Consider the following 44,483-nt stretch of genomic DNA (forward strand, 5'->3'; position numbering starts at 1 on the left):
ATTCGCCATGACGAGGGCTTCGTCGCTGCCTTTCGGGATTTCCGAATCGAACTTGGTCGAAGTGGTCGTCAGCGTGTCGGAATCTTTTTGAATGAAGACCTCCGCGTTGGCAGTTTGCTGAGTCAGCTCCGGCTTCACATTGTCGAGAATATTAAGCTCGGTGGTAGAGATGTTTGCGGAGAGCCAGGTGCTGACCGGAAGATTGAAGACCAGGCAAAACAAGAGCAACGCGGCGAGTACGCCGGAAAGTGCAAAGAGCTTTTTGGGACGAGTTGGTGCGGGGTTGATTTCCAATTTTTGGGAGAAATTCTTTTAGGTTTGGTTTTTATTTAAAAAATCTTGACATTTTAGCAAAAATAAGGGGAAAAATCAATCTGAAAATATGTTAAAATCGTCAAAATTTAACTTTTTAAATGCTCAAAACTTTTTACCGTTCGCATTCGTGCAACGAACTTTCTGACAAGAATATCGATCAAGAAGTTCAGCTCGTCGGTTGGGTCGATCGCCGCCGCGACCATGGCGGACTAATTTTCATTGACCTGCGCGATCGCTTCGGCATCACCCAGATCGTCACCGATCCGGAAATTTCCGGCGACACACACAAAATTTTCGAAACTGTCCGACCAGAGTGGGTACTGCAAATCACGGGAAAAGTGCGCGCGCGACCGGCTGGTCAAGAGAATGAAAAAATGGCGACAGGCAAAATTGAGATCCTCGCGACCGCGATCAAAGTGCTAAATGAAGCCGAAACTCCCCCATTTGAGATTGCGGATGAGAATGCTGAGAACGAAGAAATCAGAATGAAATTTCGTTATCTCGATTTACGCAGAAAAAGAATGCAGAAAAATATCGTGCTGCGCCACAAACTTTTACAAGCGACGCGCAAATATTTTTATGACCAGGGATTTATCGAAATCGAAACGCCGATTTTGATCAAAGGCACACCCGAAGGCGCACGCGAGTACATCGTCCCAAGCCGCGTTCATGCTGGAAAATTCTATGTTTTACCGCAGTCGCCGCAACAGCTGAAGCAACTCTCGATGGTCGCCGGCTTCGACCGCTACATGCAAATCGCCCGCTGTTTCCGCGACGAAGATCAACGCGGCGATCGCCAACCTGAGTTCACGCAGATGGATTTGGAAATGAGTTTCGTCAATGCTGAAGATGTGATGGCGGTGAATGAAGCCGCCCTACTCTCGGTCACGCGAGAATGCCGACCGGATGTGAAATTGAAATTTGCGAAATTTCCGCGCCTGAGTTTCGACGACGCGATGAACAAATACGGTTCAGACAAACCCGACCTCCGCTACGATTTGGAAATGGTCGATGTCTCGGAAGAATGTCGCGGCTGCGGCTTCGGAATCTTCGCCGGAGTGCTTGAAAAAGGCGGTTTTGTGAAAGTTTTGCGCGTGCCCGGTGGCGCAGAATTCTCGCGCAAAGACATCGAAGAATTGACCGACGCCGCGAAAATTTACGGCGCGAAAGGTCTCGCCTGGATCAAGTCATGCGACAGTGAAAATAAAAAAAACGCGAGCGGAGCGAGCTCCAAAAACTACGAACTACAAACTACGAACTACAAACTCGCTTTCGAGGGAGTGCCGGTCGAAAAACTCGGCGCAGAATTGACCGAGAAAATCGCGCAAAAATGTGGAACGAAAGCGGGAGACATTTTGCTTTTCGCTGCGGACGAATGGGAGACCGCCTGCAACTCGCTCGGTGCAGTCAGAATCGCGACCGCCGGGAAATTGAAACTACTCGCTGGCAAAGAAAATGAATTCGCCTTCGCCTGGGTGACTGACTTCCCGATGTTCGCGCGCGATGCGGAGACCGGCGGACTCGCCTCGATGCACCATCCTTTCACCCGACCAAAAAATCCAGCCGACCTCGACTCCGATCCTTTGAAAGCGAAAGCCGAGGCTTACGATGTGATTTTGAATGGCTACGAAGTCGGTGGCGGCTCAGTCCGAATCCACGAACGCGATTTGCAAAAAAAGATTTTCGACATTTTACAAATCTCGGACGAAGACGCGGAACGCCGTTTTGGACATATTTTAAAGGCTTTTTCTTACGGAGCCCCGCCGCACGGCGGCATCGCCTGGGGGCTCGATCGTCTCGCGATGCTCTTCGCGGGCGAGCCAAATATTCGCGAAGTCATCGCCTTCCCGAAGACGAATCGCGCCGAAGATTTGATGCTCGGTGCGCCCGATATTTTGCCAGCTGAGCAGCTGAAAGAAGCGAACATTGCTTCAGTCACAAGCAAGCCAAAAAACTAAAAGCGAATTCTAAGCTTTTTCACGCTACCGATTTACTTAAAATAGTCGGCGCGCAGACAAGCGAATTTTCCGAATAAACTTTTTGAATCTGTGTTTTTTTGTTTTTTCAGGAGACAATGCACAAACCCTATTTCGCCCGGTTTGCTTAGCATAATAAGAACAGGCATCAGCTCGTTTTATAAAACCCTCTTTTGTTTCTCCATCTTTTAGGTTTAGCTCGGCGACACCAAAACTCCCAGTAATTCTGATTTCTTTCTCGTCAAAAGAGCTCCTGTCTTCTTCGATATTTGCCCTAATTTTTTCAGCAACTTGTTTGGCTTCATCAAGATTTGTCTCTGATAAAAGAATGACAAATTCTTCGCCGCCCCAACGAGCCACGACATCGGTCGCGCGGACACTCGTCCTCAACTTTCTAGCAACGAAGCGCAAAACTGCATCACCGGCATCATGACCATATTCATCATTCACACTTTTGAAATGATCCAGATCAATAAAAATCGCTGAAAGCGCAGTGTGACTTCTTTTTGCGCGCTCGATTTCTTTATCGAAGTCTGCGTCAAGAGATCTCCGATTCGCCAAGCCGGTTAGTGGATCAATTGAAGCATGCCTGAGGCTCTCTGCTGTTAATTCTTCAAATTCAGGCGAAGGCGTCGCATATGCTGCCAAAAGCGCGCGAATCTTCGGGCGAGATTCCTCTGGAAATTTTTCCAAATCTTCCGCCAATCCGTGTTTGGGGTCAAAGCTAAATTCCTCTTCGCCTGACTTATCGAGCTTCTTTTTTTTTGGCATGATGAGTTTACTTTCTTCCGTAATAAAAATTAACTTATTGTTTTAAAAGAGACTTTTTTAACTCTTTTGTCGGCATTCTTACTCAGTTCGTGCTTCAAAATATCAAGAGATAGAGTCATCGGAACTCTACACTCAACCACATCTGCGGGATAAAACCCCGGAATTATTTTTTTAAATCGATCCCTGAAGCGCAATCGACAATGCCAGAATTCAATTCTTTGGGCATCGCAACCAGCCTGAGCCAAGGCGACCCGGAGGCAACACTCACTGGCTGATCGAGGAAAAGGATCTTTACTCCCAGCGAAGACCACGCGCAGAATTCTTTCTTTCGAAACTCCAGCTTCGGCTAACTTATCCGCAGACATTTTGGAAGCAGTCATTTCTGTTTCTTTAAGTCTTTTTTCAGTTTCTCGGATTCAATTTTTTCAGTCAGCAAACCGAGTCGTTCCGCCTGAACCGCCTGAATTTTAGCGATAATTTCCGATTCAATCGCTTCGATTTTTTTATTCGGAATTTTGAAACCAGCCGCGGCGTGATGTCCCCCGCCGCCGAAAATTCCGGCGATTGCAGTCGCCGAGATAGCGGGCGTCGTCGTCCGCAAACTGCCGGAGACAGTCGCGCCTTTCTGCTTCAGGAGCAGTACGACTTCCGCGCCCGGCGCATTCGAAAGCAGCTCGTCAATCAGTCCGTCTGTCGCCGTCTCGACCGCTTCGGTCGCGCGAAAATCTTCAGTCGTCACCGTGCTCCACACGATTCTGTGCGCCTCGTCGAATTCAATCTTCGACAAAACGCGTCCCCATAATTTCAAAGTCGAGAGCTGTTTGGTTTTGTAAACATGACGAATGATTTCTTGCTGGCGCGCGCCGGCTTCGATCAAATCAGCGGACAATTCGAGCGAACGCGGCGTCGTATTGGAATTTTGGAACGAGCCAGTATCAGTGATAATTCCAGTCAAAATAAGCGTCGCGACATCTTCATCGAGTAATTTTTTGTTGAATTCTGATTCGAGTGAGCGCAGCAAACGCAGGACCAATTCACTCGAGCTCGCCGCTGTCGTATCGACGAAATTCACTTTGCCGAAGCCAGTGTTGCTCGCGTGGTGGTCGATATTCACGACCGGAATGTCGTAAAAGATATTGGGGTTCGCGTCGAAAAGTCCACCGAGCTGCGGCAGGTCGGGCACATCGACGCAGACGATCAAATCGAAATCCGCCTCTCCGACCGCGAACTCAATTTCGTCTTTAGAAAAAGGTGCACCGCCGACCGGTCGCACAGAAATCTTGAGTACGCCGTCTTCGATCTTGTGAAAAACCTCCGCCGACGCGCGCTCGGCGAGCGGAAAATTAATGATGAGATCATTCGCTCCAGCAATCGTCGTCTCGAAACTTTCAAGTGCCGGGAGAAAATCCAGCAACTCCGGTACCGGATCCGCCGCGGCCGCAATCACGCTTTTGCCCAATTTGCGCAGCGCGAGCAGCAAAGCCAGCGCACTCCCGATCGCATCGCCGTCAGGATTTTGGTGACCAAGCACGAGGATTTTTTCGCTTTGGCGCAGGAGATTTACGATCTGTTGGAGCGGAGTCGAATTCAAATTGCTTGAAATTTAAGCGATTACTTTAAACTTTTTTATTAAGTTTGTAAAAGCTTTCTTGATATTTTACCACTAAATAAACAAAAGTCAAGCTTTTAATTTTGACGGTTGGCTTCTGTAAATTTAGAATCACGCAGCTTTTTTGGGATTCGCTCTGTCGAATTCCAAGCCTAATTCCACAAGAAGCATGACTGAAAAAACCACCAACTCGTACGAGCTCCTCGCTATCTTCGCGGGCAGTTTGCGTGAAAGCGAATTTAAGAAAGAGCTTGAGAGGCTAGAAACCGAGCTCGCGCGCATCGCGAAAATTCTAAACAAAGTTGTTTGGGCCAGCCGCCCACTCGCCTACAAGATTGACGGTGAAATGACCGGCAATTATTTCGTCACGCATTTCGAAGCCGAAGGTAAAGAAATCAACAAGCTCGACAATTCCCTGCGCCTCGATCCGAAAATCATTCGGCATTTGATCTGCAAGACTCCGAAAAATTACAAATGGCGCGAATACACTGAAGAAGATCTTGAACACGATTTCACGAAATTGGATCGCACCGAAGCAGCCGTCGAGCCGCGCTTCGTGAAAAAAGGCACTGCCGCTGCCAAACGACCAGCCGCAGCCACCACGAAAAAGATTGAGAAAAAAATCGAACCTCAGGCTGATGCCGGAGAAATCGACAAACAGCTCGACGATATTCTCGCTGATTTATAAAGTAAAAAGCTAAATTTAATTTTTAAAATGGTTAAAAATTCTTCAGTTCGCAAGCTCTGCAAATTTTGCGCCGCACACGCCGAGTTTATTGATTACAAAGATGTGCGCATTTTGCGCCGCTACATCAATCTCGATGGCAAAATTCAACCACGCAAATATTCGGGCGTTTGCCTGAAACACCAGCGTATGCTTTCGAACGCGATTAAAAAGGCGCGCATTGCAGCGCTTGTCCCCTTCGTCCGCGACGCGGTTTTATAGTCTAAAATAACGAACCCGCCGCCTTAGCTCAGTGGTAGAGCACTTCCATGGTAAGGAAGGGGTCTCGGGTTCAAGTCCCGAAGGCGGCTCCACTCCAAAAAATAATCCTCACTGCTTAATCCTTATTCCTACCTTGTCTAAATTTGCAATCATCGGTCTCGGCGGCAAACAGTTCCGCGTCAGCGAAGGCGACAAAATCATCGCTGAGAAAGTCGCGGAAGCGGACGCCGGCACGATCAAAATCAATCATGTCTTCCTCGTCGCCGACGGCGATGCCGTGAAAATCGGCGCACCAATCGTCGAGGGCGCGAGCGTCGAGGCGAAAGTTTTGGGAGTGAAGAAAGGTGAAAAGATTCGTGTCTTCAAGATGAAACAGCGCAAACGCTACCGCCGCGAAAGAGGTCATCGTCAATTTGAGATGGAGCTGGAGATTTTGAAAATCAATGGCTAATCGAGCCTTTCAGAATTGGCCTCAATTCAGACTTCGTAGGTTTTTTGGTTGGATGACCTACGGGATTAGACTTTTGAGGTTCACCATTATTTTTTCCATTCCTATATTCGCGCTTTAAATCCAAGCTATCCAAGTGGCTGTCAGCATCTTCTTTTTTTGCAAAAATTGACGAACCCAAAAACAAAACCGTGTTAACGCCTTTGACCTGAAGATAACCCTTCTCATCAACTCCAAGTAGGGTGACTGTCTCGATTCTGTTGCCGTATTTAACGATTATCCAAGCATCTTTACCTTCTAGTCTCCCCGCCCCAAAAGACTCTTTAATTTTTTTTAATCTCTCTAAAATTTCGTCAAAAAAACGACTTTTCATGTCTATCCTCGAAACATGACCGCGTTCACAACGTAATTCAGTTGCTTTCAAAATTAAGCTAATGGAATCAGGCTTAGGATCAAGCTCGTCTAATAGATTCTGAATCTGGTTTAGCTTTTCTTGCCGTGAAATTTCCTTCTTGTAAAGCTCTAATTGAGCCCGAATTATTGATTCAGGATTAAACACTTCCGTTATGTCGGGAGGAGCTTCCCTATCAGTGGCAGTGGCAAATTTTTCTATCTGTTCTTTTTTCGCAGCAATAGCCTTTTGGGTTTCAATTGGAATCGGCCAATTCAAACCTAGTGCTTCAACTTGCTTGCGAATTTGCGCGACCATTTCAGTGGTCAAGCCATCAACTCCGCTCAGCGCTTCTGTTTCATATTTTTTCATTTGAAAAATTAAGACCGGATTCTAAAGCAAATCTAAAATTTGGCAAATCTCGTCTAAAGCTCGAGCTTGCTTTGCAATCAAAAATCCTTATGAATTCTGATACTTGTAGGACTTCTTCATCGCCTTCCAAAAAACATCGCGGCTGATACAGTGTGGATTCGTACCATCGCAGTCTTTGTTCTCAAGTAAATTTTGGTAGTGGGCGAAAGTGTGACTGTCCTCATATTTGTACGGATCATCTTGCAGGTTTTTTGTCACAGCTGCGTGTGCCTTGTCCACATCGCCACCCGCTTTAGCCAATTCTTCCTGCATGCCGAGATTGTAAGCGCGCACCAAACCTCTGAATTCAGCTGATTTGGCTTCTTTCTTCACAGTATCGATCGCCTCACCGAGAATTGCCGCGACCGGAGCCGCCGCATCGGATTCGACCAAATCCATGAGTTCGCCGAAAGCCTGCTTCTTAGCTTCGTCTGTCACTTTTTCTAAAACTTGATCTTTGATATAACCAGTCACGCGATCCAGCTCCCTGGCTGAATCCTGCTGTTGTTGATTCAAGCCCTTCTCAATCGCTGCTTGGCGCTCCAACATGCGCTCGTAAAAAAGTAGCTGCTCGTCGTATTTCTTCTCCTTTTCGGTCGGATTGGAATTCCAAAATTTGAGATAGTCTTTGGCGTTACCAAGTTTTTCATCCCACCGAAGCTTCAGTAATTCCGCATCATCCATATTTTCAATGTTGTTGTTCGGATCGTTTTTGTAAGCCAATAAATCACGCATCGTCTGATACTCTTTTTCCGTCATGCTATTACCCTGATCTCTCAGCCGATTATTCAGCTCAACCAAGGTGTCTTTTGATTTTTGATCGAGCTTACCGCTAGCGTAATCAACCGCCGCTTGCTTATTCAGCGGATCGCTCAGAGATTCATAATCCTTTTTATTATTAGCATTCATGACATCGAGATAGTCCGATTTCTTGGACTCGAGACCTGCTAATTGTTTTTGCAATTCCGGATCATCGCCTTTTTTAAGTTCATTTTTCAAAAAATCGATTTGTTCATCAATCTCAATCACACTGCCGGAAGTGACCGAGGGCGACACCGCAGTGACGCACTGAGCCTTGTCGGAGCCGGTCAGCATTTTGCAGCCGCTCGGATTTTCGAATTTGATGGCAGTGCTCAGAATGCACTCTGCTTTCGTGTAGGAATAAATACCACCTTCAATCTTGTCGCAAACACCTAAATCTCCAGTGTTTTCCGCGATTTTCAAATAGCATTTATCTCGTGGCGGATTCGAGCCAGTATCTTCGAAGTCTGCGCCTTTGATCTTCGCGCACGCGTCGGGATTGGCGTCCTGAATCGCGTTGTTCTGCAAACAATGATCGGGGTTGTCGAAAAAACTACACGCCCATTCATTGATCGTACCGCAACCGGACAAGAAAAAAGGCAAAATTAAAATCGCTGCCAGCGTGCCGCTGTTTTTGCCGAGACCTTTTTTGAGAATTAATTTGACGACGAGAATCAAAACCCAAATAACGATTAACCCAAATAAAAACTTGGTGGTCGAGAGCAGCGGCTCGGCAATGTAGTAAGTGGTGGCTCTGGCGATGTCGGTGTATTTATTTTCGAGCAGCGCATCACGAGCAAATAAGTACCAAGGCAACGCCATCAGCGCCGCCAGCAGCGGATAGCTCAGTGAGAATTTTTTCAGCTTGGTGATTTTCAGAATCAAGTAAACGGCGTAGCCTCCGAGCAGCGACAAGAAACCCGCAGCCAAACCAGTGTAAATGCTGTATTTGCTGAAGATTTCTGTCACTTGTGAATTGGCGATATCAGCGTGCTTGATCGCCATCAGGTCGTAAGCGCAGAAGTAATAAAGTCCGGCGAAAATTAGCCAAAATAAGAACGGCAACCAAGCCGAATGTAAAAAACATTTTCTGGTTTTTGCTTTTTGCGCTGTTTTAGCCATTGGTGGTATTTAAAGGTGGGGTTGAAAAAATTTTAATCGAGTCGGTGAGATTTCACAATTTCACTGCCCCAGCCATATATTTTTGGGGAATGTCTTCAAGCCGCATTTTTTCGAGCGGCAGATAATCGAGCGGATCAACATGGTCGCCATTGTCGATGACCTCAAAGTGTAAGTGTGCGCCGGTCGTCATGTAACCCGCACCAGCTGTACCGGGAATGCCGCCCGAGAGCCCGATCAAATCGCCCGCCCGCACAGCTTCACCCTCTTTCACAAAAATTTTGGAGATGTGACCATATACTGTAGCGAGCCCGTCAGAATGTGCGAGCGTGATATAAGAATAGCCTCTACCGTTATCCTGAGCTTTATACACGATTCCTGGCGCAGCTGCGGAGACGCGCGAACCCTGCGTGAGTCGGAAGTCGATGGCTTCATGCTTGACGCCGAAGCGCGTGACATAGCTCGCATCGTGGAAATAAGCCGTGATGCCGCGCCCCGGACTCGCCGGCCAGAGTACGCGCGGAATGCGATCAGGGAAAATCACTCCTGCAAACGAAGCCACTGATTGATCCTCCAATAGCTTCGCGAAATCTTCCTCGCTCAAGCTACCCTTCAGGGTTTTGAGCTGGCTATCAATCACACCAAGTTGCGATTTCAATTCGGCGACTTCAGCGAGTGCCTGAAGTTGCTGTTTTCTCGAATCCTCGACGAGCTGGCGATATTGCTCTTCCTGCCCGCGCGTCTCATCTAGCAAAGATTGCTTCGCCGCACGCGTCTCAGCCAGCTCGCGCGTGCGCAGCATGATTTCCTGCTGTAGCAGAATCAGCTCGCCTCGCTTCGCCAGCAAATTCGCTTTCACGGTTTCGTAATCAGACTGTTTTTGCTGTAAATCGAGGATCAGACTCGCGGAGATATTTTGAAGAATGTCGAGGTAAGTTTTCTTCGTCTCGACATCTGCCAGCGATTCGTCCGTGAAAAGAAATTTGAGTGTGGAAATTTCACCGGTTTTCCAATCCGTGTATTGCATCGTCTCGGAATAAGCGAGCCGGATGAATTCATCGAGCAAATCACGCGAACGCGCCATCGCCACTTCGCGCATCTCGGACAATTCTTCGAGGTCGGCGAGCTCGAGCTGAATCGACTTGGTCGCCTCCTGCAAGTTGTCGAGATTGGCTTGTTCCCGCGCCAGGTTTTGGTCGAGATTCGCGATCTGCGCCGCCAGCGTATTGACCTGCGCTTCGAGCAGCGGCAATTTATCTTTCACGACCTGATCGACTGAACCAGCGGAATTGAGATAGGTCTCGTATTTTTTGTCGATTTCATTACGCACGAAGATGAGTGCATCGACCGTCTTGCTCGCCTGGTCAAAAACTCCCCGCTCAGTCGCCGCGAGTGCGAGCGGAGTCGCGAAAACAACGAGACCGAGAACGAGTGAGATGAATTTGGAAATTTTCAATGTTCGATTTTATTCAGTCGGCTGAATCTTGACGATTCGCGTGCGCACATTGTCGAGCTTCGGAATCGTCAGAACCAAAACGCTTTTTTTAAATTCGGCACGCGCCTTTTTGGAATCGACCGCCTCCGGCAAAACAATCGAGCGCGAGAATGGTCCGAAGAAACATTCCTGAACGAGGAAATCATCGTCCGCCATCTCGGGCAAAGGCGAAATGCGCTCACCCTCGATCGTCACGACATCCTCGGTAATCTCGACACGCACATCATCCGGGTGCACCCCGGCGAGCGGCGCGACGATAATCAAATTGTTGTTCGTCTCGTGCACATCGACCGCGAGCTGCGCTACTTCACTGTCTTCGTTTTCGGCAATTTCCGGTGTCACTTTGCGCAAGGTCGAAACCGGCACAGGTACATTTTGCGGGCGTTTCAAATTCGTAGCGAGGTTGCCGATGCCGATTGGTTTTGGGTCGAAGCTCATGGCTCAATTTTAAATTTAAAATTGAAAATTTAAAATTTTACTTACTAGACTTTTTCGCGATTCGAGTTCGCAGCTCCGCCCCCACAATCGCCTTCCACTTGCCGCAGGACAAATCACCTTCCCAACAAATTTTTTGGGTCTCGCAAGTCGGTCCCGCGAATTTGAAAATATTGGGTGCGATTGGCTTCACGAGCTTCAGCATCTCGTTCGCCAGCTCGCGAATCTCCCACTGCGCGCGGACGCAAAGCCGGTGTTCGAAAAAATTGAGCAAGCCCCGCGCGTTCATCGTAAGAATGATGTTGGTCTTGGTCGCCTGTGGCGTGAGATAGCGCGCATCCTCAGGCTTGATTTCCAGTGCTTTCAGCTTCTCGACAGTTTGGTCTAGGCTTTTTTTGAATTCCGCGACGACCTGCAGCGCCTCCGGATTATTCGCGATGGAGGCCGGGACGACGAAGTCCGTGTGAGTTTTGTTGTAGCGCCCGGACTTGATGGAGTAGCTCGCGTGGCGGTGCCGCACTAGCTGCGTCTCGGTGACGCGCGAAACTCCCTCGACAGCGAAAGTGAAACTCGCGTGTTCAATCGTCGAGAGATGTCCGGAATTCATCACGATATCAATCAAGCGTTCGCGTTTTTCGAGCGAAATCGTTTCTTTCAATTCTTCGCCGCTTTTCGCGGAATAGCACTGATTGATCGCTGCCGCGACGACAGCTTCCGGATCGATGGTGTGGGAAATGAGAACGACTTTCATTTTTTCTTTTTTAAAATCTTGCCGAGCGAACCCGCAACAATCGTCTTCTTCGGCACATCATTGATCACGACTGCGAGCGCGCCAATCTTGGAATCACTGCCAATCTTGACCGGTCCGAGAATTTTCGCACCCGCACCAATCACGACGCGATCACCAATCGTCGGATGCCGCTTTTTTTGCAGATTTTTTTGCCACCAACCAATCGCGCCGAGCGTCACATCATGATAAATCATGACATCATCGCCGACCTCCGCCGTCTCGCCAATCACGACGCCATAACCATGGTCGATGAAAAAGCGCTTGCCAATCCGCGCGCCGGGATGAATCTCGATTCCGGTGATGAAGCGTCCGATTTGCGAAATCAGCCGTGGGAAAAATGGAACACCAAGCTCGAACAGCGGATGCGCAATGCGGTGAAAAACGAGCGCCCACATCCCCGGGTAAAGCAAAATCTCAAGCGGGCGCACTCCGCCACGCAGCGCAGGATCGCGTTTCATCGCAGCTGAAATCCAATCAAACATTTTAGGTGGTAGGGTTTAGGGGATAGGGTTTAGGTTTTAGGTTGTAGGTTGTAGTAATTTTCTACGAATCACGAAGAGGATTTTAGCAACTTCGGACAAATCAGCGAGTATTTTTTCAGTTTGATTTTCATCGAAATATTTAAATTCGCCCGCGAGCAAAATTTGCGTTTCAAGCTCCGCTGCCGAACCAAGTGCTGTGCTTAAAAAATTAGCATAATCCTTTCGTGTCGAACGAGCTGAACCCTCGGCGATATTTGAAGACAGCGAAACCGCCGCCCGGCGCATTTGGGATTTCAAACCGCATTCTTCACTTCGCGGAAAATTTTCCGTAAATTGATAAATCTTTTTGGTCAAAACAAAACCTTTCTGCCAAACGATTAGTTCTTTAAAATTTCTAATCATAAATTTACTATACCCTAAACCCTGTCACCTATACCCTACACCCTATCCCCTAACTTCAGCCTAAAACCTTAATGCGTTCCTGAATTTTCGCGATTTTCTCCTCGACGGATTGCAATTTCGCGCGCTCGGCATCGACCACATTTTTCGGCGCGCGCGCGGTGAAGTCTTCGTTTGCGAGCTTTTTTTGAATGACGGCGAGATAAATTTCCGTCTCTTTGAGATCAGCTTTGAGTCTTTTCTTTTCGACTTTGGGGTCGAGCAATTTCGCAAGCGGCAGGTAAATCTCAAGCCCGGCTTCGAATTTCGCGACGGCGTTTTCAACTTTTTTGCCGCTCTTCTTCACGACGAGCGAACTCAGACGCGCGAGCTTCTTAATCTCGCTCGACTGTTTTTTGAGAAATGGTTCGAATTTCCCAGCGTAGACAACCGCCGAAATTTGGCGCGCTGGCTCGACATTCATTTCATTGCGCACCGAGCGAATGGCGGAAATAATCGCAATCACGATTTGCATCTCTTCTTCAATTTTCGGATTGATGTGCGCTTTGAGTGAACGCGGGTATTTTTCAGTCGCGAGCAATTTCGGCTTCTTAGCATTTGGGAAGAATTTCTCCCACAATTTCTCAGTCGCAAACGGAATGAAGGGATGCGCAAGTCGGAGAATCTGCGCCAAGACATGCGCGAGCAATTTCTTGTTCGGCGTGTCTTTCGTGATTTCGAGATACCAATCGCAAAAATCACTCCACACAAATTCCTGAATTTTGGCGGCGGCTTCACCGAAAGCGTATTTCTCGAAAGCCTGATTCGCTTCGAGAATGAGACGATTCAGACGCGACAAAATCCAGCGGTCGGGCAAACCGTGCGGCGCTGGATCAGACGGAATTTCAATTTTTTTGTCACCCAAAACTCCGAAGACATAGCGCGACGCATTCCACAATTTATTGACGAAATTGCGTTGACCAGTGACTTTCGTCTCGCTGAATTTGAGATCCGTGCCCGGCGTCGAGCCGACCACGAGCGAAAGCCGCAGCGCGTCCGTGCCGTATTTTTCAATCATCGCGAGCGGGTCGATGCCATTGCCGAGACTCTTCGACATTTTGCGACCCTGCTCATCACGCACGAGTCCGTGCAAATAAACTGTCTTGAATGGAGCTTTGCCAGTGAATTCCGCGCCGAGCATGACCATGCGCGCGACCCAGAAAAAGAGAATATCGTAGCCAGTCTCGAGAACTGAATTCGGATAAAAAGTCTTGAGGTCTTTGGTATTCTTCGGCCAGCCGAGCGTCGCGAATGGCCACAGCCCACTCGAAAACCAAGTGTCGAGTACATCTGAATCGCGGACCAAACTGAGATTGCCACAAGTTGGGCATTTTTTCGGTGGCGTCTCGGAGACAATCACCCGCTGACAACCTTCCTTTTTTTTGTTCTTCTTGTCAGCGAATTCGGGGACTTTTTTGCAATACCAAACTGGCAATTGATGTCCCCACCATAGCTGGCGCGAAACACACCAATCACGAATCTCATCGAGCCAGCGCGTAAATTCTTTTTCGAAGCGCGCCGGTACGAATTCGAGCTGACCTTTTTTGACTATTTTCAAAGCCTTTTCTGCCATCGGCTGCATTTTGACAAACCACTGCATCGACTCCAGCGGCTCGATCGTCGCGTCGCAGCGCGAGCAGTGCCCGACGGAATGCGCGTGCTTTTCAATTTTCTCCAAATTACCGATGTCGTCGAGATATTTGACGACCGCTTTACGCGCTTCGTGTAAAGGCATGCCGACGAAACGACGACCGGCGTGCTTCGTCATTTTGCCGTGCGGTCCGATCACGACAATGGAAGGTAATTTGTGCGTGCGACCAATTTCGGCGTCGAGCGGATCGTGCGCCGGCGTGATTTTGACCGCGCCTGTGCCGAATTTCGGATCGACGCGCGCATCAGCCACGACCGGAATCTCACGATTCACGATTGGCAGAATCAAGGTTTTGCCGATGAAATCCTGATAACGGCGGTCGTCCGGATGGACTGCGACAGCGGTGTCACCGAGCATTGTCTCTGGTCGCGTCGTCGCGACACAAATCGAGCGATCCGTCGCACTGACGAAATAGCGAATGAAATAAAGATTGCCTTCTTCTTCGCGGTGCTCGACTTCGATGTCGGACAAAACCGTCTGGCAACGCGGACACCAATTCACCAGTTTTTTGTCGCGGTAAATCAGCTTCTTTTTGTAAAGATCGACGAAAGCGTGCGTGACCGCAGCCGAACGCTCGTCGTCGAGCGTGAAAGCCTCACGCGACCAATCGCAGCTCGCGCCCATTTTTTTGATTTGATCGGAGATACGAGCGTGATATTTGTCTTTCCACTCCCAGACTTTTTCGACAAATTTCTCCCGACCGAGATTCTCACGGGAAATGCCTTTTTCGAGCAGCCTTTTCTCGACGACATTTTGCGTCGCGATTCCGGCGTGATCCGTGCCGGGCAGCCACAAAACATCTTTGCCTTTCATCCGTTCGAAACGCGCAAGAATATCCTCAATCGTCAGCGTAATCGCGTGCCCGAGATGCAGCGCGCCCGTCACATTCGCCGGTGGCATCATCATCGTGAAGACATTTTTCTTCACTTTGCCGACAGCATGACCAAGTTCCGCCGCCGCCCACTTCTGCGCGATTTCCGACTCAACCTCATTCGGGAGATAAGCCTTGGTAATTTCATTCATCTTTTCAATTTTAACTAAATTTATGGTTTTGGTTAAGCATCGGCTGAATAAAAAATGTGCAACTTCTCTTTAAAAAGCCCAAAAAATAGCCTCGGCGCTTGTCTTTACAAAAATAATTTTAGTTTTAAAACAGAATAAGTCGGCTAAGCCAAACTGCTAAAATCTTCGCGTTGCCTCCCCTCTTTTCTGTCGGAATCGTTTTATTTGAAACCAAATTTTTGGAGCAATCGCTCCCCTCTTTGTTCGCTCAGAATTTTGCAAATGTGGAATTTTTACTCCGCGATCATTCGCCCAATTTCGTCGCGAGTAAATTCATCGAGCAAAACCTGCCCGACATCGCTGCCCGCGCCAAGATTTTTCGCGGTGAAAATTTGTGGCATTCCGGCGGAATGAATTTTTTGATTCGCGAATCGCGCGGCGAATTCTTCGTCGCAGCTTCAGCCGACGCACTTTACGAGCCGAATTTTTTGGTGCGAGCGGCTGAGATTTTGGCGCGTCCGGAGAATGCGAAAGTCGGCGCGCTCGGTGGAAAATTGCTGCAATGGGAAAATTTCCCTGAATCCCCCTTTGTAAAAGGGGGACGCGAGCCAACACACTCGCGAGATTCACAGAATTTTCCGAGCGGGGGGATTCTAGACTCAGCCGGCATCGGCGCAAAAAGATCCGGGAAATTTTTCGAAATCGGTTCGGGCGAAAATTCGGAAAAGTTCGCGGAGGAAAAAATCGTCTTCGGAATTTCCGGCGCACTCGCAATCTTGCGCCGCAGCGCAATCGAGGAAATCGCGGAAAATGGCGAATTTTTCGATGAAAAATTACATTTCAAAAATGATGTCGATCTCGCCTTTCGGCTAAATTGGCTCGGCTGGCAGGCGAAATTTTCGCCGGAAATCGTGGCGTGGCACGCGCGCGGACTCGGCGCGAGCAAAGCGCGCTCTGCACGCTCGAACTTCGAAAGAGAGAATTCCGCGTTCGGACAATTCGTCGTTTGGAAGAAAAACTTCGACGCAAATTTCTCCTGGCGCGTAAAATTTCTAATGCAATTGCGGCTGCTGGCACTGCGGATTTTCGGAATTTTCAGCCAAGCGGAAGGCGCGGGCATTCGAAAATTCGACGCAATCAGCGCAAACTTACAACTAGCGAAGCGGAAAATCTCCGCCCGTGAAATTGAAAAATTATTGGTCTAATTTTTTCCGACCAGCCAACTCAATGACTCAAAGACTCAAAGACTCAAAGACTCAAAGACTCAAAGACTTAACGACTCAATAGCCAATCACCCTCCGAACCTATTCCGAACCTAATAAATGAAGCTCTCAATCATCATTCTCGACTTCGCCAAATCGACGCGCGCGCTCGAAAATATCGCTGCGCTCCTGCGCCAAAAAACGAATTTTGATTTTGAAATTGTCGTCGCCGTGAATGCCGCGACTGATGCCAAAAAACAGAAATTCGCGGGACTCGTCAGTCAGCCGAAAATTAAATTGATTTTTAACACTGAAAATCTAGGCTATCCGCGCGGAATCAATGAGGCGGTCAAAAAATCGAGTGGTGAAATTTTGGCAATCGTAAATCCTGACATCATTTGTCGCGAGGAAAACTCGCTACAAAAATTGGTCGATTTCTTCGCGCGAGATGCGGAGATCGGCGTACTCGCACCGCGCCAAATTCGCGACACCGACGGCGCGACTGAGATGACGATGCGCGCTTTCCCGAAATTATCGAATCAAGTTGCACGCCGAACTTTTTTGCGTCGCTTGCCAATCCTGCGCGAGCGCGTCGCCTACGACGAATGCCGTGATCTCGATCTTGCGCAAATCCAAAAAGTCGATTGGCTGCAATCAAGCTTTTGGCTCGTCGCACGCGATCTTTGGGAAGAATTGGGCGGACTCGATGAGCGCTTTTTTCTGTTCATGTCCGACCCGGATTTTTGCCGACGCACTTGGGAGGCTAATAAAACAGTTGTTTTTTTACCTGAAGTCACTGTCGCGGCGGACGGCGTGCGCTGCTCCTCAGGTGGCTTCCTCGCTTTTTTCCAGAAGTGGACACTGCGCCAACACCTGCGCGATGCCTGGAAATACAGTCGAAAATGGCGTGGCAAAAAAAGTCCGCGGAATTAGTTTTCTTGCTTTTGTTCCATTTCAGCCAAGTATCCTCGCAAGTTTGCAACCAAATCTGAAATCTCTTGTTGTGAAAGAATCGGCAAAGCCTGGACAAAGTTATGAGACCTGAGAACGATTAGCAAATCTCGAACCGTAGCCAAGAGTGGATTATTATTGGGATTAATAGAAGGATTAAAGTCATCATCAAAACCACCTTCAGAATCATATCCATCATTTTCCGGAGTAGTAATTCCCATAATTTTAAGCCTTACATTTTGACGCTGCATTCTTGTATAAAGTTCTGGATCATCATAATTTACACCATCTAATCCTAGGCCTGTCATTTTTCCATAAACACGACCATATTTTTCATTTAACTCTGGCAATGCTGTTTCCCCTTTAGCATCTATCGCGATTAGTTTTTGCAGTATTTGTCCTAAGTAAGTGGTAACTCGCTCAAAATCGGCAAGAGTAAAAAATGGCATTTGCTGACCCTGTTTCAACTCCGATGAAGCTCTTCGAACATTGTCCGTATTTCTAACACCCTTCCGCATTAATTTTAGACCTTTGAAAACCTCAAAGTTTTTTTCAGGAACAGGAACTTGCTCGGGGGTGGTGTTATTAGGGTTACCCATTTTAAAAAAATTAAAGGGATTGATTTTAACCCTTTACTCTTTTTTTGCAAATTAGTTTCTGTAAAACTCCGGCAGAATTTTGGGCGGACGGACTGAGGAAATTTTCCCGAGTGTTTCGAGGTCGGCGATTTTGATTTTGCCGAGGTAAAGTTTCTGGAGGTCGCCGCCGTCTTCGGCGAACTTTTGAATTTTGCGGAAGCCGGAAAAGTAAATCGCTTCTTTCGTGAAGCCGCCTTTTTGCGCCGTGTCGGTCAAACCGCGTTTGATTTTGACCGCTGTTTTCCAGGCGCGTTCGTCGTCGAAGCCGAATTTTTTGACGAAGTTGAAAATTCCCCGGAAAGATTTTTCCGCCGATTCAGCGACCGCAAGATAATTCAGTGCCGGCCAAAATTCTTTCTCGGAATTTTTGGCGAGAACTAAGCTTTGATTGAAAATCGCCAAGCCTTCTTCGGTCTCGAGATAATTGCCGAAACCCCGCGCGAAAATTTTGAAAGGCTGCGCACTACCATTTTCACCGCGCAAAATGTGCGTCTCGATTTCGTGCGCGATTGTCGCGCGCAAACCTGCCGGCGACCAACGCGCCGCACGCCGCACGAAAAGCGTGCCGGATTTCCCGGCGAGCGCGTCCGCGACGAGATCCTCGCGCAAGACAACTTTCCAATTTTTGAGACCATATTGAGCGAAGACTTTTTCGAATTCCCCTGCCGCCATGGCGGAATCAAGCGTCGCACTTTCGGCTGGAAATGTTTTTGGTTTGGCGGCGAGCTGCTTGCGCGCGATGGCGAGATCTTCCTCGGTCGGAAAACCGTAAAGTTGCCTGGATTTCAGTGAAAAATCCGGTGTGTCGATTGCTGCGAGTAGATTAATTTTGCGCCGAATTTCAATTTTTTTGTCGCGAAAAATCGCGCAAAGCGGCGTCTCCGGGAGCTTGATCGCGGCCAGCTCGTCGAGCAAATCTTGCGGCACGAAAGCTAATTTGCGATAGGTGAAAACCGGCTCGTATTTTTTGGAGGCGAAAAATTTCTCTTTTTCCGCAAGCAAATTGGTCGGTTTCAGGAAATATAGAAGCTTGATTTTTTTGTCGAGCTCGGACAGCTTTTGGTCGATTGCGACGAAGTCGATCTTGGACGAGACGGCGGAATCACTTTCTTGCGGCAAAATTTTCTCCTCGCGCAAAACCGGATTGATGAGGAAATTGGTGAGATCGCGCCGTCCGAGAATAATTTTGTAATTGGCTAAACTCAAATCGGTCTTTTCCGCGACGGTCGTGATGCGCTCACCCGCGATGATAATTTTGAGGTGAACATTTTTGACACTTTCGCCGACGCGCGGCAGATTCAATTTCTCAGCTAATTGTGCATCAACCGCGCTCGTCTCGTGCGTCGCATCGAGCTCGACCTTGACGCGGTAAATCAGATTTTCTTTAAGGAGAATTTCTGCCGATTCGATGAAATCCACAATCTTTTTCTTGGGATATTTCCGTTGTTTTTGAATTTTGCCGAAAAGCTCCTTGCCGAGCTTCACGCCCTTTTCCGGCGAATCAACTTTCAAACCACGAATCCGTTCGAGGCGTTTTTTGAGCGGCGCGAGATTCGCAGTTTGCACTGACAAACCGGCGCGCGCATTCACCTCAAGCAAGACCGGTCCTTCTTTTTGATCGACGACGACATCTGCCGCGAGGTAGCCGAGATTCGTGTGGAGCTGCGCTGCGCTCGCAATCGCGAGAATGCGGTCGAACTCAGGAATCACATAACCAGCCGTCGCCATGCCGCCCGGCAATTCGTCGAGTCGGCGATTGAATTGGACGGCGTAAGTCGTTTTACCGGAAGCCAAATCGATGCCGAGCCCGATTCCGCCGAGGTGGATATTCGCCTTGCCGCCACTCACCGGCGTCGGCACACGCAGCATCGCCATGACTGGAATGAGATTGTGGACGATGACGCGCACATCCGGCAAACCTTCGACTGCCAAGCCCGGAATGAATTCGACCGAATCAATGCGCGCTTCGAAAAAAGCGATATCCGGTAAATTGGCGATGGAATATTCACCGTCCAAAATATCCTCGATGTGCTCGCGCAATTCGGCTTCGGTGATTTTGGCACCGCCGACTTTTTGCCAAACGCCATCGATAATTTTGTCTTTCACGACGATGATTCCCTCGCCGCCGTAACCAGCATTTGGTTTCAGTACGAATGAATCCGGCAAGCCGTCAAAATCAAACTTTTCAAATTCAGCGTGATTGCGAATCGTCGCAATAATCTTCGGGACAGGAATGCCGCGCGCCGCCAGAAAGCGTTTGGTCGCCAATTTGGAGTCCGCCATCTGCACCGCCTTTTTGCGGTTGAAAGGATGAAGATACTGCAAATTCCGCGCATTGATTCCAAGGATGCCGTGATTGGAAAAAATTTTCAATTGAAGATTTTAGATTGCCGAAAAATTTTTAACTTTTGAGATAAATTCAAAACCCAAATTTTTAAAAATTGGAAATTAAGATTTATTTACAAAATTATGAAATTTAAAAATTAGCCAACCTGGTTCAAAAGTCCGCCCGCCGCGACGATGTTCTGTAAAAATTCCGGCAGCGGCTCAACTGTAAATTCAGTTTTTTGCGTCAAATTCTTGATTTTGGAATTAGCGAAATCAATCTCGAGCGCATCGTTCTCGGCGAATTTGGCGGCAGCATCAGCGAGCACGAAAGTCGGCAGACCGAAATTGATTGAGTTGCGAAAAAAAATCCGCGCGAATGATTCGGCAATCACCGCCTGCACTCCTGCGCCGACGAGCGCCCACACGGCGTGTTCGCGACTCGAACCGCAGCCGAAATTTTTGCCCGCGATGACGATTGGATTTTCGGCGGAATTTAATTTCGCGCCGCCGAGCGCCTCGAGCGCATGCGCCGCCAGCTCAGCGGAATCCGACGAAGTCAGATATTTCGCCGGGATGATGAGGTCGGTATCGATGTCGTCTCGCGCGAAAATTTGCGCGGAGCCAGAAATATTTTTCATGAAGAGATTTTAGCAAATAGTGCGAACACAGGATTTGCTCGCGCGAAAAAAGTTGTCTAAAATTCAACCAACTTAACCCCCGCAAAATGAGCACTCCATTCAAGTTGATCAAGGCAATCTATGTTTACACGGCCGCTCTCGTCGGACTACTCATCCTCGCTGCGGGCTTTTACGGTTTATTTGAATACATGCTGAGCATCCTATTTATCAATGTGAGTTTCGATGCGCTTTACGCGATTACTCCGCTTGCGCGCATCACCACCGGTCTGCTCATCATGGTGCCGCACTGGGCGATTGGTCATCATTTCCATCTCGTTGAGCACAAAGCTAAAAAATGATTACACCTAAATTCTTTCTCGAGCTCCTTCTCCTCGGTTTTTGAGAGGCTCGATTTTTGTGAAATTGAAGCCTCTCGAAACTGAGAGGCTTTTTATTTAAACTTCCTAAAATGACTAAAACCATCAAAATTTTCGACACGACACTGCGTGACGGCGAGCAATGTCCCGGCGCGAGCTTGAATCACGATGAGAAATTGAAAATCGCAGCGCAGCTCGAAAAGCTCGGCGTCGACATCATCGAAGCAGGTTTCCCGATTGCGAGTCCGGACGATTTTCGCGCAGTCAATGAAATCGCCAAACTGGTGAAGAAATCGACGGTCTGCGGCTTGGCGCGCGCGATTGAAAAAGACATTCAAACTGCTTTCGAAGCGGTGAAGCCCGCCAAGAAAAAACGCATCCATCTTTTTCTGGCGACGAGCGACATGCATTTGAAATACAAATTGAAGATGAGCCGCGCCGAAGCTCTGGTCAGGATCCAGGAAATGGTCAGCTTCGCGAAAAATCTAACCGCCGACATCGAATTCAGCCCGGAAGATGCGAGCCGCTCTGATCCGAAATTTCTTTATCAGGCACTCGAGATCGCGATCCGATCTGGCGCGCAGACTCTGAATATTCCGGACACCGTCGGCTATTCCACTCCAACTGAATTCGGTAATTTCATTAAAAATATACGGAAAAATGTGCGCGGCGTGAAAGATGTCGTAATTTCAGTGCATTGCCACGATGACCTCGGTCTCGCCGTCGCGAATTCGCTCGCCGCCGTCGAAAACGGCGCACGCCAAGTCGAATGCACGATGAATGGCATCGGCGAGCGCGCGGGCAACACGAGTCTCGAAGAAGTCGTGATGGCGATTAAAACGCGCCAGGATTTTTTCCAGCTGAAGACCAATGTGAAACCGAAAGAAATTTTTCGGACGAGCCGCTTAGTCTCGAGTCTGACTGGCTTCGTCGTGCCACCGAATAAAGCGATTGTCGGCTCGAATGCTTTCGCGCACGAATCAGGCATTCACCAGCACGGCATCTTGGCGAAACGCGAAACTTACGAAATCATGAAAGCCGAAGATGTCGGTGTCGAGCGAAACAGATTGGTACTCGGCAAACATTCCGGACGCGCCGCGCTGATCGCGCGGATGAATGAGCTCGGATTCAAATTGACGCAGAACGAACTCGACAAATCGTTCGAGCGCTTCAAAATTTTGGCAGACAAGAAAAAAGAAATCTTCGACGAGGACTTGGAAGCTTTGGTCGTGAATGAAATTTCGGAAGCGACGGCGGAATGGAAAGTCGAATCGGTCGAAGTCACAGCCGGCACGGGCAAGAAACCAAAAGCGGCAATCGCGCTGCGCAATTCTGCCGGCAAGATTTTCAAGCAAAAATCCGGCGGAACTGGTCCGGTCGATGCTGCTTATTCGGCGGTGAATAAAATCGTCGGCGAAAAAGTAAAGCTGCTCGAATTCCGCATGGACGCCGTGAGCGAAGGCATCGACGCGCAAGCGACTGTCGCGGTGAAAGTCGAGACGGCAGCCGGACGGATTTATTCCGGCAAGGGCAGCCACACCGACATCGTCGTCGCGAGTGTGAAAAGTTATCTGAACGCGCTGAATAAAATCATCGCAGGAAAAGAGCGATTGAAAATAGTCTTATGAGGCTGAATCGACCCGCAAACCAGGCATACGAGAGTCTACATACTTATTAATAGCAACCCTGGTTTGAGCTACAACTTCCTTCCATGTTCTCCTAACAAAATCTGGCAGTTCCCTTCTTTTACGAGATTTTCTTTTCGCTGACTTGCCAGTCACACCACTATAATTCTTTGATTTCCTCTTCGTAGTGTTGATAAGCCCTCTTGCTCTCTTTAAATTAAAATACGCCAATCGATGAATAGGCTGCAACATTTTTTTCGCTGCTTCTGTCTTGAGATTTATTTCCTTTATTTTTTTAGATGCAACCTTCCTTGCAACCATATTTTTTTTAATTTTTTCTAATTTTTCTATAGCCAAGACTATTTTCTGAGGATTCTTTTTACCACTTAGTATTGCCTCCAATACCGCTCTATATTTTTGGGCATGCTGTTTAGTCTGAGGACACATTTCTCTAAAAGGATACTGCGGTAAGTGTGTTAGAACGATCAATGAATCTAATGGCATTAAACCCGCGTCGCCGGAATTCTCGAGCCATTGATCATGCGCTGACTTTTTTAATCTTCTTCTGTCTTTATTCCAATTAGCACGAGGAGATCTTTGGTTTTCATGTTTGCACTTTTTTTTAGGTACTGTGCAATTAAATGCAAAAGGCAAATCATCATAATCTCCATCATTTGATATTGCATCACCTGAACAAACCTCTGACGCTTCGGAAAAATTTTTCTGAGAATCCATAATCTAAAAAATTACTAGTGGGCAATTTTACTAAATTCATCAGTAAAAACAATAATCTCTTTAAGAAATTTCTTTATTTCTTTCCCTCTTCTCGCATCCATCCCTACGATCCTACTTGTCGGTGAAATGTACATAACCGCCTTCAGACATAGCGATAGTTTTGCCTTCAACAACATTGTGATTCATTCAAGCAGACTTACTCACTGCCAAGCAAAAAATCCAAAGCCTGTATTCAGCTTCTACAAGACAAAATCAAAGAATTGGTAATTTTTGACAAGTCTTTTTTTCGAAAGATATTGACCGGATCGGAAAGCCGCTTTATCCTCTCGCAAACATTTTTTTAAGTTAACTAATAAACTAGTTTATGAATGAGGAAGCAGAAATGGATATTATGGCGAAAAAAGCCATCAGCTTGCTGACGAGAGTTTTGTTTTTAGCTGGCGCTTTCACGGCTTTTGGAATTTTGATTCTGAAATTTTTGGGCAGCCTGTAATTATCTAATCACGCCACCTCGCGCGTCCATCCCTACAATCGCGAGCATATTCTCGACTTCCAATTCCCACAGCGCTTCCGGCATGCCGAACTCATCGAGAAAATCGACACCGCGAACTTCGCGAATCGCGTCAGCATAAAAAGCCGCCGCGCCGCCAATCGCGTGACAGTAAACCGCGCCGAACTTTTGCAAAGCTTGCGCCGTCGCTGCGCCCATCCCACCTTTGCCGATCAAAACGCGCGCGCCAGTTTTTTCGAGAAACTTGGGTGTGAATACATCAAGCCGCGCCGAAGTCGTCGGACCAGCCGCGACGATTTTCCATTTTTTATTTCGGAGAATGGCAATCGGTCCGGCATGAAAAACACCAGAACCCTTTAACCCCCGAGTTAACTCGGGGGTTAAAGAACCACCTTCCACTACAAAATTGTGCACTTGATCTCGCGCCGTGAAAATCCGACCGGAAATCGCGACCAGCTCCCCCGCTCGTAATTCACGCACGGCCTTTTCGGAAATCGGCAGCTGAATTTTCTTAGCTTTTTCAATAACAGAGGTTAACTCACCACCTAGGTGGTGAGTTAACTTTTTGGAATAATTATTTCTAAGAATTTGACCTTTTGCGTCGAGAATAATTTTGCCACGCCGAGTCGCCCAGCAGGAATAAGCCAAAGTCACGAAAAAACAGGCCGGATGGCGCGGGAGCGAGGCGATACGACAATCGAGTAAAGTCGTCTGACCGCCGAGTCCACCCGGTCCAATTTTGCTGGAATTGATTGAGCGCAGAATTTCAGCCTCCAACTTCGCTAATTTTGAATCAGAATTTGGCGTACCGATTTTTTGGAGCAGATTTTTTTTAGCAATTTTGAAAGCCTCGGCACGGTCTCCCCCAATCACGATCGAAACAATTCCAGGCGGGCAGCCTTTGCCGACGGAGCTTTCGAGAATTGCGAGCGCCGCCTTTTTCACGCCCGCTAAATCGCGCCCGGCGAGTCCGGATTTGGTTTCGAGCGGCAAAGCAACTTGAGCCGAGACATTTTCACTCCCACCACCTTTCAGCAAAAGCGAAATTTCGACAGCTCCCCTCTTTCGTAAGCCGAAGGCTTCCCTTCGGGAAAGAGAACCTGAAGAGCTTTTAGATTCGAATTCGATTTTCGGAATGTTGCCTAGATTTTTACCTGAAACAGAGTCAACTGAGTTCGGTCGCAAAAGACCTATTTTCGTAGCTTTGCGCGTCGCTGCGTCAATCGCCTTCGCGATTTTCGACCAGCTCTGAGGCTCAGCCTTGACGAAAAAAGTGAGTGAGCCGGTGTCTTGGCAAAGCGGTCGGTTTAATTTTTTTGCCAGCGCGATGTTTTGGAGAATGATCCCGAGCGTTAATTTCCCGCGTGGATTGGTTTCCCGATTTTTTGCCGCGAGCAAAGCCTCCACGACATCCGTCGGCAAATTCGTCGCTGCCGCGCGAATCAGTTCGAGAATATTCTGAGCGAACACACGCGCATTTTACCGCAATGCAAAAACAGCCCGCCGAAGCGAACCATTTTTGCTTTTTGGTCCAGTGCTGATCTCGCCGACAATCCAAAGATCGAGAGACGAGTGATTGAGAGATTCGCAAGCCGCCGAGGCGACCTGTGAAGAGCAGACAATCTCAGTAAAGGAACATTTATATTATATCAAAATTTGATAAAAATAGCAAGCGTGGCTGATTCGGATAAATTTATTTTGGTGCCCGGGGAGGGAATCGAAGCTGGCTCGACGATTTTTTTGATTTAAAAATTTCACAGCGGCACGCGCCGGGACGATTTTGCTTTTGCAAATTTTGTGCTCCTGAGTGTTCTCATCCTCCCCCGCCAAAATTAAAACCTCCTCGCTACGCGAGGAGAACTTAATTTTTGGTGCCCGGGGAGGGAATCGAACCCTCACAAGTTGCCTCACACGATTTTGAGTCGTGCGCGTCTACCAATTCCGCCACCCGGGCACATAGTCTTTGAGTCTTTGAGTTTTTAAGTCTTAAAGTGATTAAGTGCAAGTAGAATTTCTAAGCTTGCAGTTGAAAGAATTTATCATCTTTTTGATTTCATTAAGTTTTTGAAAATATTTTTCTCGTCTCAGCGCTGAAATAAGCTTTTGCTTTTCTGCTCTCAGTATCCAGACTTCGGTTTCGGCAGCCGAACCACGCGCGATGATGAAGAAGTGGATTATGTCATTTTTTGTTTTCCGGCTGAAGCCTTCCGCAATATTGGCACCAATCGAACCAGAGGAGCGCACGATTTGATCTTCGATAATCCAAGCAATTTTATTTTTAGGAAATTCTTTAACATCATCACAAACCATCTCAAACACATCTTCCGCCGCTTGCCAAACTTTTAATTCACGATAATCATAAACCGCAACCATTTTAACAATTTAATAACTCAGTGACCTAACGACTTAGCGACTCAAAGACTTAAAGACTTAACAACTAAGGACTTAACCGTCGCGCCGTCCGCACTATCCCCGACCACTTTCATTACCGCGCCGACCAAGATTCCCATCTTGGCTTTGTCGGTAATTCCGAGTTCGGCTTTTTTCATGGCAACGATTTCAGCGATTTTTTCCTCGGACAGCTGCGCGGGCAAATACTTCTCAAGCACCTCAATCTCAGCTTTTTCGATTGCTGCTAATTCTGGACGGTTACCTTGCTCGAATTGCTCGATTGAGTCACGCCGCTGCTTCACCAGTCTTTTGATAATTTTGAGAATCTCACCGTCTGCGAGCTCAACTTTTTGCGCACCAGCAACTTCAGCCTTCATAATTTCCGCTTTCAACATGCGTAGAGTCTGCTTCTCGACCTCGCGCGAATTTTTCATCGCATCGGTCAATTCGGCGACAATTCGGTTTTTGAGGTTCATCAGCTAGAATTAAGTTCATAAATTTTAGCAGAAATGTTTTTAGATGAAGTCTCAATCTCGATTCGAGCAGGCAAAGGCGGAGCCGGTGCAATTGCCTTTCACCGGGAAAAATATGTCACGAGAGGTGGACCGGACGGCGGACACGGCGGACACGGCGGCAATGTCTTGATCCGCGCGACCGCCAACCGCAACACGCTTTACCATTTCAAAGGTGTGAAACTTTTTGCCGCGGGCAACGGCGAAGGCGGCGCGGGCAATCTCTGTGCCGGCAAAGCTGGCGCGGATTTGGTACTCGAAGTCCCCGTCGGAACGACCGTCCTCGAAAGTGGCAAGTCGGTCGCGGATTTGGTGAGCGACGGTCAAACTTTTCTCGCGGCGCGTGGCGGACTCGGCGGCAAAGGCAATTCCAATTTTTGCAGCTCGACGCGCCAAGCGCCCCGTTTCGCGGAACTCGGCGAGCCTGGCGAGGCAAAAGATTTGAAGTTCGAATTGAAATTACTCGCCGACATCGGAATCATCGGTCTGCCGAGCGTCGGCAAAAGCACCTTGATTTCAGTCGTTTCTGCAGCGCGCCCAAAAATTGCCGAATACCATTTCACGACGCTCACACCGAATCTCGGTGTCGTCTCCCACCGTGGCGAAAATTTCGTCGTCTCGGACATGCCGGGGCTCATCCGTGGCGCGAGCCACGGCAAAGGACTCGGTCACCAATTTTTGAAACACGCCGAGCGCGTGCGGTTTTTTTGGCACCTCGTCGATGCGACGAGCAAGTCGCCGCTGACGGATTACAAAGTCATTCGCGAGGAGCTGCGCAAATTCAATCCGGCGCTGGCGGAAAAGCCGGAGGTTTTGGTTTTGTCGAAAACTGACCTGGTCGACACGAAGACACTCGTCAGTTTGCGCAAGAAATTTATGGAGAAAAATAAGGTGAAAATCTTTGAAATTTGTGCGCCCATCCATGAAGGTGTTGAGGAGCTGCTGAATTTTTCACTTGAAGTTTTGGCGAAAACGAAAGCGGCCGAGCCGCAAATTGAAATCGAGCTGCCGGTCTTCCGCCCGCATCTCGAGCAAAAATCCAAGTCTTTTACTGTGACAAAAAAGAACAAGAAGCTTTTCATCGTCGACGGTCCGCGGCTGAATCAGATTGTCGTGATGTCAGACATGACCAATCCAGAAGCGATTGCGCGCGTCCAAGATGTGCTCGTGAAATTCGGCGCGAATCGCGAACTCGCGCGCGCCGGTGCCGAACCGGGTGCGAAGATCGAGATTGCCGGAAAAATATTCGAGTGGTGGGGACAATAATTTAAAATTTAGATATTTTAGATTTAAAATTTTGGACAAAAACGAACTAAAAGATCGAACAAAAAAGTTCGCCCTGAGAATAATTAAGCTAGTCGAAAAACTTCCGCAAAACATAGCCGCTTGGACAATTGGTAAACAATTAATTCGCTCAGGAACATCAGTTGCAGCAAATTATCGTGCTGTTTGCTTAGCGAAATCTCGCGCTGATTTCATCGCAAAACTTGGGATTGTCGTCGAAGAAGCAGATGAAAGTATTTTTTGGCTGGAATTAATTATTGAAAGTAAAATAATGCCAAGTAAATTATTAGAACCACTTTTACAGGAAGCCAAAGAAATCACCGCAATTATGGTCGCGTCGAAAAAATCCGCCTCCAAAAAGCAATCTTAAATTTTCAATTTTAAATATGAAATTAGTCATTGGACTTGGCAATCCCGAAAAAGACTACGGCAAGACGCGACATAATTTCGGCTTCCGCGCTGTCGATTTTTTGGCGGAGAAACTTGGATTTCCCGAGCTTAAATTAGAGAAAAAGTTCAAAGCCGAAGTGACGGAAAAGACGATTCGCGGAGAAAAAGTCTTCCTCGTGAAGCCGCAAACTTTCATGAATCTCTCCGGCGAGACAGTCGCCGCCCTGCTGAATTTTTACAAGCCGAAGCTCGATAATTTTTTGGTGATTTTCGACGATGTAGATTTGCCCTTCGGCAAAATAAGATTTCGCGAAGGCGGCTCCGCCGGCGGACATAACGGCGTGAAGAGTTTAATTCAGCATTTCGGGACAGCGAATTTCGCCCGGCTGCGACTCGGTATCGCGAATGATTTGCTCGGTGTGATGCCGACTGATGAATTCGTTTTGGGGAAATTCATGCCTGGCGAAGAAACAGAGATTCCGGAAATTCTGGAGAAAGCGAGCGAAGTGGTAGAAAAATTTTTGCAAGCTGGCGCGGAAAATTTAACAATTTCGGAATGAAAGAATTTCTCGCAAAGCTGAATACCGGACTAAACCTTTCGCGAGACGAAGCGGCTGCCGCGATGCAGGTCATCATGTCCGGCGGCGCGAGCGAGGCTGAGCTGGAGGAATACCTCGTTTTGCTCGCCGAAAAAGGCGAAACGGCGGATGAGATCGCAGGCAGTGCGCACGCGATGCGGGAAAATTCACGGAAAATTTTTCCCAAAGTCGCGCGCTTCGTCGACATCGTCGGGACCGGTGGTGACTGCTCGGATACTTTCAATATCTCGACCACTGCCGCTTTCGTCGTCGCGGGCGCCGGAGTCGCCGTCGCCAAGCACGGTAATAAAGCGGTTTCGTCGAAGAGCGGCGCGGCGAATGTACTCGAGGCGCTCGGGGTGAAAATCAATCTCGAACCCGAACGCGTGGAAAAATGCATCGAAGAAGTTGGCATCGGCTTTTTGTTCGCACCGATTTTTCACCCGGCGATGAAATACGCCGCACCCGTCCGCGCGAAGCTGAAACGCAAAACTATCTTCAATCTGCTCGGTCCGCTGACAAACCCCGCCGGCGCCAAGCACCTTTTGATTGGCGTTTTCGAGGAAAGACTGGCGCCGATTTTCGCCGAAGTCCTGCGCCAAAATGGCGTGACGCACGCGCTCGTCGTCCACGGCGACGGTTTGGATGAATTTTCGACAACGGGAAAATCGACTGTTTTTGAGGTGCAAAACGAGAAAATCGCCAAGCTCGCAATTGATTTAGCGGAATTCGGGATTCAAAAAACAGCGCGCGAAAATTTACGCGGGGGCGATGCGACAGTGAATGCGCAGATTTGCCGGGAAATTTTGGCAGGAGAAAGTGATGTCGCGAAAACTGAAATCGTCATTCTGAATGCTGGTGCTGCAATCTTCGCAGCCGATGCCGCACCAAATTTGGCAGCGGGAATCGCGGCAGCGCGTCAGTCGCTCGAGTCCGGCGCAGCAGAACAAAAATTGAAAAACTTGATTGAATTCACCAATCAGGGTTAAAATACCGTCTTGATTTAAGCTCACAGTAAATTTACTAAGATGAATAAGAAAAATCCCCCCAAAATCGTCATAAGTGATGCCTGCATCGGTTGCGGAATTTGTGCCACGATCGCCTCGGAAGTTTTCGAGATGGATCCAGCCAGCGGCAAAAGCCAAGTTCGCGCCGATACTGATTTGAAAAATTTAAAAAAAGCCGAGGAAGCCGCAGCAGCCTGCCCGGTCGGAGCAATCGAAATCGAGGAATAATCCAGGAAAGCAAAGCACTCACACACTCTTAATTTTACGCGCCGAACATGAGAGAGTCTCCGCTTGCTACTGAGAGAAACCCTGAACAGCTGGACTTGGCTGGAGAAATTCGTGCTTTAATTCAACAATTTTGGCACCATGTTCGAGTCAATATTTTGGTAAATAAATTCGTAGCTGAGCAAAAAAATATCAAAAAGCAGGACTTATTAAGTCTTAGAATAGCTTGTCTCTTTCATGATGTCGGAAAAATTTTTGTCAGAGGCGGTCTGAAAATGACTTTAAAAACAGGCAAATTGACACCCGAAGAATTTGATCAAATGAAGGATCATGCCGTTTTTTCGAAAAATTTTCTTAAAACACTGAGACTTTCAAAATCTGCCGAGATTGCCGGCAATCACCATGAACGCTGGGACGGCAAGGGTTATCCTAATGGACTGGCTGGCAATCAAATACCACTCACCGCCCAAAGTTTAGTAATGGGTGATGTTCTCGATGCGATGATTGCTTGTCGACCCTACAATAATGTTCTCACAATCGACGAGGCAATCGCTGAATTTGAAAAAGAATCCGGGAAACAATTTAATCCTGAGCTCGTCGAAACTTTTTGTGAATTTGTTGAGAAAAATCGCGAGATGATTGAATTACTTTTGCTAAAATCCGGCGGTGGAAAACCCAAAAAAAAGCTCGACAGATCACGAAGAAATCTTGGCGAACCTGAACCCTGCGCAAATTGAAGCAGTCCAAACCCTGAAAGGTCCGATGCTCGTCATCGCGGGCGCGGGCTCAGGCAAAACCAAAGCCCTGACACACCGCATCGCGAATTTGATCGCGAACGGAATTTCGCCGCACGAAATTTTGGCAGTGACCTTCACGAATAAAGCGGCGGGCGAAATGAAGATCCGCATTCGCGCGATGCTCGGCGAAAAAGTCACAATGCCAGTCGTCGGCACTTTTCACTCGATTTGCGTGCAAATTCTCCGGCGCGAAATTCACCACCTCGGACGCGAAAATAATTTTTTGATTTACGACGGGACGGATCAGAAGCTGCTGATGAAAAGGATTTTTAAGGATAAACATATCGAGGAAAAAGAATTCAATCCGGCGGCAATCTTGTCAGCGATTTCCGGCGCGAAATCGCGACTCGTCAGTCCGACGAGCTTCGTCGGCGGCTCGCGCTTCGGCGATCTGGCAGCTGAGCTTTATCCGCTTTACGAAAAAAAATTGGCGGAAGCGAACGCGCTCGACTTCGACGATTTGCTTTTGAAAGTCGTCGAGCTGTTTGAAAAATTTCCGCAGATTCTCGAGAAATATCAGGAAAAATGGCACTTCCTCTCGGTCGACGAATACCAGGACACCAATCTCGCGCAAGCGCGCATCACGAATTTATTGGCGGAAAAATACCGCAATCTCTGCGTCATCGGCGACCCCGATCAGTCGATTTATTCTTGGCGCGGCGCGGACATTTCCAATATTCGCGATTTCAAAAAGAATTATCCTGAGGCGAAGATCGTGAAGCTCGAACAAAATTACCGCTCGACGACGACAATTCTAGACGCGGCGAACGCCGTGATCTCACGCAATGGCAATCGTGAGGACAAAAAACTTTGGAGTGAAAAAACCGGCGGCGAAAAGATTTTCCTGCTCGAGTTGAATGATGAACGCGAGGAAGCGGAATTCATCGCCGCGGAAATCGAACGGAAAATTCGCGAGACAAATTGTTTTTACCGCGACTGCGTGATTCTCTACCGCACGAATGCGCAATCCCGCGTCATCGAGGAAGTTTTCCTCCGGCACGGTCTACCGCACCGCATCATCGGCGGTGTGAAGTTTTACGCGCGCAAGGAAATTAAAGATGTTTTGAGTTATTTGAAAATAATTCAGAATCCGCGCGATGACATTTCCCTGCTCAGAATTTTGAATGTGCCGACGCGCAAAATCGGCCTCCGCACCGTCGAAGTTTTGCAGCGCAAAGCGACTGAGGTCGGCGGCGGGATTTGGGACGCGCTGAAAAATTGTCGCGATACGGAAATTCCAGACAGCAAAAAAGAGATTTTGGAGCGCTTCGTCCGGCTGATTGAGGAGCTGCAAAATCTGAATCGAACGAACACAGCAGCAAGCCTGATCAAAAATGTTTTGGCGCGGACGAAGCTGAAAGAATGGTGGCTGAGCGAGGGCGAAGCTGAGGGCGAGACGCGCGTCGAAAATGTGCTCGAGCTCATCTCGGTCGCCGCGAAATACGACGCGCTCGAACCAGCCGTCTCGCTCGCGACTTTCCTCGAGGAAATTTCGCTGCTCTCGGACGCCGACCAAATCGAGGAAAAGGAAAATTCGGTCCTGCTCATGAGTCTCCACGCCGCGAAAGGTCTGGAATTCCCGGTTGTTTTCATTTCCGGACTCGAACAAAATATCTTCCCGCATTCGCGCAGCCTGCTCGATCCGCGCCAGCTCGAGGAAGAACGCCGCCTGTTTTATGTCGGCATCACGCGCGCGATGGACTCGCTTTTTCTCCTGCGCGCCAGGCAAAGAATGTTTTTTGGCGAGACACAGATGAATGCGCCGAGCGAATTTCTGAAAGACATTCCGGAAAATCTGCTGGCGGAAGAATCACGGCGCGAGCTGAAACGCAGAGGTTTTGGCGAAAGAATGTTGCCGGACGAAAATTTTGGTACAGGCGAGTCGCGACCCGCCTCTGCGCCAGAATTCGCCGTCGGCGAACGCGTCGCGCATCCAGTCTTCGGCGAGGGCACAGTCGTAAATGTCATGGGCGGCGTGATTGAAGTGAATTTCCCAATCGGCGTGAAAAAGCTCGCGATTTCAATCGCACCACTGAGAAAAATTGGCTAAAATTTTTCCGTGGAAAATAAAATCCGCGAACGCAAGCTCGCACCGAGATTGAAGGATTTTGATTATTCGACTGACGGCGCATATTTCATCACGACCTGCACGCAAAATCGCGAAAACTTTTTTGGCGAAATCGAAAATGAAAAAATCGTTTTGAATAATTGTGGAAAAATCGTACAAAAATGCTGGAATGATTTGCCGAATCATTATTCGAATTGTCGTTTGGATGAATTCGTCATTATGCCGAATCATTTTCATGGAATTATTTGGATTGATAATTTATTCGAACCCGTAGGGACAGGTTTTAAACCTGTCCCTACTAATCCCGAACCTGTCCCTACGCACGCCACACTGCACGGTCTTTCAGAAATTATCCGCGGATTCAAAACATTTTCCTCGCGACAAATAAACATCAAATTCGTGGAACAATCCACGCCTCTCGTATTTCGCTGGCAACGCAGCTTCTATGACCACATCATCCGCGATGAAGACGAACTAAATCGTATCCGGGATTATATCCGGCTAAACCCCGCACACTGGATGAAAGATAAAAATTTTCGCAACAACGATAAATAAAATTTTGCTAAAATTCCCACCAATGCCCGGGTGGTGAAATTGGTAAACACGCACGCTTCAGGAGCGTGTGCTGCAAGGCTTGGAGGTTCAAGTCCTCTCCCGGGCACCATTCTTCGCACCAGCGAAGAATGCCCTTTGTAGCCTTGGCGAAGAAGGGCGATAAAAAATATTTTCTGCTAATCTTATTGCAAAGCTTCGAATAACTGCTAACTGCGTCAAAAAATTTAACAAAACCAAAATGAATTTCTTTGCCACGAATGCGCCGGGCTGGTACGCCAGCCTCATCAAGCCGAGCTTCGCGCCACCGGCTGCAGCCTTTGGAATTGCTTGGTCGATTTTGTATCCGATTATTTTCATCACCTTCGGCATCGTGTTTTGGCTCGCTGCAAAGAAAAAAATTCCGCGCCTCGTCGCGCTCCCCTTCGCGCTAAATTTGCTTTACAACTTCGCTTTCTCACCAATCCAATTCGGTCTGCAAAATAATCTACTCGCCGCTGCCGACATCATCTTGGTACTCGCGACGCTCATTTGGGCGATCTTCGCCATCTGGAAACACTCGAAAGTTTTGGCGCTCGCGCAAATCCCCTATTTGCTGTGGGTTTGCTTCGCGACGGTTTTGCAAATCTCGGTTACCGTTTTAAACGCCTGAGGTAATTTTTCAATTCAGTAGGCAAAGGCGAATTAAATTCGACGAGTTCTTTGGTTTTGGGATGGTGAAATTTCAATTCGGCGGCATGCAAAAACATCCGCGGCGCGGCAAATTTTTCATTCAGCTTCTTCGTAGAATAAGTCGGATCGCCGACGAGCGGATAGCCAATCGACTGGAAATGCACGCGAATTTGGTGCGTCCGGCCCGTGAGCAATTTGATTCGTACGAGCGTCGCCTCCGCGAATTGCTCGACGACTTCGAATTCCGTCACCGCTTCCCGTGCGCCAGCCCCAGTCAATACGCGGCGGCGTGTCGGATCACGCGGATCGCGCCCCATCGGCGCATCAATGCGCCCACGCGGAGTTTTCAGCTTGCCAGCGACGAGCGCGAGATAAAATTTCTCGACGCGGCGTTCGGCAAATTCCTTGCCGAGAAAAGTCTTGGCGGCTTCCGTCTTGGCGACGACGAGACAGCCGGAAGTTTCGCGGTCGAGCCGATGCACGATGCCCGGTCGTCGATCCTCGCTCGCCTTTTTTTTCAAATGAAACAAGACCGCATTGACCAATGTCCCCGCGACATGCCCGCCGTGATCCGTCGGGTGGACAACCATCCCACTTGCTTTGTCGACGACGAGAATTTCGGAATCTTCGAAGAGAATTTGGAGCGGTAAATTTTCCGGTTCAATTTTAAGTGTCTTGAGTGGCGGAACTTTGACCTCAATCAAATCGCCCGCCGCGATTTTTTGCGCCGGCTTGGCTGGCTTGGAGTTCACGAGCAGCTCGCATTTCGCGAGCAAGGAACGCGAAAACTGTGGCAACTCTTTGGCTAAAAATTTATCGAGACGAGTCAGAATTTCGTCCTCCGCAATTTTGAAATGAAAGTAAGCCATCTAAATTGAATGAATTTTAGCTTTATTGTAGAATCAATCCTAATTTTTAAATTCACTTTTATGAATGACAATTGGATTCCATTTTCCTTATCATCAGAGAGGGCTGATGAGCTAAAACCACAGATTGATCGAATAACTCCATACATAGTTGCTTTCGTCAGAAACCACCTCCAAGGTTACTTAATCGCTAATCATGTTTATTGCTTTGAGTTAGGAGGAGAAGGAGAAACAGAAACCATACGAGCAGCAATGCAACAGGTTGGTTTTGAAGTCCACACACATAAAGACGAACCGCTGAGCCACAGTGGCTACAGCGAAAAACCTGACCCTAAAAAACTAGGAGAATTTATGCTTTCAATGCCTAGAGGAGAGAGGAGAGCTTTTCAAACAAAAGTTAACACTGCCGTAAAAAAGCTTTTAGGCTTGGCAGATAGGCTTGCTTGAATTCAAGTTTTGATACGGTAATAATTTTTGATCGATTCCTCTGTCCCGAAAGCAACATCCGTCTTGGCACACTTCGGACAGCGGAAAGTAAATTTCTTTTTGGTCTGTTTCGCCTCGACCAGCTCCTGGCACTTCTTGCAAAAAAAGACGAGCTTTGCAGGCGGGATAGCTTCCTCGCTTTGGGGAATCGGCGTGATGGTGCGAAGGTCGGAGGACATAAGGTGTTGGAGATGTTGGAGGTGTTAGAACTTCAAATGTCGAGGCGCATGCGCGCGTCTTCTTTGGTTTTTTCTGGGTCATCACGCAAATCAATCTGACTGCCGAATTGCGGACGCCGCGGCAAATGCGCGATTGGTTCAGCGTGGGAATGTGCACGCAGCTGCTCTTCGCTCCTGAGTAAATAGCCGCCAAAGAAAACAAACACAGTACCGACGAGCGCGAGATGAATGCCCAGCCGGAGCTCGTAATTCGCCGCGCGGGTAAGTGAAGTCGCGTGCATGATTGTAAGCACGAAAACGAGCAGTGTAGATTCCCCGCCGAGGAAAGTAAGCAAGACGGAATCCCGCCAGCCAGTCCGCGGAAAACGGATACCAAAAAGCGGCAGCGCGACGACCGCGAGCGACAACAACATACAAACGAGTGTGATAACACCAATGATTAAATTTTGGTCACCGAAACCATTGTAAGAATTCTCAGTACCAAGCACCGCAGTCCCGATCGTGTGCCACGGCATGAAAATTGAGAGGAGTGTGAGGAGCGAACCCGCAAGGACAATCTGTCGTGCCCGCGAGAGATTCTTGAGATTTTGGGAAACCGATTGCATCGCGAGAAGATTAAAGGTTCTGCGACATTCTTTCAAGATTTGATTTTTGAGCTAAATTTTTGCACAATGGGTGCAACCAATTTCGCCAATGAACGGCATTTCCAAGCCAATCACGCACAAAGATTTGAAGTGGTACGATTTTCCCAAACCAGACCAATCGACTATTGATTTTTTAGCGAAAAAATTTAAATTTCATCCGCTCGACCTCGAGGACTGCCTCACCGAGATTCAGCGACCGAAGATTGACGAGTACCCGAATTATCTTTTTATCGTCCTGCATTTCCCAATCTGGAATCAGCGCATAGGACGCATCACGACTGAAGAGGTCGATATTTTTATTAGCCAAAATTTCGTCGTCACGCTACACAATGACGCGCTCGCGCCAATTGAAAAAATCCGTACTGCTTGCCAAAAAAAATACGGACGCGAAAAATATTGCGGGCGCGGCAGCGGTTATTTCTTGTATGAATTGACGAGTGAGCTCTTCGACTACTGTTTCCCGATTATCGACAAAATGTGGCAACAAGCCGGCTCAATCGAACGCGATGTTTTCGACCAAGAAGGTATGCGCGACCTCTTGAAAGACATCATGCTGCTGAAAAAAAACATCATTACTTTCCGTAGAATTCTGCAGCCGGAACGACCGGTTATCTCCTCGCTTGAGCACAAAAATAAAAAGTTTCTACCGGAAAAGCTTGAAGCCTATTTCGATGATGTCGTGGATAAGATCGAGAAACAATGGAATTCGCTCGACTCACTGAAGGAGGTCGCCGAGACTCTGCAGGACGCGAACGAAAGTTTGATTTCGCACCGCAGTGGCGAGACGATCAAAATTCTCACAATCTTCAGCGTGATTATGTTGCCGCTGACTTTGATTTCCGGAATCTTCGGCATGAATGTCTCATTACCGCTGCAAGAAAGTCCGACTGCCTTTCTCACGGTGTCCGGTGTAATGCTCGTGACTGTCATCACTATGCTGGCGTATTTTCGCTGGAAAAAATGGTGGTAGAAAGTTGGTAGTTGATAGTTGATAGTTTTCCAACTATTTTTTTCGACAAACAAAAAATCCTGCGCGCGATTCCGATGGAATCACTTTTGGCAGGATTATTTGCAATCTAAGATTTGCTACTTATGTATTTTAGTCGCGCACTTAAATTTAGGCAATTTTGGAAATAAAAACATTTTTAACAATCTTTTTACATATTTTCCACCTGGATTTCTTGATTTTTTACATATTTCCTTTAAATTGCTGACAAATGCTAACCACTCGCCAAAATCGCTTCCTCGAGCTGCTGCGCAACTTCATCGCGCTGCACGGCGACTCCCCGACGCTCGCCGAGATGAAAGTCTGGATGGAGGAGAATGACTGGGGCGAAGTCTCAAGTCTGAATAGCGTGAAGCAATATCTCGACGCTTTGGTGGACAAAGGCTTCATCGCACGCGAAAGTAAAAAGCGCGGCATTACGCTCGTCGACGACAAACTCACGACACAAAAAATCCCGCTCATCGATTCGCGCGTTTCTTGCGGCAGCGCGACCAATTTACTCGAAGACAACGCCTGCGACTTTCTCGAAGTTTCGAAGAAATTGATTCGTAGTTTTGAAAAAGTTTTTGCTTTCCGCTGCGAGGGCGACTCGATGAATCAAGCCGGCATCGACGACGGCGACTGTGTCCTCGTCCGACCTGAGACACATGATGTACGCGATGGTGATTTGGTTTTGGCAAGCGTGAATGACTGCGGCATAGTCAAGAAATTCAAACGCGCTGGCGAAACAATCTCACTCCTACCCCAGAGCTCGAACCCGATTCACAAACCAATCTATCTGCACACGAGCGACAGCGACGCGATTGTCGGGAAAGTCCTCAGCATTTTAAAAAACTAACTTAATCCCCGTCCCGTGCAAACCGAATTCACCTTCAAATCAAGCGAAATCGAACAACCCAGCGACTTTTTTTCAATTCAAAAAGTGCAGCTCGTTCTCACTTTGCTTTCGCTCGCAGTCGCCTTTTTCGCCATTCTGGAATTGTCGATTTCCTAATTTTTTATTTAAACTAAAGCCACTAATCCCCTCACCATGGATGATAATAAAAGAAAAGCGCTCGAAGCCGCACTCGGACAAATCTCGAAAAATTTTGGTGAGGGCGCAATCATGCGGCTCGGCGAAGCGAAACGCATCAATGTCGCGACGATTCCGACCGGCTCGATTTCGCTCGACCTCGCGCTCGGCGGTGGCTTGCCGAAAGGTCGCGTGATTGAAATTTATGGTCCGGAAAGTTCCGGCAAAACGACGCTCTCGCTGCATGTCATTTCAGAGTTTCAGAAAGCCGGCGGTCAAGCCGCCTTCGTCGATGCCGAACACGCGCTCGATCCGGAATACGCCGCACACATCGGCGTCGATGTCGACAACCTGCTGATTTCCCAACCAGACACCGGTGAGCAAGCACTCGAAATCGTGGAAACTTTGGTGCGCTCAAACGCGGTCGATGTAATCGTGATCGACTCGGTCGCGGCACTCACGCCCCGCGCAGAAATCGAAGGTGAAATGGGCGGATCACTGCCAGGACTGCAGGCGCGTCTGATGAGCCAAGCCTTGCGCAAACTGACTGCCATCGTCGCGAAATCTGGGACGACGCTAATTTTCCTGAATCAGCTTCGCATGAAAATCGGCGTGATGTTCGGCAATCCCGAGACCACGAGCGGCGGTAATGCGCTGAAATTTTATGCTTCGGTGCGCCTCGACATCCGCCGCACAGGTAAGATCGACACCGGTACTGGCGATGCAAAACAAACCATCGGCAACTCAACGCGCGTGAAAGTCGTGAAAAATAAAGTCGCGCCACCGTTCCGCCAAGCGGAATTCGAGATTCGCTACAATGTCGGAATTGATAAAGCCTCCGATTTGATTTTGACCGGCAATAAACTTGGTGTGATCGGCAAAGCTGGCGCATTCATCGAGATCGAAGGCACGAAATATCAGGGCATGGAAAAAGCGCGCGCCGCCCTACTCGCCGACAAAAAACTTTTCGCCACGGTCGATAAAAAAGTTCGCGTCGCTGCCAAAGGCGTCGATCTCGCGACAGGCGAAGTGAAGTGATTTCAGCTCACTTTCACCAAAAGTTGTCTTGCAAATTCTTCGCCAAGATTATCTGGATCTACAAAAACACGAATCCGCCCGTCTTCAAACAAGTGAAAATGGAAGTCTGGAGATTCAACAACTGAGATTGAAAGAGGTCTCTCGTCAGAAGCAAGAGTCTTAACTAAAGTCACGATTAATTCTTTTTCTCCGGCTTGCGGAATTACACGCGGCTTTCTACCCAAAAGCTGCCGTATTTTTACGAAATCAGGACTTGGCTCTGACACTTCAGCCGTTTCATCGGATTTGTTTGAGAGCTCCATAATTTAAATTACAAGGCGTCATCTTAATTCTGTTTCCCTTGTAAAACAAGCTTTTTTCTGCTAAAATGGCGGGAATACAAAATTGCAAAACCAAAACCAAAAGTCGGAATTGAGTCCTGCGGAAATCGAGCAGCTGCGCCGCGAACTCATGCGCGCCGAGGCGCGCTTCCGCCGCAGAATTTCCCGCGCGCGCCAAGCCAAACCACTCGCCGAATTCGGGAAATTCGGGCTCACTGCTGTGATTATTTTTGTCATTGTTTTTGTCGGCATGAACTTCGGCGCTTTCGAAAAACAAGCGACCTTTTTGCTCGCGAAAGTCGAGACAGGCGAACCAGTCGCCGCGACTAATTCCGTCACGAAAAAAGTTGAGTTTCAGAAACCCAAACTTGTCGTCGCCAAAGATTCAAAAAATAATCGACTCGCCTTGCCGCCGCTCCTGGCCGAGGTCGCACCGCCCGACAATCGACTCATCATTCCTTCGCTCTCAATCCATGCGCCGATCCAAACGCCGGAGAATGTCGATTTGACCGCAGCGAATTGGGAGACTATCGAATCACAAATCCAGGACGCTTTACAAAATGGTGTCGTAAGTTTCCCGGGAACAGCCAAACCGGGCGAACGCGGAAACGCTTTTATTACAGGTCATTCGAGCTATTACCCACTTCTGCCGGGACGCTATAAAGATGTTTTCGCGCTGCTGCCGCAAATCAAAATTGGCGATGAAATCGAAGTCTGGCAAAACGAGCGCAAATTTACCTACCGCGTGAGCGACAAAAAAGAAGTCTCGCCAAGCGATGTCGGCGTTTTGGAAAATACGCAAGACTACCGACTAACATTGATGACTTGCACACCAATCGGCACTGCACTCCGCCGCTTGATCGTGACAGCTGAACTAGTCAAAAGTGCGTGATAAAATTGAGGAGATGCTGGGGTGGTGAAATGGTAGACACGCTGGTTTTAGGAACCAGTGCCGCAAGGCATGGAGGTTCAAGTCCTCTCCCCAGCACCAGGTCAGCTCAATGATTTAATGATTCAATCAGAAAATGAGAAAACGATGAAATAAGAAAATGATTGAATGATTGGATAATTGAAACCCGAATTTCAAAACTCAAAAACATGGAACATGAACGATTCAGATTATAAGATTGAACTTGCGGGAGTCTGCAAATTATAAAAAGTAACCTTGACTAAGTTTCAGACGAACAACTTTGAAGCTTATTCACAAGTGAATTGATTGCAATTTTTGCGGCAACAAAACATTTTTTTGAGCAACCAGAAAAAAAGCGCAACCACAACTACTGTTGTCGTGATGATTACGATTTTAGTCAATAAGATTGGGGCAAAAACTTTATAAAGAAAACTTCCCAAAACGGCATAAGCGACCAAAGGGCAAACGAGACCCCACTGCGAGACATGATATTCCCGAAAAAAATTATGACGAAAATAATTAAGCAAAAGCATCAATCCAAAAAATAAATACCAAGTCTCAAAAGCAAAAGCCGTCGTGATTACGATTTTGAAATAATTGCCGAGTTCGGCGTCATGAAATTTTTCGAGCCAATGACCAAGCCGAAAGGCAGAAATTGCATAAAGCGTGATGTTCGGAACGACAATCAGAAGGCTCGGCAGGAATTGTTTTGTCGGCAAACCGCTCGCAGCAAAGTGCGATTTGAAAAGCGCGATGGTTTTAACAAGCAAAAGAAAAAATCCAACCGATCCGGAAATCAATGACAGAAAAGCCGCTGAATTCGCAAGGCGCGCGTCAGCAGCAAGAGCAGCAATGCCTGTCCCAATCACAGTAATCATGCCAAGTGCGAAAGGGTGCAACAACCAAGCAAATGAAATTTTGGAAAGATCAAAACTCTTTTGGAAAGAAAGTGCGAGTAATTTAGTCTCAAAATACAATGTGACAACCCACAAAATTAACCAAGCGACAAAACCCGGTAGCATTAGGCTTTGAAAATTGTTATAAAAAAACGGAACAAAATAACGAATCGGTCCAATCAGGACATTTAAGGTCATCGCGAAAGAAATAAATGGGGCGAGCAGGGCAGAATTTTGCAAAGGATCATCACGAAAATTTTTATAATTTTCGGTACCCCAAAATCGGATTAGCGGCCTCAGAAGAATAATCGAAAGCAAAAAATGGAGCGCGACAAAAATCAAAGCGTTGGCTTCCATGATCCGAACAAGTGCTCCCCCGCCAGTTTGCGAAAAATTAATTAATCCGGCTGGATGCTCAATCGAATAATTAAGAAAGGCGAACGAAATTACAGAAATCCCGCCTGCACCGAGGGGTGCGAGCCAAGCCAGAGGTGAAAAGTTTTTAGACATTCTAAAAAATTAAATTACAATTTAGATAATTCGGTCAAAATTTTTTCAAACTCTTTTTGCTTTTGCGCCGAGCGCAAAGAACTACATCGCACCAAGTTTTCAGTCAAAATTTTCGCAATGAGCGAATTGAGTGCGCCGCGTGCCGCCTTAACTTGAATCAATATCTGAACACAATCTTTTTTAGTAGAAAGCATTTTCTGGACAGCCCTCAATTGACCAATCAAGTTTTCGATCCTTTGCTCAATTGTTTTCATGCGCTGATTTTATCACACCCCCCAGGGGTGTCAAAAAATTTAGTTGACAAAAAAGCCCGCCTCATCCAAGCGAGCCTTTTTGCATTTCCAAACTTTTAACCTCAAAAATTAGCGAATTCTGCGAATTTTAAATTTCACTTTACCGAGCGCGAAAACATCGTGTTCGCGATGCAGATAAAACAGAGCCGCAACGACGAGCAGCGCACCGATAACATTTAGAATTTTCGAAAGCTCAGTCGCAGCCGCCGCGGCGTGGAGCTTCTCAGTGATGACTGTCATGTCAGCTGCGCCATGCAAAGTTTCGACCGGTGCGGCAGCGTAGAAATTTTGCTGCGCGACATAGTCCGTCGCATTCGTCGCGACAAACTCTGACGGTCCGACCTGCGTCGCAATGACGAGATGTACCGCCGCAGCAATCACGACCAATCCGGCGAAAGCGAAAATCAACGGAGAAATAAAACTCGAAAAATCCGGCAGCGTCTCACGAATCAAGAGATGCGGACGCGCCGCCAGATGCGCACGCGAATGCGCGATGATGAGATCCGCCGTCGAGCCGCGCACCTTTGGTTTGTTGTTTGTTTTGGTCATTGTTAGTTTTTAAATCTGATTATTTTAGCATTTTTAAAGCCTATAAACAATCACGCTCGATTGACTAAATCAAGACTTTATTTCGAAAAAGACTCGGCCTTGCTTTAGCAAGCTTTAATTTGTGCGTCGTCCGACGCGAAACATTTTTGAGAATTTGGAGAGTTTTAGCGTTGATGAGCCGCACAGAATGAGCATCGACATCGAGAAAAACCGGCGGAAACTCAATCTGATCGTCCCCCACCCAGCTCCCGCAATTCGCGTAAATTTTGTCGCCGAGCGTTTCAATCTTTTGTAAATGTGTGTGCCCAAACACGACGAGCGAGTATCGTTCATCCGTGAGCAGCTCACGCGCCCCGCGTTCGTATTCGCTGAAATCACCGCCCAAAGCCTGATAATTCGGATTTGCCGGCGTGACTAAATCAGCGAAATTTTTCGGATCTTGTGAAATGCGCCGCAGAAATTTTTTGTAAACGAGATAAATCTGCTCACAGAAATTATCAATTTTGGGATTCAGTTTTTCTTCCAGCCAGCCGGCGAGACGCGTGATCCGATCGCCGAGCGAAATCTCGGAAGGATCGAAATTATCGTCACGGCGATTTGCGAGCGAAAATTGATGACCGTGCAGCGCAAAAATTTTGAGCGGTAGATTAGAGTATTCCGGTAGCACCTCAACCTGCGACCCGAGAAAATGCGAGTCGCCGTGCGGATCACAATCCGCTGCGACCGCAATATCATGATTCCCAACGACATATTTCACGGGGATTTTTTTCGCTAAACGAAAAAGGTGCTCGAAAATCAAGTGATACTCCGAGTAAATCGCAAGGAAATCGGACTGCAAAAGCTCAAGAAAATCACCCAAAATCACGAGCTCGTTCGCATTTTGCTCAGCATAGTCAAGTAGCCGGTGCAGATAATAGCTCGCGTGAAAATCGTTGGTGCGGCCGACACCGAGGTGCAGATCGGAAATGAAAATCACATTTTTCAATTTTTGTTTTCTTGTCATTTTAGCAGGAAATCACATTCTTTTCAAGGTTTTGCAATCAGCTCAGCTTTTCCGTAAAATCCGCGAACATAATTTCAAACAATGGCTCATAAGAAGGCTGGTGGTTCTACCCAAAATTCGCGCGATTCGCAGCCGAAGTACCTCGGTGTGAAGAAATTCGGCGGTGAAAAAGTCGTCGCCGGAAATATCATCCTGCGCCAAAAAGGCATGAAATATGAGCCGGGAACGAAT

The 44,483-nt window shown here is 47.9% G+C and carries 52 protein-coding genes and 4 tRNA genes; 28 read left to right on the forward strand and 28 right to left on the reverse strand.

What is annotated here, in order from left to right; translation table 11 throughout:
* The coding region (locus tag WCV72_04865) for a hypothetical protein (GenBank protein MFA6458684.1) at nt 1-294 on the reverse strand (294 nt) is incomplete at its 3' end.
* 119 nt (nt 295-413) lie between these two features.
* Here WCV72_04865 and aspS point away from each other — a divergent pair.
* On the forward strand, nt 414-2,273 hold the full coding sequence (gene aspS / locus WCV72_04870; GenBank protein MFA6458685.1) for an aspartate--tRNA ligase: 1,860 nt from the start codon (nt 414-416) through the stop codon (nt 2,271-2,273).
* Between the two features lie 36 nt (nt 2,274-2,309).
* Here the strand turns inward: aspS and WCV72_04875 are convergent, their stop codons facing one another.
* Genes WCV72_04875 through WCV72_04885 form a run of 3 tightly spaced genes read right to left on the reverse strand, consistent with a single transcriptional unit; the run spans nt 2,310 to nt 4,653 of the window.
* A complete protein-coding gene (locus tag WCV72_04875; protein ID MFA6458686.1) occupies nt 2,310-3,062 on the reverse strand; it encodes a GGDEF domain-containing protein in 753 nt (250 codons plus the stop codon).
* Nucleotides 3,063-3,091: 29 nt separating this feature from the next.
* On the reverse strand, nt 3,092-3,442 hold the full coding sequence (locus tag WCV72_04880) for a hypothetical protein (GenBank protein ID MFA6458687.1): 351 nt from the start codon (nt 3,440-3,442) through the stop codon (nt 3,092-3,094).
* The gene (locus WCV72_04885; GenBank protein MFA6458688.1) at nt 3,439-4,653 is read right to left on the reverse strand and encodes a DHH family phosphoesterase; all 1,215 of its coding nucleotides are present in this window, start codon (nt 4,651-4,653) and stop codon (nt 3,439-3,441) included. Before WCV72_04885 ends, WCV72_04880 begins: the two co-directional genes overlap by 4 nt.
* A 187-nt stretch (nt 4,654-4,840) precedes the next feature.
* On the opposite strand from WCV72_04885, the gene rpsF reads away from it, so the two are divergent.
* The 4 genes from rpsF (at nt 4,841) to rplU (ending at nt 6,068) form a co-directional block, all read left to right on the forward strand.
* Nucleotides 4,841-5,359, forward strand: a complete 519-nt coding sequence (rpsF, locus tag WCV72_04890) for a 30S ribosomal protein S6 (protein MFA6458689.1) — start codon at nt 4,841-4,843, stop codon at nt 5,357-5,359.
* 27 nt (nt 5,360-5,386) lie between these two features.
* Nucleotides 5,387-5,617, forward strand: coding sequence for a 30S ribosomal protein S18 (gene rpsR / locus WCV72_04895; protein MFA6458690.1), 231 nt, complete (start codon nt 5,387-5,389; stop codon nt 5,615-5,617).
* A 17-nt stretch (nt 5,618-5,634) separates the two neighbouring features.
* Nucleotides 5,635-5,709, forward strand: a tRNA-Thr gene (locus WCV72_04900).
* Nucleotides 5,710-5,750: 41 nt separating this feature from the next.
* Nucleotides 5,751-6,068: a 50S ribosomal protein L21 gene (gene rplU, locus WCV72_04905; GenBank protein MFA6458691.1), complete on the forward strand. Its 318-nt coding sequence runs from the start codon at nt 5,751-5,753 to the stop codon at nt 6,066-6,068.
* On the opposite strand, the gene WCV72_04910 is transcribed toward rplU, so the two are convergent.
* The 8 genes from WCV72_04910 to WCV72_04945 all read right to left on the reverse strand — a co-directional run bounded on the left by WCV72_04910 (nt 6,058) and on the right by WCV72_04945 (nt 15,101).
* Nucleotides 6,058-6,828, reverse strand: coding sequence for a hypothetical protein (locus tag WCV72_04910; GenBank protein MFA6458692.1), 771 nt, complete (start codon nt 6,826-6,828; stop codon nt 6,058-6,060). The genes rplU and WCV72_04910 overlap by 11 nt on opposite strands.
* Before the next feature lie 87 nt (nt 6,829-6,915).
* A complete protein-coding gene (locus tag WCV72_04915; GenBank protein MFA6458693.1) occupies nt 6,916-8,790 on the reverse strand; it encodes a hypothetical protein in 1,875 nt (624 codons plus the stop codon).
* A 52-nt stretch (nt 8,791-8,842) separates the two neighbouring features.
* Nucleotides 8,843-10,243 carry a peptidoglycan DD-metalloendopeptidase family protein gene (locus WCV72_04920; protein ID MFA6458694.1) on the reverse strand — a complete coding sequence of 467 codons (1,401 nt, stop codon included), beginning with the start codon at nt 10,241-10,243 and terminating at the stop codon, nt 8,843-8,845.
* A gap of 9 nt (nt 10,244-10,252) precedes the next feature.
* A complete protein-coding gene (locus WCV72_04925) occupies nt 10,253-10,720 on the reverse strand; it encodes an Hsp20/alpha crystallin family protein (GenBank protein ID MFA6458695.1) in 468 nt (155 codons plus the stop codon).
* Between the two features lie 37 nt (nt 10,721-10,757).
* Nucleotides 10,758-11,468, reverse strand: a complete 711-nt coding sequence (gene thyX, locus WCV72_04930; protein ID MFA6458696.1) for an FAD-dependent thymidylate synthase — start codon at nt 11,466-11,468, stop codon at nt 10,758-10,760.
* Entirely contained in the window at nt 11,465-11,989 is a 525-nt protein-coding gene (epsC, locus tag WCV72_04935) for a serine O-acetyltransferase EpsC (protein MFA6458697.1), read from the reverse strand. The genes thyX and epsC overlap by 4 nt, the downstream gene beginning before the upstream one ends.
* 36 nt (nt 11,990-12,025) lie before the next feature.
* Entirely contained in the window at nt 12,026-12,391 is a 366-nt protein-coding gene (locus WCV72_04940; GenBank protein MFA6458698.1) for a four helix bundle protein, read from the reverse strand.
* A 55-nt stretch (nt 12,392-12,446) separates the two neighbouring features.
* Nucleotides 12,447-15,101 carry a valine--tRNA ligase gene (locus tag WCV72_04945; protein ID MFA6458699.1) on the reverse strand — a complete coding sequence of 885 codons (2,655 nt, stop codon included), beginning with the start codon at nt 15,099-15,101 and terminating at the stop codon, nt 12,447-12,449.
* A gap of 218 nt (nt 15,102-15,319) precedes the next feature.
* Between WCV72_04945 and WCV72_04950 the strand changes: the two genes are divergently transcribed.
* Both WCV72_04950 and WCV72_04955 read left to right on the forward strand, forming a co-directional pair.
* Nucleotides 15,320-16,285 (forward strand): hypothetical protein, encoded by a 966-nt coding sequence (locus WCV72_04950; protein MFA6458700.1) that lies wholly within the window; start codon nt 15,320-15,322, stop codon nt 16,283-16,285.
* A gap of 117 nt (nt 16,286-16,402) precedes the next feature.
* Nucleotides 16,403-17,215: a glycosyltransferase gene (locus WCV72_04955; protein MFA6458701.1), complete on the forward strand. Its 813-nt coding sequence runs from the start codon at nt 16,403-16,405 to the stop codon at nt 17,213-17,215.
* On the opposite strand, the gene WCV72_04960 is transcribed toward WCV72_04955, so the two are convergent.
* The 3 genes from WCV72_04960 to leuD all read right to left on the reverse strand — a co-directional run bounded on the left by WCV72_04960 (nt 17,212) and on the right by leuD (nt 20,837).
* Nucleotides 17,212-17,832: a hypothetical protein gene (locus tag WCV72_04960; GenBank protein ID MFA6458702.1), complete on the reverse strand. Its 621-nt coding sequence runs from the start codon at nt 17,830-17,832 to the stop codon at nt 17,212-17,214. The genes WCV72_04955 and WCV72_04960 overlap by 4 nt on opposite strands.
* 51 nt (nt 17,833-17,883) lie before the next feature.
* On the reverse strand, nt 17,884-20,244 hold the full coding sequence (locus WCV72_04965) for a tyrosine/phenylalanine carboxypeptidase domain-containing protein (protein MFA6458703.1): 2,361 nt from the start codon (nt 20,242-20,244) through the stop codon (nt 17,884-17,886).
* A gap of 110 nt (nt 20,245-20,354) precedes the next feature.
* Complete coding sequence (gene leuD, locus WCV72_04970) at nt 20,355-20,837, reverse strand: 3-isopropylmalate dehydratase small subunit (GenBank protein MFA6458704.1); 483 nt, start codon at nt 20,835-20,837, stop codon at nt 20,355-20,357.
* Nucleotides 20,838-20,923: 86 nt separating this feature from the next.
* On the opposite strand from leuD, the gene WCV72_04975 reads away from it, so the two are divergent.
* Together WCV72_04975 and WCV72_04980 are read left to right on the forward strand one after the other, a co-directional pair.
* Nucleotides 20,924-21,175, forward strand: coding sequence for a hypothetical protein (locus tag WCV72_04975; protein MFA6458705.1), 252 nt, complete (start codon nt 20,924-20,926; stop codon nt 21,173-21,175).
* Nucleotides 21,176-21,285: 110 nt separating this feature from the next.
* Nucleotides 21,286-22,821, forward strand: a complete 1,536-nt coding sequence (locus WCV72_04980; GenBank protein ID MFA6458706.1) for a 2-isopropylmalate synthase — start codon at nt 21,286-21,288, stop codon at nt 22,819-22,821.
* Here WCV72_04980 and WCV72_04985 read toward each other — a convergent pair.
* Nucleotides 22,816-23,553 carry a hypothetical protein gene (locus WCV72_04985; protein ID MFA6458707.1) on the reverse strand — a complete coding sequence of 246 codons (738 nt, stop codon included), beginning with the start codon at nt 23,551-23,553 and terminating at the stop codon, nt 22,816-22,818. The two genes, WCV72_04980 and WCV72_04985, sit on opposite strands and share 6 nt — an antisense overlap.
* 364 nt (nt 23,554-23,917) lie before the next feature.
* Between WCV72_04985 and WCV72_04990 the strand changes: the two genes are divergently transcribed.
* Complete coding sequence (locus WCV72_04990; GenBank protein MFA6458708.1) at nt 23,918-24,046, forward strand: hypothetical protein; 129 nt, start codon at nt 23,918-23,920, stop codon at nt 24,044-24,046.
* On the opposite strand, the gene WCV72_04995 is transcribed toward WCV72_04990, so the two are convergent.
* From WCV72_04995 to WCV72_05010, 4 genes are all read right to left on the reverse strand, one after another.
* Nucleotides 24,047-25,534: a FumA C-terminus/TtdB family hydratase beta subunit gene (locus WCV72_04995; GenBank protein ID MFA6458709.1), complete on the reverse strand. Its 1,488-nt coding sequence runs from the start codon at nt 25,532-25,534 to the stop codon at nt 24,047-24,049.
* A gap of 399 nt (nt 25,535-25,933) precedes the next feature.
* Nucleotides 25,934-26,018: transfer RNA gene (locus WCV72_05000), tRNA-Leu, on the reverse strand.
* A 41-nt stretch (nt 26,019-26,059) separates the two neighbouring features.
* Entirely contained in the window at nt 26,060-26,437 is a 378-nt protein-coding gene (locus WCV72_05005) for a four helix bundle protein (protein ID MFA6458710.1), read from the reverse strand.
* A 41-nt stretch (nt 26,438-26,478) separates the two neighbouring features.
* A complete protein-coding gene (locus WCV72_05010) occupies nt 26,479-26,931 on the reverse strand; it encodes a GatB/YqeY domain-containing protein (protein ID MFA6458711.1) in 453 nt (150 codons plus the stop codon).
* Between the two features lie 33 nt (nt 26,932-26,964).
* On the opposite strand from WCV72_05010, the gene obgE reads away from it, so the two are divergent.
* The 10 genes from obgE to WCV72_05060 all read left to right on the forward strand — a co-directional run bounded on the left by obgE (nt 26,965) and on the right by WCV72_05060 (nt 34,520).
* On the forward strand, nt 26,965-28,233 hold the full coding sequence (gene obgE / locus WCV72_05015; GenBank protein ID MFA6458712.1) for a GTPase ObgE: 1,269 nt from the start codon (nt 26,965-26,967) through the stop codon (nt 28,231-28,233).
* 31 nt (nt 28,234-28,264) lie between these two features.
* Nucleotides 28,265-28,621, forward strand: a complete 357-nt coding sequence (locus tag WCV72_05020; protein ID MFA6458713.1) for a four helix bundle protein — start codon at nt 28,265-28,267, stop codon at nt 28,619-28,621.
* Between the two features lie 16 nt (nt 28,622-28,637).
* Complete coding sequence (pth, locus tag WCV72_05025) at nt 28,638-29,201, forward strand: aminoacyl-tRNA hydrolase (protein MFA6458714.1); 564 nt, start codon at nt 28,638-28,640, stop codon at nt 29,199-29,201.
* Nucleotides 29,198-30,208: an anthranilate phosphoribosyltransferase gene (trpD, locus tag WCV72_05030; GenBank protein ID MFA6458715.1), complete on the forward strand. Its 1,011-nt coding sequence runs from the start codon at nt 29,198-29,200 to the stop codon at nt 30,206-30,208. The genes pth and trpD overlap by 4 nt, the downstream gene beginning before the upstream one ends.
* A 39-nt stretch (nt 30,209-30,247) precedes the next feature.
* Entirely contained in the window at nt 30,248-30,454 is a 207-nt protein-coding gene (locus WCV72_05035; protein MFA6458716.1) for a ferredoxin, read from the forward strand.
* A gap of 47 nt (nt 30,455-30,501) precedes the next feature.
* The gene (locus tag WCV72_05040) at nt 30,502-31,188 is read left to right on the forward strand and encodes an HD domain-containing phosphohydrolase (protein ID MFA6458717.1); all 687 of its coding nucleotides are present in this window, start codon (nt 30,502-30,504) and stop codon (nt 31,186-31,188) included.
* Nucleotides 31,118-33,298 (forward strand): UvrD-helicase domain-containing protein, encoded by a 2,181-nt coding sequence (locus WCV72_05045; protein ID MFA6458718.1) that lies wholly within the window; start codon nt 31,118-31,120, stop codon nt 33,296-33,298. Before WCV72_05040 ends, WCV72_05045 begins: the two co-directional genes overlap by 71 nt.
* Before the next feature lie 9 nt (nt 33,299-33,307).
* Nucleotides 33,308-33,871 carry a transposase gene (locus WCV72_05050; protein MFA6458719.1) on the forward strand — a complete coding sequence of 188 codons (564 nt, stop codon included), beginning with the start codon at nt 33,308-33,310 and terminating at the stop codon, nt 33,869-33,871.
* Between the two features lie 24 nt (nt 33,872-33,895).
* A tRNA-Leu gene (locus WCV72_05055) sits at nt 33,896-33,980 on the forward strand.
* Between the two features lie 129 nt (nt 33,981-34,109).
* Nucleotides 34,110-34,520 carry a TspO/MBR family protein gene (locus tag WCV72_05060; GenBank protein ID MFA6458720.1) on the forward strand — a complete coding sequence of 137 codons (411 nt, stop codon included), beginning with the start codon at nt 34,110-34,112 and terminating at the stop codon, nt 34,518-34,520.
* Here the strand turns inward: WCV72_05060 and WCV72_05065 are convergent.
* The gene (locus WCV72_05065; GenBank protein ID MFA6458721.1) at nt 34,501-35,409 is read right to left on the reverse strand and encodes an RluA family pseudouridine synthase; all 909 of its coding nucleotides are present in this window, start codon (nt 35,407-35,409) and stop codon (nt 34,501-34,503) included. The genes WCV72_05060 and WCV72_05065 overlap by 20 nt on opposite strands.
* Before the next feature lie 60 nt (nt 35,410-35,469).
* Between WCV72_05065 and WCV72_05070 the strand changes: the two genes are divergently transcribed.
* The gene (locus WCV72_05070) at nt 35,470-35,853 is read left to right on the forward strand and encodes a hypothetical protein (protein MFA6458722.1); all 384 of its coding nucleotides are present in this window, start codon (nt 35,470-35,472) and stop codon (nt 35,851-35,853) included.
* 2 nt (nt 35,854-35,855) lie between these two features.
* Here the strand turns inward: WCV72_05070 and WCV72_05075 are convergent, their stop codons facing one another.
* Nucleotides 35,856-36,071 carry a hypothetical protein gene (locus WCV72_05075; protein ID MFA6458723.1) on the reverse strand — a complete coding sequence of 72 codons (216 nt, stop codon included), beginning with the start codon at nt 36,069-36,071 and terminating at the stop codon, nt 35,856-35,858.
* Between the two features lie 32 nt (nt 36,072-36,103).
* Nucleotides 36,104-36,676 (reverse strand): hypothetical protein, encoded by a 573-nt coding sequence (locus WCV72_05080; GenBank protein MFA6458724.1) that lies wholly within the window; start codon nt 36,674-36,676, stop codon nt 36,104-36,106.
* A gap of 70 nt (nt 36,677-36,746) precedes the next feature.
* On the opposite strand from WCV72_05080, the gene WCV72_05085 reads away from it, so the two are divergent.
* From WCV72_05085 to recA, 4 genes are all read left to right on the forward strand, one after another.
* Nucleotides 36,747-37,685 carry a magnesium transporter CorA family protein gene (locus WCV72_05085; protein MFA6458725.1) on the forward strand — a complete coding sequence of 313 codons (939 nt, stop codon included), beginning with the start codon at nt 36,747-36,749 and terminating at the stop codon, nt 37,683-37,685.
* Between the two features lie 247 nt (nt 37,686-37,932).
* Nucleotides 37,933-38,559, forward strand: a complete 627-nt coding sequence (lexA, locus tag WCV72_05090) for a transcriptional repressor LexA (GenBank protein MFA6458726.1) — start codon at nt 37,933-37,935, stop codon at nt 38,557-38,559.
* A 15-nt stretch (nt 38,560-38,574) separates the two neighbouring features.
* Nucleotides 38,575-38,715: a hypothetical protein gene (locus WCV72_05095; protein ID MFA6458727.1), complete on the forward strand. Its 141-nt coding sequence runs from the start codon at nt 38,575-38,577 to the stop codon at nt 38,713-38,715.
* A gap of 36 nt (nt 38,716-38,751) precedes the next feature.
* Entirely contained in the window at nt 38,752-39,771 is a 1,020-nt protein-coding gene (gene recA / locus WCV72_05100) for a recombinase RecA (protein ID MFA6458728.1), read from the forward strand.
* A gap of 2 nt (nt 39,772-39,773) precedes the next feature.
* Here the strand turns inward: recA and WCV72_05105 are convergent, their stop codons facing one another.
* Nucleotides 39,774-40,073 (reverse strand): hypothetical protein, encoded by a 300-nt coding sequence (locus WCV72_05105; GenBank protein ID MFA6458729.1) that lies wholly within the window; start codon nt 40,071-40,073, stop codon nt 39,774-39,776.
* Nucleotides 40,074-40,182: 109 nt separating this feature from the next.
* Here WCV72_05105 and WCV72_05110 point away from each other — a divergent pair, with 109 nt between their 5' ends.
* Both WCV72_05110 and WCV72_05115 read left to right on the forward strand, forming a co-directional pair.
* Nucleotides 40,183-40,983 (forward strand): sortase, encoded by an 801-nt coding sequence (locus WCV72_05110; protein ID MFA6458730.1) that lies wholly within the window; start codon nt 40,183-40,185, stop codon nt 40,981-40,983.
* A 15-nt stretch (nt 40,984-40,998) separates the two neighbouring features.
* A tRNA-Leu gene (locus WCV72_05115) sits at nt 40,999-41,082 on the forward strand.
* A 206-nt stretch (nt 41,083-41,288) separates the two neighbouring features.
* Here the strand turns inward: WCV72_05115 and WCV72_05120 are convergent.
* From WCV72_05120 to WCV72_05135, 4 genes are all read right to left on the reverse strand, one after another.
* On the reverse strand, nt 41,289-42,407 hold the full coding sequence (locus tag WCV72_05120; protein ID MFA6458731.1) for a hypothetical protein: 1,119 nt from the start codon (nt 42,405-42,407) through the stop codon (nt 41,289-41,291).
* Nucleotides 42,408-42,421: 14 nt separating this feature from the next.
* Nucleotides 42,422-42,661, reverse strand: coding sequence for a metal-sensing transcriptional repressor (locus WCV72_05125; GenBank protein ID MFA6458732.1), 240 nt, complete (start codon nt 42,659-42,661; stop codon nt 42,422-42,424).
* Nucleotides 42,662-42,769: 108 nt separating this feature from the next.
* Nucleotides 42,770-43,249, reverse strand: coding sequence for a hypothetical protein (locus tag WCV72_05130; GenBank protein ID MFA6458733.1), 480 nt, complete (start codon nt 43,247-43,249; stop codon nt 42,770-42,772).
* Nucleotides 43,250-43,313: 64 nt separating this feature from the next.
* On the reverse strand, nt 43,314-44,252 hold the full coding sequence (locus WCV72_05135) for a UDP-2,3-diacylglucosamine diphosphatase (GenBank protein ID MFA6458734.1): 939 nt from the start codon (nt 44,250-44,252) through the stop codon (nt 43,314-43,316).
* Between the two features lie 81 nt (nt 44,253-44,333).
* Here WCV72_05135 and WCV72_05140 point away from each other — a divergent pair.
* Nucleotides 44,334-44,483: 50S ribosomal protein L27 (locus WCV72_05140; protein MFA6458735.1), on the forward strand; the 150-nt coding region annotated here is incomplete at its 3' end.

It is taken from the genome of Patescibacteria group bacterium, assembly GCA_041665585.1.
In the GTDB taxonomy this organism is placed as follows: domain Bacteria; phylum Patescibacteriota; class Gracilibacteria; order JAHISY01; family JAHISY01; genus JAHISY01.

Excerpts from the sequence above, each read along its gene's own strand:
- WCV72_05035 (MFA6458716.1), top strand. The coding sequence starts at position 30,248 with ATGAATAAGAAAAATCCCCCCAAAATCGTCATAAGTGATGCCTGCATC.
- recA (MFA6458728.1), top strand. The coding sequence starts at position 38,752 with ATGGATGATAATAAAAGAAAAGCGCTCGAAGCCGCACTCGGACAAATC.
- WCV72_05105 (MFA6458729.1), bottom strand. The coding sequence starts at position 40,073 with ATGGAGCTCTCAAACAAATCCGATGAAACGGCTGAAGTGTCAGAGCCA.
- WCV72_05070 (MFA6458722.1), top strand. The coding sequence starts at position 35,470 with ATGAATGACAATTGGATTCCATTTTCCTTATCATCAGAGAGGGCTGAT.
- WCV72_04880 (MFA6458687.1), bottom strand. The coding sequence starts at position 3,442 with ATGACTGCTTCCAAAATGTCTGCGGATAAGTTAGCCGAAGCTGGAGTT.
- WCV72_04985 (MFA6458707.1), bottom strand. The coding sequence starts at position 23,553 with ATGGATTCTCAGAAAAATTTTTCCGAAGCGTCAGAGGTTTGTTCAGGT.
- aspS (MFA6458685.1), top strand. The coding sequence starts at position 414 with ATGCTCAAAACTTTTTACCGTTCGCATTCGTGCAACGAACTTTCTGAC.
- WCV72_04875 (MFA6458686.1), bottom strand. The coding sequence starts at position 3,062 with ATGCCAAAAAAAAAGAAGCTCGATAAGTCAGGCGAAGAGGAATTTAGC.
- WCV72_04945 (MFA6458699.1), bottom strand. The coding sequence starts at position 15,101 with ATGAATGAAATTACCAAGGCTTATCTCCCGAATGAGGTTGAGTCGGAA.
- trpD (MFA6458715.1), top strand. The coding sequence starts at position 29,198 with ATGAAAGAATTTCTCGCAAAGCTGAATACCGGACTAAACCTTTCGCGA.
- WCV72_04955 (MFA6458701.1), top strand. The coding sequence starts at position 16,403 with ATGAAGCTCTCAATCATCATTCTCGACTTCGCCAAATCGACGCGCGCG.
- thyX (MFA6458696.1), bottom strand. The coding sequence starts at position 11,468 with ATGAAAGTCGTTCTCATTTCCCACACCATCGATCCGGAAGCTGTCGTC.
- WCV72_05120 (MFA6458731.1), bottom strand. The coding sequence starts at position 42,407 with ATGTCTAAAAACTTTTCACCTCTGGCTTGGCTCGCACCCCTCGGTGCA.
- WCV72_04990 (MFA6458708.1), top strand. The coding sequence starts at position 23,918 with ATGAATGAGGAAGCAGAAATGGATATTATGGCGAAAAAAGCCATCAGC.
- lexA (MFA6458726.1), top strand. The coding sequence starts at position 37,933 with ATGCTAACCACTCGCCAAAATCGCTTCCTCGAGCTGCTGCGCAACTTC.
- WCV72_05075 (MFA6458723.1), bottom strand. The coding sequence starts at position 36,071 with ATGTCCTCCGACCTTCGCACCATCACGCCGATTCCCCAAAGCGAGGAA.
- WCV72_05010 (MFA6458711.1), bottom strand. The coding sequence starts at position 26,931 with ATGAACCTCAAAAACCGAATTGTCGCCGAATTGACCGATGCGATGAAA.
- obgE (MFA6458712.1), top strand. The coding sequence starts at position 26,965 with ATGTTTTTAGATGAAGTCTCAATCTCGATTCGAGCAGGCAAAGGCGGA.
- epsC (MFA6458697.1), bottom strand. The coding sequence starts at position 11,989 with ATGTTTGATTGGATTTCAGCTGCGATGAAACGCGATCCTGCGCTGCGT.
- WCV72_05065 (MFA6458721.1), bottom strand. The coding sequence starts at position 35,409 with ATGGCTTACTTTCATTTCAAAATTGCGGAGGACGAAATTCTGACTCGT.
- rpsR (MFA6458690.1), top strand. The coding sequence starts at position 5,387 with ATGGTTAAAAATTCTTCAGTTCGCAAGCTCTGCAAATTTTGCGCCGCA.
- WCV72_04915 (MFA6458693.1), bottom strand. The coding sequence starts at position 8,790 with ATGGCTAAAACAGCGCAAAAAGCAAAAACCAGAAAATGTTTTTTACAT.
- rpsF (MFA6458689.1), top strand. The coding sequence starts at position 4,841 with ATGACTGAAAAAACCACCAACTCGTACGAGCTCCTCGCTATCTTCGCG.
- WCV72_05040 (MFA6458717.1), top strand. The coding sequence starts at position 30,502 with ATGAGAGAGTCTCCGCTTGCTACTGAGAGAAACCCTGAACAGCTGGAC.
- WCV72_05125 (MFA6458732.1), bottom strand. The coding sequence starts at position 42,661 with ATGAAAACAATTGAGCAAAGGATCGAAAACTTGATTGGTCAATTGAGG.
- WCV72_04910 (MFA6458692.1), bottom strand. The coding sequence starts at position 6,828 with ATGAAAAAATATGAAACAGAAGCGCTGAGCGGAGTTGATGGCTTGACC.
- WCV72_05005 (MFA6458710.1), bottom strand. The coding sequence starts at position 26,437 with ATGGTTGCGGTTTATGATTATCGTGAATTAAAAGTTTGGCAAGCGGCG.
- WCV72_05060 (MFA6458720.1), top strand. The coding sequence starts at position 34,110 with ATGAATTTCTTTGCCACGAATGCGCCGGGCTGGTACGCCAGCCTCATC.
- WCV72_04925 (MFA6458695.1), bottom strand. The coding sequence starts at position 10,720 with ATGAGCTTCGACCCAAAACCAATCGGCATCGGCAACCTCGCTACGAAT.
- leuD (MFA6458704.1), bottom strand. The coding sequence starts at position 20,837 with ATGAAAAATATTTCTGGCTCCGCGCAAATTTTCGCGCGAGACGACATC.
- WCV72_05135 (MFA6458734.1), bottom strand. The coding sequence starts at position 44,252 with ATGACAAGAAAACAAAAATTGAAAAATGTGATTTTCATTTCCGATCTG.
- WCV72_05080 (MFA6458724.1), bottom strand. The coding sequence starts at position 36,676 with ATGCAATCGGTTTCCCAAAATCTCAAGAATCTCTCGCGGGCACGACAG.
- WCV72_04940 (MFA6458698.1), bottom strand. The coding sequence starts at position 12,391 with ATGATTAGAAATTTTAAAGAACTAATCGTTTGGCAGAAAGGTTTTGTT.
- WCV72_05130 (MFA6458733.1), bottom strand. The coding sequence starts at position 43,249 with ATGACCAAAACAAACAACAAACCAAAGGTGCGCGGCTCGACGGCGGAT.
- WCV72_04980 (MFA6458706.1), top strand. The coding sequence starts at position 21,286 with ATGACTAAAACCATCAAAATTTTCGACACGACACTGCGTGACGGCGAG.
- pth (MFA6458714.1), top strand. The coding sequence starts at position 28,638 with ATGAAATTAGTCATTGGACTTGGCAATCCCGAAAAAGACTACGGCAAG.
- WCV72_04960 (MFA6458702.1), bottom strand. The coding sequence starts at position 17,832 with ATGGGTAACCCTAATAACACCACCCCCGAGCAAGTTCCTGTTCCTGAA.
- WCV72_04975 (MFA6458705.1), top strand. The coding sequence starts at position 20,924 with ATGAGCACTCCATTCAAGTTGATCAAGGCAATCTATGTTTACACGGCC.